Source organism: Ruegeria sp. H4 (assembly GCF_056533065.1).
The window spans coordinates 446363-501206 of the sequence record NZ_JBQFOC010000002.1 but is presented as its reverse complement, the minus strand read 5'-3'; the positions used below and the strand labels follow the sequence as shown (position 1 = coordinate 501206).

Below are 54844 nucleotides of genomic sequence, written 5' to 3'. Positions count from 1 at the left end.
GTTCGTTGTCGCAATTCTGAAAAAAGAGGCCGACCGGGACACCGAGAGCGGCGGCTGAATTTTCTGCTTGGGAGGGCACTTAATGCACAACGACAAAAACGAACTGGCGTCCGCGGAGCGCCGCAATTTCCTGAAACTGAGCGCAAGTGGCGCGTTCACAGCCGCCCTAGTTGCGGGCGCTGGTGGGGTGCTTTGGTCATCCGAGGCCGCAGCACAAACCGCCAAGGAAGAAAGCGAGCGTGAAAAGGCAGCCGATCATGTGATGACCGTTGCAACCGCTTATGTGCTGGGCGCGTCCCGCAGCTATCCGATCATGCAGCTGGATCTGAAGGAAAACATCCAGAACGCAACCAACGGCAAGGTGTATGTGAAACTAGCACCGGGCGGTCAGCTGGGCGCGGGTGGCTCGCTGGTGCAGAAAGTGCAGGGCGGAACCATTCAGGCCGCGCAGCATTCGCTTTCGAACTTTGCGCCCTTTGCCTCGACCGTCGATCTGATCAATATGCCGTATCTCTGCGGTTCGAACCAACGTTTCACCAATCTGGTGCATTCGGACACCTGGAAGAACGAGGTTCACCCCAAGGTCGAGGCTGCGGGCTTTAAGGCGCTGTTCTATGTCGTCATCGATCCTCGCGTGGTTGCAGTGCGTCAAGGCGGCGATGCCGTGATCACGCCCGGCGATATGAGTGGGATCAAGTTCCGCGTGCCAGGCTCGAAGATGCTGCAGCAATACTACCGAATGGTCGGTGCCAACCCGACGCCTGTCGCCTGGGGCGAGACCCCCTCGGCCATCAAGCAGGGCGTGGCGGATGCGCTTGACCCATCGGTGGGCGCGCTGTTTGTCTTTGGCTTCAAGGACATACTCAGCCATGTGACCTTTACGCAGGCAGTTCCAGACAGTCAGGTTTATTCCTGTAACCTGGAATGGTTCAACTCGATGCCCGCCGATGTGCAGGAAGGCATCATGTGGGGTTCGGAAATGACCAGCCACCAAAACCTGTCCAAGGTTCCTTCAGCACGCGCCTATGCCATGGCCGAGCTGAACAAGGCAGGTGTGCAGTTCCACTCACTCAGCGACGATCAACTGGCCGAATGGCAGGACGCAGGCGGCTATCAGAATGCTGACTGGGATCCGTTCAAGACCGAGCTGGCAGGATCGATGGACAACTTCGAGAAACTGGTCGAAGCGGCCGGCACGCAGGGCAAATACTACGTCCACGACGCCTAATGCGATCTAGGCGGGTGCGCCGTGGCGCACCCGTTTGCTCCACAATAAGCAGCATATTGAAGCGGTTACCGTGGCCGCATTCTGAAGTGCTGCCAAGAATTGGAACCGGACATGACTGTACTTCAGAAAATAGACCGGGACGCCGAGCGTTGGCTGTTGCTGGTGTTCTACGTGATGCTGGTCATCACCATGGCAATCGAGGTGCTAAGACGCGAGATTTTTGCCTATTCCTCGATCTGGGGCGAAGAGATCGTCCGGTATTCCTTTATCTACCTCGCATGGATCGGTGCCGCTGCCGCTGTGAAAGAGCGTGCGCATATCCGTATCGATGTGATCATGCATTACCTTGGGCCGCGCCCCAAGGCGCTGCTGTATATCTTTGGCGATCTGGTGATGTTCGTTGTCGCGATCATCGCGCTTTATTGGTCTTACGAGGCGGTGCATGTCTCGGCCAAGTTCGGCTCGGTCACCGATGGGCTGCGGATTTCGAAAGTCTGGTTCCTGATGGCAGTACCAACCGGATTTGCGCTGATGATCTGGCGCCTGATCCAATCCCTGATGCGCGACTTGAAATCACTTCGTGACGGCACGCCCGTTTTCGAAGGCGACAAGCTGTTTGACTGAGGAGATCTGAGATGCTTTGGAACTCCCTCAATCAAACAGTTGAACTGGGCTGGGATTTTTATCTGCCGGTGATCCTGTTCGTGGGTCTGATCGCCATGGCAGTGCCCGTCTGGGCGGCGATCGGGTCGGCAGCGATCCTGATGTTGGTCATGTCTGGCGACCTGCCGCTGAGCTTGGTGGGCGAGAGCCTGTTCACCGGCATTGACGCGTTTGCCCTGACTGCTGTGCCTCTGTTCATCTTGACCGGAGACGTGCTGGTCCGCACTGGACTGTCCCGAAAGTTCCTGGACGTGGCCGAGGCGCTGACCTGTTTCGCCAAGGGTGGTTTTGGCTCAGCGACCGTTTTGGTCTGCGGTATGTTCGCGGCCATTTCGGGCTCGGACGCGGCGGGCGCTGCCGCGGTGGGGCGCATGACGATCAACCGTCTGGTCGAAAGCGGCTATCCGCGCCCCTATGCATGCGCGCTGGTTGCGGCGGGGGCCTGTACCGGCATCCTGATCCCGCCTTCCATTGCCTATATCATCATCGGGCTTGTGCTGGGAATTTCCGCCTCAACCCTGTTCTTGGCCGCGCTGATCCCGGGTCTGGCCATTCTGGTCTCGATCCTGATCACCAATATCATCATGAACCGCCTGTATTCTTACGAGGGCGGCGGCATGATGACGATGGGTGAGTGGCTGGCCAATCTGGGCAAGGCGCTGAAGTCCGGCTGGTACGCTTTCATTGTGCCGGGCATCATCTTCTACGGCATCTTCTCGGGTCGCCTGACCCCGACCGAGGCCGGTGCGACCGCCGTTGTTGTTACGATCATCATGGGTTTCATCATGCGCACGCTGTCGCTGGCCGATTTTCCATCGATGCTGGTCAGTTCAGCCAAGGTGAACGGGGTGATCCTGCCGATCATCGCCTTTTCGGCCCCGCTGGCCGAGGCGCTGGCGATCATGGGTGTGCCGCAGGGCTTTGTGACCTCGGTTACCAACCTGACCGATGACCCGTACCTGCTGATTCTCTTGATGATCGGCATTCTGATCGCGGCAGGCTGTGTGATGGAAACAACGCCGAACATCGTGATCCTTGCACCGATCCTGAAACCTCTGGCCGACAATATCGGCATGAACGAGATTCAGTTCTGCATTATGATGATCACCGCATTGGGTGTGGGCTTTATCACACCGCCGCTGGGCCTGAACCTGTTTGTTGTTTCCGGGATAACCGGAGAATCAATTCTAAAAATTGCAGCCCGCGCCGTTCCCTTTGTCTTGACCATGCTGATTGTGGTTCTGTTGATCGCGTATGTACCCGCAGTTTCAACCACATTGCTCCCTGAAATCTACCAATAGGATTTGCTGAATATGCCGCGTGACTATCTGAAAAAGGCAACCCTGACGGCGCAATCTCATGCGTCCGAGGTGCACGATACGGTCAAAACCATCCTGTCCGATATCGAGGCAGGGGGTGACGCCAAAGCGCTGGAATATGCCGCCAAATTCGACAAGTTCGAAGGCAATGTCCTTATGACTCAGGACGAGATCGACGCAGCCATTGCCCTGGTGTCCGAGAAACTGAAGGCAGATATCCGCTTTGCACACGATAACGTGCGCCGCTTTGCCGAAACGCAAAAAGCCACCGTGTCGGATGTGCAGACCGAGATCGTGCCAGGTGTTGTCGCTGGTCAAAAGGCCATCCCCGTCGATGCGGCAGGGTGCTATGTGCCTGGTGGACGCTACAGCCATATCGCCAGTGCGATTATGACGGTAACCACAGCCAAGGTGGCCGGGTGTCGACACATCACGGCATGCTCGCCACCCCGTCCGGGTGAGGGCGTCGCACCTGCGATCGTCTACGCCGCGCATATCTGCGGGGCCGACAGCATTCTGGCGATGGGCGGTGTGCAGGGCGTGGCTGCCATGACCTATGGTCTGTTTGGTTTGCCGCGCGCAAACATACTTGTGGGTCCCGGCAACCAATTCGTGGCCGAGGCGAAGCGGATTCTATACGGCAAGGTCGGTATCGACATGATCGCGGGGCCGACGGACAGCCTGATCCTTGCCGACAGCAGCGCCGATGCGCATGTGGTTGCGACGGATTTGGTCAGTCAGGCGGAACACGGGTATAACTCTCCCGTCTGGTTGGTGACTGATGATCGGGAACTGGCGCAAAAGGTGATGGAGCTTGTGCCGGCCCTGATCGAGGATCTGCCCGAACTGAACCGCGAAAACGCATCTGCCGCGTGGCGCGACTATGCCGAGGTGATCGTCTGTGCAGATCGCGAGGAAATGGCGGCCTGTTCTGACGATTACGCGCCCGAACACCTGACTGTTCAGGCCGAGGATCTGGATTGGTGGCTGGACCGGCTGACCTGCTATGGCTCGCTATTTCTGGGTGAGGAAACCACCGTGTCCTATGGCGACAAGGCCACCGGCACCAACCACGTCCTGCCCACCTCGGGTGCGGCCAGCTATACCGGTGGTCTGAGTGTTCATAAATACATGAAGATCGTGACATGGCAGCGAGCAACGCGTGAAGGGTCTAAGCCCATTGCAGTGGCTACCGCCCGCATTTCGCGTCTGGAAGGGATGGAGGGTCACGCCCGCGCCGCCGATGTGCGTCTGGCCAAGTATTTCCCGGATGAGCAATTCGACCTGACTGCAGATGGATGACCCACGCGCGCTCTTTGATCTGACAGGGCGCGTGGCCTGCGTCACCGGAGCAAGCTCGGGGCTGGGGCGTCGCGTTGCTTTGGTGTTGGCGCAAGCTGGTGCCAAAGTCGTCGGCGTTGCGCGGCGGGGCGATGCCCTTTCTCAAATGTGCGATGAGATCGGGCCAATGGCCGCCGCAGTAACAGGGAATGTTGCGGATCGTGAGAATGTGGGCGCACTGGTGAGAGAGGTCTCATCCCATTTCGGCGCGCCCGATATCATCGTCCACGCCGCTGGTGTGAATACCCGGGAGGCGGCGGATGATGTGACCGGGCAGGGGTGGGACACGACACTGGCCCTAAACCTGAGCGCGCCGTTTTTCCTGAGCCAGGCGATGGTGCCCGCGATGAAGGAAAAAGGTTGGGGTCGGATTGTGAATTTCGCCTCGCTTCAAACCACGCGCGCTTTTCCCGGCGGCATCGCCTATGGCGCGACCAAGGCTGGGATCGGGCAATTGACTCGCGCGATGGCCGAGGCATGGTCGCCTCACGGTATTACCGCCAACGCCATTGGGCCGGGGTTCTTCCCGACTGAGCTGACGCAGGCCGTGTTTGACGACCCAGATCGTGCGGCCCGTAATGCGGCGCAAACCTGCACTGGGCGCAATGGCCGGATGGAAGATATGGACGGGCCGATTCTGTTTCTGTGCTCGAAAGCCTCGGATTATGTCACCGGGCAGGTCCTTATGGTCGATGGGGGGTTCACCGCGAAATGAAAGCGCTTGTGTATGAGGGGGTCGAAGAGGTTGCGTATCGGGATATGCCCGACGCTGTAGCCGGCACGGATGAGCATCTGATCCGTGTCGAGGCGGTTGGCATCTGCGGCTCGGATATGCATGCCTATCTGGGGCATGATGCCCGGCGTCCGGCACCGCTGATCCTCGGCCACGAGGCCGCGGGTGTAATCGTCGGCGGCCCGCGTGATGGTACGCGCGTGACGATCAACCCGCTGGTGTCCTGCGGGCTGTGTCCGGCTTGCACCTCGGGCCGGGAAAACCTTTGCCCGCAGCGCCAGATTATCTCGATGCCTCCACGCGAAGGGGCCTTTGCGCAATATGTGTCGATGCCCGACCGCAATCTGGTTGAAGTGCCAGATGGTGTGCCATTGGACAAAGCCGCCTTGGCCGAACCCTTGGCCGTTAGCTGGCACACCGTTCGACTGGCCGTTGAAGCATTGCATCCGACCAGCGAAAAACGCGCATTGGTTTTGGGCGGTGGCGCCATTGGTCTGGCTGCGGCATTGGCTTTGAGAGCGATGAGCATTGAGGATGTGACGCTGGTTGAGCCGAACTCTGGACGACGCACATTCTTGCAAGGGCTAGGATTTCGCGTCCTAGATGAAGCCGCGGGAACCTATCCGATTGTGATTGATGCGGTCGGTTATGCAGCCACGCGCGCGACGGCGTCGGCCTGTGCAGAACCTGGTGGGGTGATTGCGCATGTCGGCTTGGGTGAGGATACAGGCGGGCTAGATATCCGTCGCATGACATTGCAGGAAATCACCTTTATCGGCACGTATACCTACACCGCCGAAGATTTCCGCCAAACGGCGCAGGCCATATTCGATGGGCGTTTGGGTGCCTTAGACTGGACCGAAGCGCGCCCTCTGTCCGAAGGGGCGCAGGCGTTTCGCGACCTGCGCTCTGGCGTGGTTACCGCGCCAAAGATTATCCTGGACCCGTGGGAATAGACCGGGCTGAAAAGGAGATTGATATGTATAAGAAAGTTCTTGTTCCTATGGCGCTGGATCACGGCATCTCGCAGCACACGCTGGAGGTTGCCCGCGCCCTGTCTGAAGACGGGGCCGAGATCGTTGCCTTGCATGTCTATGAGATGCCTCAGGGCTCGGTCAGCGCCTATCTGGACAAAACACTGGTCGCCGAAGGGTTCGAGCGTGCCCGCCGCCAGTTGCTGGACAAGGTCGAAGGGCTGGATGATGTGACTGCCGAGATTGTCAAAGGACACACGGCACGCACCATTATCGACTATGCCGACAGCAACGGTATCGATTGCATCGTGATCGGCTCGCACAAGCCGGACCTGAGCGACTATTTTCTTGGATCGACCGCCTCGCGCGTCGTTCGCCACGCACACTGTGCAGTGCATGTGCATCGCAGAACCTGAATATCGTCAATCGCGCATACCGCGCCCTAAACAGGACCAAAAGCTGGACCATGAACATAGACAAGAAGATCACTGACGATCTGGTGGCGAACGACATCTCGTTCGTGACCACCGTCCCCTGCAAGCAATTGGCTGGAGTGATAGAAGAAATCGACCAGCGCGATGAGATTTTTCACATCCCGTCGAACAAGGAAGACGAAGGCATGGGCCTGTGCGCCGGTGCCTGGATGGGCGGCAAACGCCCTGCCATCATCATGCAGAACACGGCCATTGGTGTGACCATCAACACTCTGGCGACGCTGATCCAATATTACCGGATGCCACTGCCCATGCTGATCTCGTATCGTGGGGAATTGCGTGAACCGGTGGCCTGTCAGGTCGAAATGGCTGTGCATACCAAGGCGTTGTTGGCACAGATGAACATTCCGACCTACCACTTCCACAATCAATCTGATGTCGAAGAGCTCGACATGATCCTGAAATACACATTCATGTGCAACAAACCGGTTGCCATTCTAACCGATGCGAACTTTTGGGGAGGCTATGGCGACCAATGATCCGTTCTGAGATTCTGAAAGAAATCGCCCCGATCCTGCGAGACCAACTTGTGGTCTGCAACATTGGTATTCCCAGCCAGGAACTGCACGCCATAGATGATCAGCCTACGAATTTCTACATGCTGGGCACCATGGGTTTGGCTTCATCCATTGGTCTGGGTCTGGCTTTAGCGCAGCCTAAACCGGTGATCGTGATTGATGGGGATGGCTCGATCCTGACCAATCTGGGTACGCTTCCGACGATCGCCAACAACGTGGCGGATAACTATATCCTGCTGATCGTCGACAACGGCTCTTACGGCTCAACCGGGGATCAGCCAACCTATGCGGGTCAGAAAACCTCTCTGACGAAAATGGCGCAGGCTGCCGGGTGTGAGCGGGTAGTCGAATGTGCCGCCGAGGATACGGGTCGCGTGCTGCAAGAGGCGCTGGATAGCAAACAGATGACCATTATCATCAGCAAATGTGAAAGCGGCAACGCCAAGATGCCGGTTATCACGATGGACCCGGTGGTGATCCGTGACCGCTTTATGAAAGCTGTCGAGGCCTGATGGCCGCAAGCGACATTCATTCAGCCGAAGACGCCCGCCGCCTTGCGCGGCGGCGTTTGCCTTGGATGGTGTTCGACTATATCGATGGTGCTGCGGGGGCTGAGGTCGGGGCCACGCGCAATCGGGCCGCCCTGGATGCGATGACCCTGCGCCCACGTATCCTGCGGGATGTGAGTGAGCGGTCATTGGCAAGCTCTGTCTTTGGCAAATCCGCACAACGTCCCTTTGGCATTGCGCCCATGGGGATGTGCAACCTGTCGGGCCCGGGGGCTGATCTGATGCTGGCGCGTCTGTCTGCGCGCTATTCCGTACCGTTGGGCGTATCGACTGTGGCCTCCACCCCGATGGAAAAGATGCTGGAGGTATCTGAGGGCAATGCCTGGTTTCAGCTATATTTCAGCGGGGATGGATCAGGAACCTCTAAGCTTGTGGATCGGGCGAAGGCTGCGGGATACGACACACTTGTTCTGACTGTCGATGTCCCCGAGGTTGGGCGCAGGCCCCGAGAGTTGCGGCACGGGTTCCGCATGCCGTTCCGGTTGGGTCCACGTCAGTTTCTGGACTTCGCGCTGCATCCGCGCTGGTCCTTGTCGACCCTCGTGCACGGCAAGCCGCAAATGGCCAATTTCCTGATGGACGGGTACGAGTTTGACCGAACCGAAAGCCGCGCCAAAGCAAATTGGGACACGTTGGCAAGCCTTCGGGATCGGTGGTCGGGGCATCTGGTGGTCAAAGGTGTATTGGATGTCGAAGACGCGGTTGCTCTCAAGGCTGCCGGGGTGGATGCCATTCAGGTCTCCAGCCACGGCGCCCGGCAACTTGAAAGCGCGCCCGCCCCATTTTCCATCCTGCCCGAAATCCGCGCCGCAGTCGGAGAAACACTTCCGCTGTTCTATGATAGCGGCCTACGTTCCGGCGAGGATGCGTTGAAAGCCCTTTTCACAGGCGCGAACTTCACTTTCTTCGGCCGGATCCTGCAATTCGCCATTGCAGCGGGGGGTGAAGAGGGGCTGCACCAGCTCTGGCAGGTTCTCAGCGATGAGATGAGCATCGCCATGGCCCAGATCGGTGCCACTCAGATCGCACAAGCGGCAGGTCAGAACGCCCGTCAGCCTTAGATCAAAGGGCGGTCGTTCTTAAGGTGTCGCTGCACCATATTGCGAACTTGCCGACCTTTGGATGGAATGTGTCGCGCGGATCTTACCATATACCCAGGCAGCCTAAGGTCGGGGAATAGCTCAAGAATCTCGTCGCGCGCAGCTTGGGGTAAGCAGTCCATGGCCTGCGGGCCCGTAAACAGGCTTTCTGACGGAGCTCCTTCAGCAAACACAACCTCATGGCGGTCAAATAGCATGTGGTAGTAAGTGACCGACTGGGCGTTGTCTTCACGGTTGATACCCGGCAGGTCGGTTAGCATATGAGCCGGCACCAGAACCTCTGTGGCATCGAACATCCGGGTGGCAATGGGCGAACGCACCAGCATTCTGTGTTGAGGCGACACCAAGAGGTCGCGATGTGGCAACCCTCGGCCCAAAGCACCAGCCTCAATCCGTATCGGTTTGAGCTTGGGTTTAGCCGCCAGCGCTGCCCGATCCAGTTGAGTTGACCCAATCCAGCGAATGATCTGATCCCCGTGATCAGCCGTGTAAACCAAATCACCAGCACTTAGGGAGTCGATCAGTTTCAGCCCCGACGGCGTTGCAATCAGAGTGCCAGCGGCAAAACAGGGCACATCGATAATGGAGGTTGGGTCGGTCGTGTCAGGCGCGTTTGTCGGCGTGACATTGACGACCTGGATGTTGTAGGTCAGGCCCGGGTCCAGTGGCTCAGACGTGATGTATCCGACCAGAGTGCCCTCTACTTCAACGGCATAGACGGTGATGCTGCCGCCACCGGGCACCGTCAGGATATAGGATTCCTCGAGATAGATGTCACCGCTGGCAAAGGTGGTCGACCCGTCCAGATTGGTAACAACGCCTGTTTGCGTCGCGTCATCCCCGTTTTCGTTGCTGAACCGATCGCCGTTAAACACGGTTCCCGTGTCGGGCAGCGGGTTGCCCCCGTTCAAAATGGTGCCACCTGCCGCGTCCTCGACATCAAAGATCCTGCGATCAGTTGCCGGGTCATAGCTTGTGGATAAGGTGATGGTATCCTGACCAAAAAAATTTACTGAAATGACACCCGGCGCGTAGCCGATATATGAATAGTTCGCCATGACTAAACCTGAAACTCATCCACTGGGTAAAACTTTGTCATTGTTTGGCTCTCTAAGATGTTGCGGGATGACATCCAAAAGCAACCAAGCAGCGCCACGCTTACAGCTTGTTTAAGGCGAATTATAGGCGGCGCTCCTTAAAAACTGGGCGGGTCGGTCAGAAATCCCATAACAATTTGTAAACAAATTGAGATCGACGACTGCGATCCTGGACCCTCGAGTGGGATGGACTGGGTAGAAATCACTCACGCGTCACACGCTGGCGTAAAAACCTCACACTGAGGGTTCGGATTGGAATTTGTGTTTCACATCGCTGGTGTTTCGGAACACGATTACAAAACCGCAATAACAGGACGGGACCTTGGCCGAGACTTCTGCACGTGAGGCAATATTTCTGAACGGCAGTCTGATGCGCCACGTGACGCGCATGTCGCTGACCACCAGTATCGGATTGATGGCCATTTTCGCCGTTGATTTCGTCGACATGATCTTCATTTCAATGCTGGGAAATGACGCCTTGGCTGCGGCGGTGGGATATGCGGGTACGCTGCTGTTTTTCACCAACGCGATCAATATCGGGCTGTCTATTTCAGCAGGCGCGCTTGTCGCGCGTGAGCTTGGTGCTGGTCAGCCTGAACAAGCCCGCAATTATGCCTCCAGTGTGGCTGTGATTGGTCTGATCCTGGGGTTGGCAGTCTCTGCTCTGGTGCTGTTAAACATCAGCTTTCTGCTATCTTTGCTTGGAGCCGAGGGCGAGGTTCTAAGGCTGGCAACCCGCTATGTCTCGATCATTCTGCCCACGATGTGGGTGATGTCGATTGCGATGGCATCCATGGCGGTTCTGCGAGCGCACGGGGATGCGCGCCGGTCGATGATGGCGACGATCTATGGCGGCGTGGTGAACGCGGTTCTTGACCCGATCCTGATTTTCGGGGTCGGGCTTGGGCTGGATGGTGCGGCGATTGCATCCGTGATCGCGCGTGTTTGTATGCTGGCCGCCGCCTTGTGGCCCGCCTTGCGCGTGCATCAGGCCTTTGCGCGACCCTCATTGAGACAAGTGGTACAGGATATCCGGCCTGTTCGGGCCATTGCGATCCCGGCGGTGTTGACCAATGTGGCCACACCAATCGGCAATGCCATTGTCGTGCGCGAGATTGCACAATACGGAACAGACGCCGTCGCCGGTATGGCAGTGATCGGGCGGTTGCTACCCGTGGCGTTTTCGGTGATTTTTGCGCTGTCGGGCGCCATTGGTCCCATTATCGGACAGAACTACGGGGCCGAGAAATTCGACCGTGTTCGTGCAGCTTATCTGGCGGGTATCAAATTTACTGCGATCTATGTTCTGGGTATGGCTGCGATCCTGTTTCTGCTGCGCGCACCGATTGCGGATTTGTTTGCAGCCCAGGGTGAAACCCGCACGCTGATTTACCTGTTCTGCGGCCCGCTGGCCCTCGCATCGTTCTTCAACGGGGTCATCTTTGTCGCAAACGCCAGCTTCAACAATCTGGGTCATCCGGTTTATTCAACCTGGATCAACTGGGGTCGTCACACGGTGGGCACCTGGATATTCGCGACGCTGGGGTCAAGCCTTGCCGGGGCATCTGGTGTTCTGCTGGGCCAAGCATTCGGTGGTGTCATTTTCGCTGTGATCAGCTGGGGTCTGGTCATGCGCGTGGTGTCCGGCCTGCAGCGGACACAAACGGCCGAGCCCTTCGCGGATCAGAACCGCATCCATTCGCTATTTGGTCGACGGGGCTGGTAGCGGGGTCTCAGTTCCCCTGATTGCGCGCTTGCAGCCGTTCTAGGTTCACAACGGTCGACAGCATCAGCCGATCATGGCTCCAGTCGTGCCTTTGCTGAACGGACGCCGACCCAACGGCTAGAAGACTGGCAAAGATCAGCGTCATACCCAGGAAGAAAACGGGCAGGGGGGCCACGGCCTGCGGCGCTTCGGTCAGGGCCAGAACCCTCTGACGCAACACATGTTTGGCTTTGCCGCCGCTGACCAGGGCAACGTTCAGGACACGTGGGTGGCCGACTGACACGGTGCGGGCACAATAGTCCAGCAAACAGGTGGTGTATTCGCGCGAGTCGATCCGTTTGCGTGCGACCACGGACTGATCACAGGCCAGCTCGCGCAGGCGATCAAACTGGTATTTCAGGACCAGATAGGCCGGGTTCCAGAACAGAAGTGGACGCAGCAGTTCGAACCCAAGCTCCCACTCTACATCTCCCGCGCGGATGTGCTGAAATTCGTGTGCCAACGCAAAGCGTAACTCGCGGGGGGTATCCAGTAGATGGCTGGGAAGCACCACGTGACGACGGCGCAGGCCGCGCACGGCGAACGGAACGGTGATACGATCAGATAGGCGGATATCAACCTTGTTTGACTGCCGCCAGAGAAAGCTGGTCTCGACCGTGGCGCGAATGGCAAGCGCGTCACGTGTGACACGCAGCGCCAGCACAACTGCTACACAGGCCAATACGGACAACACAAAGGTGATGGCGGTCGATTGACCGGACAGGACCTGATCCAACCAACGCTCGCGGGTGTTCAGCAACGCTTCGAATTGGGTAGCGGGCATTGCAATCTCGCCGCGCAGATAGGCGGCTACCGCAATATCGCCGAGTGCTACAGCCCGATCCGGCCAGATGAGGCTGGCCATGGCGGACACGCCAAACGCCAGCAGCGGGCTGGCCAGAACGCAGAGACACAACACCTTGAACGCGCGCAGCTGAGCGATATGGCCGCCGCGCAGCGATGTGCGGGCCAAAGCAGCGCGTGCGATCACCCAGATCACAGCGGACAGGCCCAAAACGATATTCATTTCTAGATAAGCGTCGAGTACCGGTTTAACCGCGGTCATGTTGCAGTCTCCTCTCTACCAGTGCTCGAATCTCCTCCAGATCGGTTTCGCTCAGACCTTCATCATCCACCAGCCGGGCGACCAGTGAGGCGGGCGTGTTGTCAAACAACGTCCGTGACAGGTTTTGAAGTGAGCGTGCCTGATACCTGTCCTTGTCCAGAAGCGGCCGGTAGATCAGGGTCTTGCCATCCTTGCGACTTTCAACAAATCCCTTTTCGTCGAGAATGCGCAGGATCGTGGCGCCTGATGTATAGGCCAGATTCCGTTCCGGGGGCAGGCGACCTAAAACATCACGCACCGAACCTTGCCCAAGCGCCCAGAGCTCGTTCATGAACTCCAGTTCAACTTCGGTCAGCAGGTTTGTCGTCTTTTTCTTACGCATTGATCTCGGTGTCGTCATGTTTGGTCTGCCTGTCAGACAAGCATCCTTTCGCTGTTTCGCAAAGCTTAAACTTTCCAGAAGACGAAGATGCCCCAGCCAATGGAGAGGAAAAGCGGGGTCCAGACGGGCTGACCGACCAGCCCGAGCCAGGCGAGGAAGATATAGGCCGAACCCAATAGCGTGATAAACAGCCTATCGCCCAGCGTGGTTGTCAGGCCCAACACGCCACGCCGTTCGATCCCATCGCGGTACTTGAAACCTTCAAGCAGGCCGATCAGCGCGATGGCCGAGAAAATGCCGACGAACAGGGCCAGTGTTGCCGGTGTCCAGGCCATCCAGAAATCGGGCCAAAGGGGATCGGTCCACGAAAAGCCTTTTTCCTCTTGTTGGCCAACGCTGCCCCAGCCAGCTTGCTGGGCGACGGCGATAGTTGGGAGGAAGGGGAGGGCAAGAAGAAGTTTGCGCATATCGAACCTCACACGCGTCCCATCGCGAACCCGCGCGCGATGTAGTTGCGGACAAACCAGATGACGATGGCGCCGGGAATGATGGTCAAGGTCCCGGCGGCTGCCAGCAGACCCAGCTCATATCCCGCGCTCGAGGCGGTGCGGGTCATCACAGCAGCGATGGGTTTGGCCTCGACCGCGGTAAGTGTCTTGGCCAGCAGCATTTCCACCCACGAGAACATGAAGCAGAAGAAGGCTGCTACACCCACGCCCGCTTTGATATTGGGCAAGAAGATCGTCACGAAAAAGCGTGGAAAGGAATAGCCGTCTACATAGGCGGTTTCGTCCAGTTCCTTCGGGATGCCGCGCATGAAGCCTTCCAAAATCCATACCGCCAGCGGCACATTGAACAGCGTATGCGCCAGAGCCACGGCCAGATAGGTGTCGAACAGATGGATCGACGAATAGAGCTGAAAGAAGGGCAGCGCAAAGACTGCCGCCGGGGCCATCCGGTTGGTCAGCAGCCAGAAGAACAACTGCTTGTCACCCAGGAACCGATAGCGCGAGAACGCATAGGCGGCAGGCAGAGCCACACAGACCGACAGCACCGTGTTGATCGTCACGTAGATGATCGAGTTGATGTACCCCCAATACCATGTTGGGTCAGTGAAGATAGTGATGTAGTTCTCCAACGTAAAGGTCTGGGGGAACAGGGAAAAGCCCGACAGGATCTCGTTCGTGGTCTTGAAGGACATCGCCACCAGCCAATAGATCGGCAGCATCAGGAACGCGATATAGAGGATCGGGATAAGGGACCGCTTCTTCATTGCGCGTCATCCTTTGTCATCAGAGTGTAGAAGACCCAGCTGACCAGCAGCGTGATGGCGAAGTAGATCAAGCTCATCGCCGCTGCGGGGCCAAGGTCGAACTGTCCCAGCGCGATCTTCACAAGATCGATCGACAGCAAGGTGGTTGAGTTGCCGGGGCCGCCGCCAGTCAGAACGAAGGGCTCGGTATAGATGTTGAAGCTGTCCATGAAGCGCAGCAGAACGGCGATGGTCAGGACGGTTTTCATCTTGGGCAGTTGGATATAGCGGAACACCGACCATGGGCTGGCACCGTCGATCTTCGCGGCCTGATAGTAGGCATCCGGGATCGATACGAGGCCCGCATAGCACAGCAGGACAACCAGCGACGTCCAGTGCCAAACATCCATGACGACGACCGTGATCCAAGCCGACAGAGGCTGTTGCGTCATGTCATAATTGATGCCCAGAACGTCATTCAGAAAGTAGCCAAGCAGGCCGATCTTGGGCAGGGTAAAGATGTTCCACATCGAGCCGACCACGTTCCACGGGATCAGCATCGGCAGGGCCATCAGGACCAGACAAACCGGCACCCAGAAGCCTTTGCGCGGCATCGACAGGGCGACGATGATGCCCAAAGGCACCTCGATCAGCAGGATCAGGAAGGTGAACAGGAATTGCCTTCCCAGCGCGGCCTGAAAGCGGTCGGACCGCAGGATTTGCTCGAACCAGCCCAGCCCTTCCCAGAAGAACTGGTTGTTGCCGAAGGTTTCCTGCACCGAGTAGTTAACCACCGTCATCATCGGCACCAGCGCGTTGAACGCGACCAGCGCCAACACAGGCAAGACAAAGAACCAGGCTTTTTGGTTTTCCGTTCTCATCAGCTGCGCTCCTCGGTTGCGATCCAGCCGTCGCGGTAAACGCGGGATTGTTCTGGTTTGAATTGCAGGAACACTTGCGACCCCGGTTCAGGCACAGAGTATTCGGTCACGGCCTTGAGGGCCGTATTGCCGACCATCGCGCTGACCACATAGTGGCGGCCGATATCGGACACTTTGGTAACGTGCGCCGGAATACCTGTATCGCCGAAGCCCACATATTCCGGGCGAATGCCCAGATCGGTGCGTCCTCCGTCGCCATTGGTAGGGCCTTCCAGCACCACTTCATGGCCCTCAAACACGGCCCGGTCGCCCTTGGCCTCGCAGGGTAGAACATTCATGCCGGGGGAGCCGATAAAGTGGCCAACAAAAGTGTGCTGTGGGCGCTCGAACAGCTCAACAGGTGTGCCGATCTGCACGACCTCGCCGTCTTGCATCACGACCACCTCATCCGCGAAGGTCAGCGCCTCGGTCTGGTCGTGGGTCACATAGATCATCGTTGCCTGCACTTTCTGGTGCAGTTCTTTCAGCTTCGAACGCAGCTTCCATTTCAGATGCGGGTCAATCACGGTCAGCGGTTCGTCGAACATCACCGCGTTCACGTCATCACGGACCAGACCGCGCCCCATCGAGATCTTCTGCTTGTTGTCCGGGCTGAGGCCGCTGGCGCGGGTGTTCAGCATATCCTTGACGTCCAGCATCTCGGCAATCTCATCGACGCGGCGCTTGATCGTCGCGGCATCGACGCCTCGGTTCTTCAGCGGAAAAGCCAGGTTTTCGCCCACGGTCATCGTGTCGTAGATCACCGGGAACTGGAACACCTGCGCGATGTTGCGCTGATCTGGCGGCAGGGCTGTAACATCCTGACCGTCAAACAGAATCTGCCCCTCAGACGGCGTCAGCAGCCCCGAGATGATATTGAGCAGAGTGGACTTGCCGCAGCCCGAGGGCCCCAGCAGCGCATAGGCTCCGCCATCACGCCAGGTCACGTCGATCTCTTTCAGCGCATAATCCTCGGGGCCTTTCGGCGATGGCATATAGCTGTGTCGCAGGTTGGAAAGCTTGATCTGTGCCATGTCAGGCCACCCTTTGGCCGTCTTGGCCGAAATACCGGCAATGGGCCGGGTTCATGTAGAAACTGTGATCTTCGCCGACCTCATAGGGGTGCACCCCTGCGGCCAGAGACACCCAGTCATCCGAGCCATGCCGGAAATGCGCGCTGGAGTCGGAACCCGACAGTTCTGTCACGATCACGCGGCCCGTCAGTTCCACATCAGCATCCGATGTGCGGAACGGTGTCACACGATGCGGGCGCACGGCGACCATGTAGTCTCCGTCGGCCATGTCCGAGACCGTCCAGCCTCCGCCGCCTGCCAATTGCGCCTGCGCACCTGATACTGTGATGTGGGCAACATTGATCGGCGGGTCCGAGAACACGCGGGCGGCCGCGATGTTTTCGGGATTGCGATAGATGTCTGCGGTCGGACCGAATTGCGTGACGCGACCGTCTTCCATCAAAGCCGTGTAACCGCCCAAAAGCAGGGCTTCTTCGGGTTCCGAGGTCGCGTAGACGACAACGGCACCGCGTCCTGCAAACAGATCAGGAAGTTGCTCGCGCAATTCCTCGCGCAGCTTGTAGTCCAGATTTGCCAGCGGCTCATCCAGGAACACAGCCCGGCTCTCTTTCGCAATCGCACGGGCTAAGGCGGTCCGTTGTTGTTGGCCACCCGACAGCTCATGCGGGCGGCGGTGCAGCATCGGGCGCAATTGCAAGAGGTCAGCAGCCTCTTCCACGCGGCCTGCGATCTCGGATTTCGCCATGCCGGCCACACGCAAAGGCGAGGCGATGTTGTCAAAAACAGTCATATGCGGGTAGTTCACAAAGAACTGATGAACCAAGCTGATCTGCCGCTTTTGCGTGTTCAGCTTAGTGACGTCCTGCCCATCCATAAAGACCTTGCCCGAGGCAATTGGGTCCAGCCCCGCCATCATCTTGATCAGAGAGGTCTTGCCCGATCCGGTCGCCCCCAAAAGCACATTGAAATGGCCGGTGCGCAACGTCAGGGTGGTGGGCTTGATATGGATGTTGTTGCCAACCCGTTTGGTGGCGTCTTGTAGTTCGATCATGTCCGTGGATTCCGGTCCTTCAGTGCACGCACTGGTCTTGGGAAGGAGGTGCCGAAAACGGCACCCCCAGTTCTTTCGAGCTTACTGAGACTGCCAGCGCTGAACCAGTTCGTCATAGTTGACGGTCTGGCCTTGCGGCTTTTCGTTCTCAAGCTTGGCCTTGGGCGAGCCCGGCTTTTCCAGCCAGAAGGCAGCATCCTGCGGCTCGTTCAGGCGTGGACCACAACCGCCATAGACGTTGGCGGCCTCATCTGCGGCCTGCATGCGGGACATGGTGATGTCCATCTCTTCGGCCAGACGATCCATCGCCTCTTGCGGCGTAAACGCGCCCGAGTTCACGTCACCGATCTGCTGCCACCAGATTTGGGCCAGCTTCGGATAATCCGGAACGTTGATGCCGGTCGGCGACCATGCCACACGGTCAGGCGAGCGATAGAACTCGACCAGACCACCCAGCTTGGGTGCGCGTTCTGTGAACGACTCGTGATTGACCGAACTGTCGCGGATGAAGGTCAGACCCACATGGGACTTCTTCACGTCAACAGTCTTGGATGTCACGAACTGAGCATAGAGCCACGCGGCCTGAGCACGATCCTCGGGGGTTGATTTCAGGAAGGTCCACGAACCCACGTCCTGGTAGCCAACCTTCTGACCGTCTTCCCAATACGGGCCATGCGGGCTGGGCGCCATGCGCCACAGCGGCGTGCCTTCGTCGTCGACAGTGTTATTGCCTTCGGATTTCGGCTTCACCATGTCTGCGGTAAAGGCGGTGTACCAGAAGATCTGCTGGGCCACGTTGCCTTGGCTAAGTGCCGGCAGCGACTGGTAGAAGTCATAAGACGCCGCACCCGGAGGCGCGTAGGCCCGCAGCCATTCATCCCACTTGCGGATCGCATAGACCGCAGCCGGACCGTTGGCCGCACCACCGCGCGAGACGGAGGCCCCGACAGGGTTACAGGTGCCCGCTTCCATGCGGATGCCCCATTCATCAACGGGTACGCCATTCGGTTCACCCACGTCACCAGCACCGGCCATTGACAGCCAGGCGTCGGTCATACGCCAACCCAAGTCAGGCGCACGCTTGCCGTAATCCATGTGACCATAGATTGTCACACCATCGACTTCCTTGACGTCATTCGTGAAGAATTCGGCGATGTCCTCGTAAGCGGACCAGTTGACAGGAACACCCAGATCATAGCCGTATTTCTCTTTGAACGCGGCCTTGTTGGCTTCGTCATCGAACCAGTCCTTGCGGAACCAATAGAGGTTCGCGAACTGCTGGTCGGGCAGCTGATACAGCTTGCCATCCGGACCGGTGGTGAACTGAATGCCCATGAAGTCATCCAGATCCAGCGTCGGCGAGGTTGTCGCCGCCCAGTCGCCGCCCATCATGTCGGTCAGCGGGTAGGCCAGCTGCAGGCGCGAATGCGTGCCGATCAGGTCGCTGTCGTTGACATATCCGTCATACAGGTTCCGACCGGTTTGCATTTGGGTCTGAACGGCCTGCACCACTTCACCTTCACCCAGGATCTGGTGGTTGACCTTGATACCGGTGATTTCCTCGAACGCCTTGGTCAGAACCTCGGATTCATACGAGTGGGTGGGGATGCCTTCGGACAGGACGTTAATCTCCATGCCCGCATAGGGTTGTGCAGCTTCGATGAACCACTGCATCTCGGCCATCTGTTCGTCTTTCGACAAGGTCGATGGCTGGAATTCGTCGTCAATCCAACGTTGTGCTGCGGCTTCGTCGGCCCAAGCAGGACCGTGCCCCGCAATGACGGCAGCCGCCGCCACTGCGGAAAGTAGATGTCTCCGCATCTGTCTCCTCCCAAAGATTTTGGTTGCGTCCGGCGCAAACCGGATGAGGGGAAGCATCAGCGATTTCTTGCGTATGTGTCAAACTAAATTTTTAGTAATTGATCTACGGGCATTCTGAGATGTGAAAAATGATGAGGTTGGAATGGTAAAGAGGTGCATATAATTCATTGATTATAAATTGAAAAACCTGGTATTTTGCTTCCGGCTGGATGGGAGTGGAGACGCATTCCTACGATACTACCCAGCAAGGTCGGTGCACGCTATCAACCACGACCCTCGTTGATCCTGCTGTTGCCAAAACAACCAAGGCTTGAGCCTAGAATGATCAAAAAAGCCAAAATGCTGGATTTACCAACCCCGATTTGTAGTTTGTGCGCCAGTTCGATTCTTCGGAGCGGAATGTGAAAAAACACGCACTCAACACCCATCGGGAACTTGAATTGCTTGAGGCGTTGAAGCGTCTTGGTGGCACCGCCCGAAACACTGAACTGGCCACAATGCTGGACGTATCGGAAGAGACCGTGCGCCGTACGATCAAAGCCCTGTCAAAGGCCGGTACTGTCGAGCGCGTCCATGGCGGCGTGTTTTTGGCCGGAGCGCAGGGCGATCCGGGTTTCTTTCGTCGTATTTCGCAGCACGCCGATGAAAAGCGCGCTATTGCTCGGCATGTTGCGACCATGGTCGAGAATCAAATGACTGTCTTCCTGGATGTCGGATCAACGACCGCCTTTGTCGCGGAAGAATTGCGCCAGGCCCAGAACCTGACAATCGTTACAAATTCAATCGTCGTGGGGCTTACATTGGTTGGGGTCAACGGTAACCGGGTTCATCTGTTAGGCGGTGAGATGCAAAGCGATGAACGCGGCACGTTCGGGCATGTCGCGCACAAGCAGGTGCAGCGCTACGCGTACGATTTGGCGGTCCTCAGCACCGATGCGATCTCGGACAGTAAAGGGTTTTTATACCAAAGCGCGGCTGAGGCTGATTTAGCGTCCACAGTTGCCAATCATGCCGATCACGTTGTGATGGCAGCGGATCAGCACAAATTCGATGCGTCCGCGCCTTATGTTGGGCCAGACCCACGGATGGTTCATGTGTTGGTCACGGACAGCGCGCCGAAGCAGGCATTTGCTGACCAGATCGCGAAATGGGGGATCAAGCTACAGGTTGCATCGTCGGGATAGCCTGCGTGGCAAGGTGCCTAAACTAGGTCGAAGAAGTTTCACCGATTGGTAGCCCGTAGGGGAATCGAACCCCTCTTTCCAGGTTGAAAACCTGGCGTCCTAACCGATAGACGAACGGGCCATTTGGTATCTGGCGCAAGCACAAGTGGTAGCCCGTAGGGGAATCGAACCCCTCTTTCCAGGTTGAAAACCTGGCGTCCTAACCGATAGACGAACGGGCCACGCTGGCTTGTGGAGGGCCTTTTACGGTTTCACCCCGACCCCCGCAAGCCGAAAAATGCAGGGATGTGAAAGTTTTTGAACGGCTGAAAGGGCAGACAAAATCCTTATCAGTTGGCTTCGGCTGCGTCCTCCAGCCGAAGCTGCACATTTTGCCGTCCGCCCCAAGTGTTCACCTCGAGCCGACCGGCAAAGTGAAACCGTGCACCGCCATGATTTGACAGCCGTTCCCCAAGCGGTCCGTCGAAGGCGCCAAAGGCGATGGCATCCAGCCCGCCGCCCATTCCATCCGACAGGGATAGTTTCAGATGCGTCTCGCCTACACGCTTGGCAAAGCGCACCTGCAGATCAGGCAGAGCATAGCGTGGGGCAGGAGCGCTGGCCCCGAAAGGCCCTGCCTTTTCAATCTGTTCAATCAACTCCACCGTTGCTGCGCCGGGCATCAGGGCACCATCTAGCCTGACATCAGCTAGTCCACCTTGCCCTGCACCCTGCTTTTCAAGCAACTCCGAGAGGCGCGTCATTGCAGGCTCCAACTGATCCCGCATCACCGTCAGGCCTGCCGCCATCTTGTGCCCGCCGCCTTTGATCAATAGCCCTTCGGCTACCAGACGCTGGATGGAAGCCCCTAGATCAACGCCCGAGACTGACCGGCCTGAACCCTTGCCCTCGTCACCGTCAAATCCGATCACAATCGCTGGCCGGTTTGCCACCTCTTTCAGCCGAGAGGCGACGATACCGACCACGCCGGGATGCCAGCCTTCGCCAGCCGCCCAGACCAAAGGCGCATCCAGACCACGATCCTCGGCCTGTTCCAAGGCGGCGGTACGCACGGCGTTTTCGATGTCGCGCCGCTCGGTGTTCAGTGCGTCCAACCGTTCGGCCAGTGCTTCGGCCTCGGACGTCGAGTCGGTGCTGAGCAGCCGGGCGCCCAGATCGGCCTGACCGATGCGCCCTCCGGCATTGACCCGAGGGCCCAGCAGAAACCCAAGATGATAGCTGTTTGGGGCGGCATCCATTCGGGCGACATCGGACAAGGCCACCAAGCCGGGCCGCTGCCGCCCGGCCATAACCTTCAGCCCCTGACGCACCAGCGCCCGGTTGGCCTCGATCAACGGGGCAACGTCGGCCACGGTGGCCAGCGCGACCAGATCGAGCAGAGAGATCAAATCCGGCCCCTTGAGGCCCGTCTCGCGCATTTGGCGCCCGGCCTCGACCAGCATCAAAAAGACTACCCCAGCCGCACAGAGATAGCCCAGATCACCGCTTTCATCCTGCCGGTTTGGGTTCACGACAGCGACGCAATCCGGCAGCGTTTCCGCGCCCAGATGGTGATCCAGCACGATCACATCTGCACCCTTGGCTGCTGCGATGGGTTCGTGGCTGAGGGTGCCGCAGTCGACGCAGATGATCAGGTCATGTGCTGCCGCCAGTTCCTGCATGGCAGGCACATTCGGCCCATATCCTTCGTCGATCCGGTCCGGAACATATAGCGTCGCTTGCAATCCCATCTGATGCAGCCAGACCAGCAGCAAAGCCGCTGAACTGCCGCCGTCTACGTCATAATCTGCGAAAACCGCGATCCGCTGCCTTTCGCGCACCGCAGTCAGAAAGCGCGCCGCCGCGACCTCCATGTCTTTCAGGCTACGCGGGTCAGGCAACAGCTCCTTCAGCTTTGGTTCCAGAAACCCTGCTGCTTCCATCGGAGGCACGCCGCGTCGTGCCAGAACCTGGCAGACTGCGCGCGGCAAGTCGGCCTGCTGCACCAGCATTTCAGTCGCGCGCTCAACCTCGGGCGAGGGGCCGACCCATCGGCGACCTGTCAATGACTGCTCAACCCCTAGAAAGCTCATCCTGCCCCTCATATGCCAAGGCCGGATCCGCTTGGATCCGGCCTCTTAGGCTCTTTACAGTTACTCTTGTCGAATGTCGCGGCGCAAGCCGCTTAGGCGTCGGCGTGTGACCACATTGGTGTGCGGTATGACATGCGGCGCACTGATCCGGTTTTGGATCGCATCAGCAAGGTTGTTGTCTCAAGCCAGCCTGGCTCGCGCTTGATACGCGGCAGAAGCGATCCGCCGGTCACGCCAGTCGCGGCAAAGATCACATCCGCTGTCACCATCTCATCGCGGGTGTAGATGCGGTCTAGGTCAGAGATGCCTGCCTTGGCGGCGCGACCGCGTTCGTCGTCATTGCGAAACAACAAACGACCAAAGATCTGACCGCCCATACATTTCAGTGCAGCCGCGGCCAAGACACCTTCGGGTGCACCGCCTTGACCCATATACATGTCGATGCCTGTGGTTTCGCTTTCGGCGCAATGCATCACGCCGGCCACATCGCCATCAGTGATCAGGCGGATCGAAGCGCCGGTTTCACGGACTTCGGCAATCATCGCCTCATGGCGCGGACGTTCCAGAATACAGACTGTGATGTCAGCTGGCTCACAGCTTTTGGCTTTGGCCAGGGCTTCCACACGCTCACGCGGGGACATATCCAGCGAGACGACGCCTTCGTCATAGCCCGGACCAACGGCCAGCTTGTCCATATAGACGTCGGGTGCGTGCAGCATCGAGCCGCGCGGGCCCATGGCGATGACCGTCAGCGCGTTGGGCATGTCTTTGGCGGTCAGTGTGGTGCCTTCCAGCGGGTCCAGTGCGATATCAACGCCGGGGCCATTCCCGGTGCCAACCTCTTCACCGATATACAGCATCGGAGCTTCATCACGCTCACCTTCGCCAATAACGACGACACCTGCGATATCCAGCAAGTTCAGCTGTTCACGCATTGCATTAACAGCGGCCTGATCTGCGGCTTTCTCATCGCCGCGCCCCACCAGCGAAGCCGAGGCAAGCGCTGCCTGTTCTGCGACACGCGCAAGCCCCAATGACAGCAGGCGGTCGTTAAAATCGGTTTTGGCAGCGTTCATGCGATGTATTCCTTTGGTCGGCAATGACGTTACGTCTGGCATAGCCTGCACTAGGCGCAGGCTGCAAGGGGTCAGACCTGTTCGATCCGCAGTGCGACGGGCTCGCCCGCAACAACATCGGTTGCCCGGAACCCATCCAGGGCCACGTCCAGTGTCGCCCGCGTTGTCTTGTGCGTTACAATCAGAACTGGTGCGGTGCTTTCACTGTGCCCATACTGGCGCATCCGATCGATCGAGACACCCGCATCGCCCAGAATGGCGGCAATCTTGGCCAGCGCACCGGGTTTGTCCAGCAGGGCCAGGCGCAGATAATAGGGCGCAGGCAGGCCGGTAACGGCGGGGGTTGCGGCCTCAAGCGAGCTTGCGGGTCGGCCAAAGGTCGAAATCTGAAGGCCGCGTGCCAGATCGCAGATATCGCCCATCACTGCACTGGCGGTAGGGCCTTCACCGGCACCGGGCCCGCGCAGGACAACCTGATCCACTGCGTCGCCTTCAATCACCACCATATTGGTGCCGCCTTCCAACTGACCCAAAGGCGAGTCGCTGGGGACCAAGCAGGGCTGCATCCGCTGTTCAAGACCGCGCGCGGTGCGTTGTGCCACACCCAGCAGTTTGATGCGGAAGCCCATGTCATGTGCCTGATCTATGTCATCCAGGCTGATCTGTTGAATACCTTCAATCTCGATCCCGTCGAAATTCGGCTTGGTGCCAAACGCAATTGACGACAGCAGCGCCAGTTTATGCGCCGCATCGATACCGCCCACATCCAAGTTTGGATCGGCCTCAAGATAGCCCAGTTCGGCACATTCATCGAACAGCGCGTTATAGCCCTGACGCTGAGACTGCATCCGGGTCAGAATGTAGTTGCAGGTGCCGTTCATAACTCCCATAACGCGTGTAATCTCATTGCCCGCCAGACCCTCGGTCAGGGATTTGATAACGGGAATACCACCCGCAACAGCCGCTTCAAAACGGATCACACGACCTGCAGTTTCGGCCTGTTCGGCAAGCGCCTGACCATGGATGGCCAGCAGGGCCTTGTTTGCGGTGACAACGTCTTTGCCACCGGCCAAAGCGGCCTCGACCGACGCTTTTGCCGGGCCGTTTTCGCCGCCCATCAGCTCGACATATACATCGATATCATCGCGCTGGGCCAAAGCGACCGGATCGGTCTCCCATGCATAGTCAGACAGGTTCACGCCCCGGTCTTTGTTCGGGTCGCGTGCGGCAACAGCCACGATTTCGATCCGACGCCCCGTGCGTGCCTCAAGCAGATCGGCATGACGACGGATGATCTTGACGACACCCACGCCAACTGTTCCCAAGCCCGCAATTCCAAGCCGCAGCGCCTGTGTCATTCCGTGGGTTCCTTTCCGCTCGATCTATTCTGAAACCGGACGTTCATCCGGTCAGCGCTGCCTTAGCGGGTTCGGGCCGAGGGTGCAATCCGTCACGGCGGCGCCACGGCACCGGGTGTCAGTTGGTTGGCGCGTTTTGAAGCGCTTCGGCCTTTTTCCTGAGCGCTTCGGCGCGCGCGTTTAGGTCTTCCTCGACCTCGGTGGCTTCGCTGGCCGGATCAATTGGCGTACCAAGCGAGTCCTGCAGCGGGATCAGGGGCGGATAAGCGGCCTTTTGCACCGAACGCGACTCAGAGCCGTCCAACTCAGGAATATCCGCGCAACCCATCAAGGTCAGCGTCAGGATCAGCAAGGGCAGGGCTTTGGTTGGCATAGGGTCTCGCGGTCACAGTGTGATCCTGTGATGCACGTTTTAACGCATTGGTTCAAGCGGGCTTCTATCTGAACATTTGTTCAGATACGGTGTTTGCCATGGCACGTACCCAGGGTTCTCATTCCGATATTACAGGCCCGCGTATTCGCAGCGCGGCGCTCAGGCTTTTTGCCCGCCACGGCTATGCGGCGGTGTCGATGCGCCAGATCGCCAAAGAGGTCGGCGTGCAGGCCGGGGCGCTGTATAACTATACGCCGGATAAGCAGAGCCTGCTGTTTCGTCTGATGCGCGAGCATATGCAGGACCTGTTGCAGGCCTATGCCTCGTTGAATTCATCCTCTGATCCGCAAGAGGCATTGCGCGGCTTTGTCGGCTTCCATATCCGTTTCCATCTGGAGCGCCCGGATGAGGTTTTCATCGCCTATATGGAGTTGCGCAACCTGACCCCTGAGAATTTTGCAGAGATCGAAGATTTGCGCCGAAGCTATGAGAACGCTGTGGAAAAGATCCTGCGTGATGGGCAGCAGGCCGGGCTTTTTGCCATTTCGGACACCAAGATCGCCACACTCGCTGTTATCGCCATGCTGAACGGTGTGATGACGTGGTATCGCGCTGGTGGGCGCTTGTCGCTTGATGAGGTCGAGCAGGTCTATTGGGATATGGTTCGCCGTGCGGTGACGGCCTGACGGGGATCAGGCCGCCCCATTGATCAATGCGCCGGACGAATGAAGGTTCCGTTGCGCAATTCCTTGAAAGCCTGTTCCAGCTCGGCCCGCGTATTCATCACAATGGGCCCATGCCAGGCGACTGGCTCACCAATAGGCGCGCCTGAGATCAGCAGAAAACGTACACCCTCAGGCCCGGCCTGAACTGTGACTTCGTCTCCTGTGCCAAAGCGCACCAGCGTACGATCCCCGGACATGTCGCGGATGTTTACTTCTTCCCCGGCGACCTCTTTCTCTAGCAACACGCCAGTTGGCTGTGAGGCATCGGCAAAGGCAGCTTGTCCTTGAAACACATAGGCAAAAGCGCGGCGATAGGTGTCTATGCGAAAGGTCTTTTTGACGCCGGCCGGTATCTGGATGTCCAGATACTGAGGGTCCGCCGCGATGCCATCCACCGGCCCGGTTTTGCCCCAGAACTCTCCGACAATCACCCGCACGATTGTGCCGTCATCATCGATGACCTCGGGGATATCCTTGCTTTGCACATCCTGATAGCGGGGCGCGGTCATTTTCTGGGCCGAGGGCAGGTTCCCCCAAAGCTGGAAACCGTGCATCTGGCCTGTGCTGTTTCCGTGTGGCATCTCCTGATGCAGAATACCGGACCCGGCAGTCATCCACTGCACATCTCCTGCGCCTAGCGTGCCGCTATTGCCCAGCGAATCTGAATGCTCGACCGATCCGGCCAGCACATAGGTGATCGTCTCGATCCCGCGATGGGGATGCCAGGGAAAACCGGCCTGATAGTCCTGTGGGCGTTCGTTGCGGAAGTCATCAAACAACAGAAACGGGTCCAGTTCGGACGGATCCTGAAAGCCAAACGCGCGGTGTAGTTTGACGCCAGCGCCCTCCATTGTTGGCATGGCTTTGCGGGTTTCCAATGTGGGTCTCAGGGACATGGGTGCCTCCTATTCCTTTGCCCAGCATGTAACCTCTGCTCGGTAGTGGTCAATTCGCATGGATTCACCGGCTTTGTGCAATTTTGTTTAGAGGTTTCAGCCCCTGTTGTTCAGCGAAGAAAGCGGATAAACGAAGGCCCAGGCTGACAGGAGACAAGAATGCAGGACGAAGTACTGGCCACAATTGAGGCCTCAGCGCCAAGACGTTGGATCGGGGTTCTTATGCTTGGTACGGTTGGCGTTTTGGTTCTGTACGTTGCGCTGTCCACGCCGCCTGAGCTGGTCTGGCAGGTGTTTTTGATTGTTGTCGGTGGGGCGGCGCTCTGGCTGGCCTATAGTGTCTGGCAGGCGACCCAAGATCGGATCGAGCTGACGCGCACGGAACTGCGCACAGGGGCAGGGTGTCTGATTGCGCTTGTCGAAGAGATTGAGGCTGTCGACCGGGGAGTGTTTGCCTTCAAACCGTCGAACGGGTTTCTAGTGCGTACGCGGGCAAAAAAATCGAACAGCTGGGCGCCGGGACTTTGGTGGCGCCTCGGACGCCGCGTTGGCGTAGGCGGCATGACTGCCGCCTCTGAGGCCAAGTTTATGTCAGAGATACTCTCGGCCCTATTGCTTGAGAGGGACGAGGCTTAGCAGTCGTCTGGGTCGGCCACTGTGATATTGGTCAGCCCACGCGGCTGAGTGAACATGAATTTGTTAATCGCAAAGGAATGGTCTCCGTAGCCGATCTTGAACGGACGAGTGTACCAGTCTTTTGTTTCAACAAGGATCATCACCGCTCTGTCGGCCATGACAGGTATTCTGTCTTTGTATTCGTTCAGCAGTGTCGCATTGTCGAGTTTCTCAAAGCTCTCGCCGCGCGGGCAAGTCCAAAGCACAAAATGGCGATCTTGGTCCTGATCATACCGTACGAATGAGATACGCATCGATACTGCCGAGCGGTCAGAGATCATGAACTTTTGAAGTTCGTACAGGTTTGTAATGTACTGCTTCGTGATCTGCTGATCTTCACGAGAGATAATATCCGCAACAGCAAATGCAGCTTTGAGGTTGCTGGCGCTTTGCCGATAGCTGTCAAAATAGGTGTAAGATGTCCACATCGACCAGAACAGAAGCGGGAAAACCATGACCGCTTCAATACTGACGACGCCATCTTCCTTACGCCAAAAGCGACCAAGCCAACTGGCGGCGGTACGGGGCAGGGATAAGTTAAAACGGTTCATGGACAAACACCGTTGCTACATGCAGTTCATACTGGTCATCAATCGGATCAAACCGGGTCAAACGGCCCAAAGTCGTTCCAAAGAACAAAGGATCGATTTCAGCACAGGCCCGGATGATCATCAGCTGGTTTGAGGTCCCGGGATCAAAAAATGGCTCATCATCATCACCACCACGAATTTCTTCGGGCGTATCGACGCAATAGGGCTGCTGAAAGCTGCCGTTTAGAACCGTGCTGGCGGCGAATGGATTGATCGAGGTCATCTCGATTGCCAAATTGTCAAAGCACTTCGGGATCGCGCCGGCCTTATCACAAACGACCTGCTTCAACAGAGTATGAGTCCACTGCGCGCCGGGCGTTTGATCATAGACTTCGATCCGATTCATGCGGACATCTTGGATGGTTTCATCCAAAGCACGCTCAAGGTTTGCGTGGTTGTAGGCCACGATGCCGATTTCGACGCCTGAATAGGTGGTGATCATGAAGATCGGGAACCAGAACACGAACTCGATCGTGGCCATACCATCTTCGTTACGGCGAAACCGGCGCAGTTTTTGGGTCAGGCGTCTGATCATTGCGTCAACCTCAGATTCCGGATGCTCGACGTAATCGAAGCAAAGACATCAGGCAAATCGTCTGGGCTGGCCTCGTAGTAGGTCGCGTCGGTTGTTTTGCAGTGTTGCATGATAGCGCGGCCAGCGGATGGCGCTTCCAGCGAGATCGTAAAGATCACGACACCCATCTGCTGTTTTGCATAGTCGCACATCGACCTTACGCGCGGGTCCTTGATGCTACGACCGGCTGACTCAACGGCATCATAGTAGAAGTCATACGCCCAGCTTGAACCGTAGCGGTCATAGAACTGCTGATAAAGCTCGTAGCGCGTGGTCCGCTCCCAAAGATCCGCCCATGTCAGGTGTTCAGAGGGTTCTACGTCCAGCTCCAGATAGGTTTTGACGCGTTTGGTATCCCGATCAACGTTGTAGCAGGTACCAGAAGAGAACGACAGGCAACGATATTGAATGTACCCGCGCACATAGTCACCTGTCGGGTCGCCAACCAATGCCTCGTCGACGCTGGCGACGTTTTCGTAGGTGACGGTGGCGTTGTTGACAATCGTGTTGCCATACCCGCTAGGTTGGAATTGGTCTCTGACCCAGTAGTTCCCGCCATCCGACGAGTCCCACTCGATCATGTCCACATCTGGCCAGATGTAGTCGGTACCAAACTCGATTGTGATTTCATCATTGGAATCAAGCTCGGCGTAAGACACATAGTCGTTGATGCGCTCATTCCACCAAACCCCAGACTTACCGTCGCGATACGGGTCATTGGTCCAATACTGAGTCGTATTCGCACCATCAGTCATCAGGATCATGACTTTCAGTGTGTCGCCGCTGTGCGGGTTGTCCGGGCGCGTGGCGAACTCGGCTGGTACGTCACCCGCGGCTGCCATCTGGGCGATCACAGGCTGCATACTGTCATCAAGCAACGCCATGCCCCACTTAACGCCCAGGTCAATCGACGTGTTGCCCGCCGCTTGGAACGACGCGATTTTGTCTTTCAGAAGATCGGCGTCCTTCTGAAACACCATTGCTTCGCGGTTCTCGTCAGACTCACAGATTTCGCTATAGACGAGGTTGTCGTTTACCGGACGCTGGTCGTAGTCGCCCCAAGCGGTGAAGTGAAGCGTGCGATCATAGACAAGGTTCAGATCAAATTCGCCGTCCTGGAACTGGCTGCTAGTAAAGTTGATGCAGTTGGCATGCGGGTTCACACCGGACGTGTTGATATAGTCCATCATCGAGTCGGGCAGGGCGACCTGTGTCGCGTAAGGGACGATCGAGATCGACATTTTGCCGTCTTCGGATTTGTCGACCATTTCTTGCACGAATTCCTGCGCGGCAAGCTTCAGTGTGGTCAGTCGGCTGTTGCTGTTCATCGAGCCCGAAACGTCAAGAACCATCGAGATCTCGACATTGCCCAAGGCTTCTTCTGCTGCGCTGAATACCGAGGTCGTGATGAAGTCTACATCCCACCACTGCATGAAGTGCATCGCCACGTCCATTTCCGCACGCGCCTGCACACGGCGGAAGCCTTCGATGGTCACGGCACTCGAACCACACAGATTGGCAGGTTCGATAACAATTTCGTCCTCGATCAGATATTGAGCAAGGTTCTCTTTCTCGAGATAATCTTTGATAACGACTGTCGGACAAAGATCTTGCCGAAGATCGGTGGCCGCAAGCACCGCACGGTCTAGGGAATATTGCAGTCGTGCGCGTTCATGATCAAAGCGCTGGATATCTACCGCGAAACCACCGACCGCAAAAACGACCATAATCAAGCCTAAGGTAAAGATGGTCATCGTGCCATCCTCGGACCGGACGAAACTGTGTGACGGCAAACGACACGCGTCTGCTCGCTTTGATTTTCCCAGAATCGACTTCGCTTTAAATATCTTCATACCGCGTTCCTCTACCGGTCAGGCACACTGATTCCAGTCGTTCCCAACTTTATTTTTTTAGACGTGGAACGTGGCGAGATTTGGGCACCTTCGTCACTATGATGCTATTATTGAATGAAAATCGGCCTCAGTTTTGGGGTGTCGTGAGGCTTTGTTTCGCCCGTGTGGACAATTTGGCCAAAAGTCTTAACGGGCCGACTCAGGGGCGGGCTCGGTAATCCTGCGTTCATAAAGTGGTGAAAAAAAGTGCACTTGAAGATTGCAGCCCGCTGCAAGTGGTGCGACAAAACGTCATGACGTTTGTCAGTTCCCGGTATGGAGGATTTTATGACCGGTATCAAAGAACCCAGCTTTCGTGAAAGTGTTGATCTGATGTTCAACAGGGCGGCGTCCCTGATGGATTTGCCCCCGGGGCTGGAAGAGAAGATACGGGTCTGTAACGCAACCTACACAGTTCGCTTTGGTGTGCGCCTACGGGGCGACATCCATACCTTCACCGGCTATCGCTCGGTCCATTCCGAGCATATGGAGCCGGTGAAAGGCGGTATTCGCTATGCTTTGGCGGTGAACCAGGACGAGGTCGAAGCGCTGGCGGCGCTGATGACGTATAAATGCGCGCTGGTCGAAACGCCGTTTGGTGGTTCGAAAGGTGGGCTTTGCATCGATCCGAGAAAATACGAAGAGCATGAGTTGGAACAGATCACCCGTCGTTTCGCCTATGAACTGGCTAAGCGTGACCTGATCAACCCATCCCAAAACGTACCCGCGCCTGACATGGGCACGGGCGAGCGTGAGATGGCTTGGATGGCCGACCAATATGCGCGGATGAATACGACTGACATCAACGCGCGGGCCTGTGTGACAGGCAAGCCCTTGAACGCTGGTGGGATCGCCGGGCGTGTCGAAGCCACTGGGCGCGGTATCCAATATGCGCTGCGCGAATTCTTCCGTCATCCCGAAGACGTAGCCAAGGCGGGTTTGACCGGTAAACTGGACGGCAAGCGTGTTGTGGTTCAAGGGCTCGGCAATGTGGGTTATCACGCGGCTAAATTCCTGAGCGAGGAAGACGGCTCGACCATCGTGGGTATCATCGAATGGGATGGGGCGCTCTACAATCCCGACGGCATTGATGTTGAGGCGGTGCGCCAGTGGATCATCAAGCACGGTGGTGTGAAAGACTATCCTGATGCGACGCACTCGGCCGAGGGTGGTGACGTACTGGAAGCGGAATGTGACATCCTCGTCCCGGCGGCTTTGGAAGGCGTGATCAATCTTGAGAATGCCGAGCGTATCAAGGCCCCGCTGATCATTGAGGCCGCGAATGGCCCCGTGACCGCTGGTGCAGATGAGATCCTGCGCAAAAAGGGTACGGTAATCATCCCCGATATGTATGCCAACGCCGGTGGTGTGACAGTGTCGTATTTTGAGTGGGTCAAGAACCTCAGCCATATTCGCTTTGGCCGGATGCAGCGGCGCCAGGAAGAAGCGCGGCATGAGCTGATCGTCAGTGAATTGGAGCGGCTGGACCGCTATCTTGGTGATGCCTGGACGATGTCTCCGGACTTCAAAACAAAATATCTCAAAGGGGCGGATGAACTGGAGCTGGTCCGGTCTGGCCTAGATGACACCATGCGGATTGCCTACCAGTCGATGCGCGAAGTCTGGCATAGCCGCGATGATGTCGAGGATCTGCGGACTGCGGCCTATATAGTTGCGATTGACCGCGTTGCGAACAGTTATAGGGCCAAAGGTCTTTGAATGTATTTGGATGGGGCGGGCTTCTCGCCCCATCCTGTCGGACCGGCCCGAAATGGGCAATGGCAGGTCCGGAGCAGGGCGGGTAAGCTACCGCCAGTTCAACGATTCCCCGGAGACTTCAATGTTGCGTATCGCCATCGCTGCCGCCGTTCTTGCCACACCTCTGGCTGCGGCAGAAACCAAAGAACAAAGCTGCCAGTATCAGGCAGATGTGGTGGCCGCGATCCAGCAGGCGCGCCTTGATCGGGTGAAAGAGCGAGACGTTCCACAGGCGGTTGCCGATAGCAGCCCCACCTGGCCTGAAAACTACAATGCAGCGGTCCCATTGATCACGCCGTGGGTATATGAACAGAAGATGCGCGATGTCCGCAAAAAGGACCTTGGTGCGGCTTGGCTGGAGCTGTGCCTGCAGCAATAATCCACAGCCGGATCATTTCGCTGTGGAAAAGCGCGCCATCCCCTTGGCGCGCGTTTTCATTTCTGGCAGGTTTGGTGAATGTCTTTGCCCCCCGGATTTCTGGATGAATTACGCACCCGGCTCAGCCTGTCTCAGGTCGTTGGGCGCAAGGTCATGTGGGATCAGCGCAAGTCCAATCAGGGCAAAGGGGATATGTGGGCGCCATGCCCGTTCCATCATGAAAAAACGGCCTCATTCCATGTGGATGATCAGAAGGGGTACTACTACTGCTTTGGTTGTCATGCCAAAGGTGACGCCATCACCTTTGTAAGGGAGACTGAAAACGTATCCTTTATCGAAGCGGTTGAAATACTGGCGCAAGAGGCCGGGATGCCCATGCCCGAGCGCGATCCAAAAGCGCAGGAAAAGCAGGATCGCCGCGCGGAACTGGCCGAGGTGATGGAACAGGCGGTGAAGTTCTTCCGTTTGCAACTAAAGACCGGGGCAGGTGGCGCGGCACGCGATTACTTGTCCGGTCGCGGGCTGGATGCACAGGCGTTGGATCGTTGGGAGATTGGGTTTGCACCTGACGGCTGGCAAGCGTTGTGGGATCACCTGCGTGGTAAGAACGTGGCCGAAGACTTGATCCTGGACTCCGGGCTGGCCAAACCATCAAACAAGGGCAAAAAGCCCTATGATACGTTCCGCAACCGCATCATGTATCCGATCCGCGACCCGCGAGGGCGGTGTATCGCTTTTGGCGCTCGGGCGATGGACCCGAATGACAACGCGAAGTATCTGAACTCACCCGAGACTGCGTTGTTCGACAAAGGCCGCAGCCTCTACAACCACGGCCCCGCGCGGCAAGCGGCGGGCAAGGGGCAGTCTTTGATTGTGGCCGAAGGCTACATGGATGTGATCGCGCTGGCTGAGGCCGGGTTCGGCGCGTCTGTGGCTCCGCTGGGAACCGCGATAACCGAACATCAATTGCAGCTTCTCTGGCGCATTTCCGACGAACCGATCATCGCGTTGGATGGGGATACGGCGGGCCTGCGTGCCGCGATGCGGGCAATTGATTTGGCCCTTCCTTTGTTGGAGGCCGGGAAATCCCTGCGTTTTGCGCTGATGCCCGAGGGCATGGACCCGGATGATCTGCTGCGCGCCGAAGGGGCAGGGGCGGTTCAAAAGGTGTTGGATGGCGCCATTCCGATGGTCAAGCTGCTGTGGCAACGTGAGACCGAAGGGAAGGTCTTTGACAGTCCAGAACGCAAAGCGGCATTGGATAAGGTGCTGCGCGACAAGATCAAGCTGATCCGCGACACATCGATCCGCTCTCACTACGGGCAGGAAATCAAGGACCTGCGTTGGCAACTGTTCCGCCCGCAGCGTCAGACGCAAAGCCGGACCTGGCAACCGCGCGGCAAGTGGCAGCCGCCGAAACAGCCTGCGTCAGCGGGTGCAAGATCGTCATTCCTTGCGTCCTCAGACAATGCCGATATCCACCTGCGCGAAGCGGCCATACTGGCCATCTCCGTTCTGAATCCACAGGTCGTGGTTCAGTTTGAAACGCAGCTGGAAGACATGGATTGCCATGACCCGGATCATGCGGCGCTGCGCCAGGCCATTCTGCGCCATGCAATCAACGACCCGGACAACCTGAAAGACCACATCGTTGAAACTTTGGGACCCGAGCCCCTTGAAAACCTTCTGGGCCTTCGCCATGTCGCTGTGATCCCCTGTGTGTTCAAACCAGGCGACGTTGAAAAGGCTCAGATGACGCTGGCCGAAGAACTCGCAAAGATCAAAGCGCTCCGGGGGCTGGATGCTGAGATTGCCGAAGCGACCGAGGAGATGTCCGACTTGGCTGACGAGTCATTGACGTATCGGGTGGGTCAGGCCGCCGAAGAGCGTAACCGCGCAAGCCGCAGCCAGAACGAGGACAAAGCCCTTTTCGACATCGCCGACAACGGCGCGCGAATCAACCGCGACGAGAAGGACGCGTTCGAGGCAATCATGTCCGGGATCAAATTCGAGCGGAAACGTCGATAAAGTGATGTTTTCATAAAGCACTGGAAAAGAAAAACGGGTAAACGGGTGGCCGAATCACTTTCACGCGCTAATGATTCGGTTCCAACGAATCACCCATCCCTGCAGGAGCATTGAATGGCCGCCAAGGATACAAACGAAGATCGCAAATCCGACGAGCAGGAACAGGAAATCTCGCTGGACATGAGCCAGGCCAACGTCAAGAAGATGATCGCCGAGGCCCGCGAGAAAGGTTACATCACTTACGATCAGCTCAATCAGGTTCTGCCGCCTGATCAGGTCAGCTCGGAACAGATCGAAGACGTGATGTCGATGCTGTCCGAAATGGGCATCAACATCATCGAAGATGAAGAGGCCGAGGAAGAAGAAAACAAAGGCTCGACCGAACTGACCACGACAGACAGCAACCGTGAGGTCGCGCTGGCCGGTGCCGCCACCGAAAAACTGGACCGTACCGACGATCCCGTCCGCATGTATCTGCGTGAGATGGGCAGCGTCGAGTTGCTGAGCCGCGAGGGCGAGATTGCCATCGCCAAGCGGATCGAAGCGGGTCGGAACACGATGATCGCAGGGCTTTGCGAAAGCCCGTTGACCTTCCAGGCGATCACCATCTGGCATGACGAACTTCTGTCCGAAGACATTTTGCTGCGCGACGTCATCGATCTGGAAACCACCTTTGGCAACCAGATGGACGAGGACGGCGATGTTGAGGAACCCGTCGTTGATACCGCTGTAGTACAGGCTGCCAAGCCAAAAGAAGATACTGGCCCGGAACTGGATGCGGACGGTAACCCGATCGCCAATGACGACGATGATGACGAAGACGATCAGGCCAACATGTCGCTGGCCGCTATGGAAGCGGCGCTGAAAGATCAGGTTCTGACCACGCTGGAGCGCATCTCGACCGACTTTGCGATGTTGTCGGAAATGCAGGACAGCCGGATTTCGGCCACCCTGAACGAAGATGGCACGTTCAGCGCCAAGGACGAAGAGACTTATCAGAAGTTGCGGTCCGAAATTGTTGAGCTCGTGAATGGTCTTCACCTGCACAACAACCGGATCGAGGCGCTTATTGACCAGCTTTACGGCATCAACCGCCGCGTCATGTCGCTGGACAGCTCGATGGTGAAACTGGCGGATCAGGCGCGGATCAACCGTCGTGAATTCATCGACGCCTATCGTGGTCGCGAATTGGATCCGAACTGGATGGCGGATATGGCCGAAAAGCCAGGCCGGGGCTGGCAGATGTTCATCGAACGCTCGACCGACAAGGTAGAAGAACTGCGCAACGATATGGCTCAGGTCGGTCAGTATGTCGGTCTGGATATCTCAGAATTCCGCCGCATCGTACAGCAGGTTCAGAAGGGCGAGAAAGAAGCCCGGCAGGCCAAGAAGGAAATGGTCGAAGCCAACCTGCGTCTGGTGATTTCGATTGCCAAAAAATACACGAACCGTGGCCTGCAATTCCTTGATCTTATTCAGGAAGGTAACATCGGCCTGATGAAGGCGGTGGATAAGTTCGAATACCGCCGCGGCTATAAATTCTCGACCTATGCGACCTGGTGGATTCGCCAGGCCATCACCCGCTCGATTGCGGATCAGGCGCGGACTATCCGTATTCCGGTTCACATGATCGAAACGATCAACAAGCTGGTTCGGACCGGTCGTCAGATGCTGCATGAAATCGGCCGGGAGCCGACGCCGGAAGAACTGGCCGAAAAGCTGCAGATGCCGCTTGAGAAAGTGCGCAAGGTGATGAAAATCGCCAAAGAGCCGATCAGCCTTGAGACACCGATTGGTGACGAGGAAGATAGTCAGCTGGGCGATTTCATTGAGGACAAGAATGCCGTGCTGCCGCTCGACAGCGCCATTCAGGAAAACCTCAAGGAAACGACCACTCGGGTTCTAGCCTCGCTCACTCCGCGTGAAGAGCGCGTTCTGCGGATGCGCTTTGGCATTGGGATGAATACGGACCACACACTGGAAGAGGTGGGCCAGCAGTTCAGCGTGACGCGCGAACGTATCCGTCAGATCGAAGCGAAGGCGCTGCGGAAACTGAAACATCCCAGCCGGTCGCGAAAACTGCGATCTTTCCTGGATCAGTAAAGTCAAAGGCGCCGGGCACACGGCGCCTTTTTTCTTTATCCGTCAGATGCGTCCGAGCGGAAACGTTCGGTTTTCTTTCATGTCGCATTGCCCACCACCAAGATGCATGACACCGTTACCTTGCGCGGTTCGACTGAGAGTAACCATCCTATGCAAGGCTCTGAAATTTCAAATGAATGGGATGTTGGAAACCTGATCGTCTTCGATGGGGAATGCGTTTTGTGTTCCAGTTTCTTTCGGTTCATGCTGCGGCATGACCGGGCGCATGTGTTTCAGTTTGCGACGGCGCAATCACCTTTAGGACAAAGGCTGTACCGACAGCTTGATCTGCCGACACAGGATTTCGAGACCAATCTGGTGATCATCAACCAAAAGGTGCATCAGCGCCTGGATGCGTTTGCCGCGGCGATGGCGCAGCTACGGGGCCCTTGGCGCGCCATGTCGCTATGCCGCTATCTTCCGCGCCTCATCAAAGACCCGCTCTATCACGCCATCGCGCGCAATCGCTATGCGATCTTTGGACGGACGGACAGTTGCATGGTTCCGGATGCAGAGGTTCGGTCACGTTTTGCGACGCAGGGGTTCTGACGCGAATGGACCCGTTTCTGCAGGCGTTGCCGCCGCAATCAGACCTGCCACAAGCAGTGCAGATCTTGCATAGCGACCCGGGCGTTTATGAGGGGCGCTGCAATGTTCAGCGGGGGCAGGGGCGTTTAGTGAGCTTTATATTAAACTTTGCCGGGTTTCCTCGGACCGGACATGACGTACCGGTTCGGATGACGGTGGTACGCGACGGTCAGCATTGGTTTTGGATCCGTGAATTTGCGGGCCATGTCACGCGCTCTCGCGTGTGTTATGACCCCAAGACGGGGTGCGTGCGAGAGAGGTTCGGCCTTGTGTCCATCTGGCTGAAACCCGTGATTGTTGAGGACAAGTTGCAGATCGACATCCAACGTTTGGCTCTGTTGGGGCTGCCCGTACCGACCATTCTTTTGCCGCGCTCGTCGACGTTCGAGATGCAGGATGATCGGGGAAGGTACGTCTTTGATGTGTCCGCTGAGGCCCCATTTCTTGGGCTGCTAATCCGATATCACGGCTGGCTGACGCCTGTTCACGACGCAGATGAAATCGACTAAATTGATCGTGAACCCAGCAGCTATTGGTCCACCTGGGCCTATCTTAAGCCCATAGGCAACAACGAAAAGATAAAACGATGAAACAGACGATCTTGTTTGCACTGTCGGTGGCTGCAACCCTTGGCTTGGCGGCTGAGACAAGTGCGGCGCCGAACGGGTATCGGACCGAGCCGATCAACAGCACCGATTTCGAAGTCATACCGCGCGCTCAACAATTCACAGATGGCTATTGGTGCGCGGCGGCAGATTTTGCGCGTCGAAAGCTGGGCTTGGGCTGGCAAGACCGCATTTATGTTCTGCGTGGCTATGGCCCCAGCGTCACCACCGGACGCAGAACAGCGGTACAGTTTACAATCAAAGAGCCATCAGAGACCCCAGTACAACCCAGCTTTGTCTTATCAAGCTTTGCCGTAGGCTCCAGCATGTCCGTCCAAGGGGCAAATGCGAAATGCGATATCCGCCCGTTCTTTAGATAATAAGGTCTAAGCCAGTTTCGATGCAGACTGAATTCACGATGCAAACTCAAGGGGCAGGCCTCTATGAATTCACCGACAACGTGCATCGCTGGCTTGGCCCATCTTTGAGGGATGGCGTTCTGACGCTGTTCGTGCGCCATACTTCATGTTCACTGCTGATACAGGAAAACGCCGACCCGGAGGTTCAGACCGATCTGAAGGCTTTCTTTGAAAGGCTGGTGCCGCCATCGGATCATCCGGCGATGTCGTATCTGCGCCATACCTATGAAGGGCCGGATGATATGCCCGCGCATATCAAATCCACGCTTATGCCCGTCTCACTGTCGATCCCTGTCTCGGCGGGTCGCATGTCTCTTGGGACATGGCAGGGGATTTATCTCTTCGAACACCGCTCTGCACCACATCGTCGCTCGATCGCAGCGCATCTTGGGTAACCCTTTATCTAGGGGTTGAAAATTCCGACTACCCAAATCCTAGCGGCTGCCCTATAGTTGTGGATAAGTAAGCCGAAGTGCTTACAAAAGAGGCCGAACAAGGGACGAGGAGACGGCGGATGCGCTGCCCGTTTTGCGGAAATATCGACACTCAGGTGAAAGATTCACGCCCGGCAGAGGATCACGTCGCGATCCGTCGACGCCGGTTTTGCCCGGCCTGCGGGGGCCGGTTTACCACCTACGAACGCGTGCAACTGCGCGATCTGGTTGTGATCAAGACCAACGGAAAACGCGAAGATTTCGACCGCGACAAGCTGGAGCGTTCGATCCGTATCTCGATGCAGAAACGGCCCGTTGATCCCGAACGGATCGATCAGATGATCTCGGGCATCGTGCGCCGGCTGGAAAGCATGGGCGACACCGATATTCCGTCCAACAAAATCGGCGAGATCGTCATGGAAGCTCTGGCGCGGATCGACACCGTTGCCTATGTTCGCTTTGCAAGCGTGTACAAGAATTTCCAGGCGGCCGATGATTTCGAGGAGTTTGTCCACGAGTTGCGCCCGCCGCAACCTCCGACGGACGAGTGAGCGAAACAGATAAGCGATTTATGGCGCTGGCCCTGTCATTGGGGCAGCGTGGTCAAGGGTCGTGTTGGCCCAACCCGGCTGTCGGGTGCGTTATCGTGCGCGAAGGGCGCATTGTTGGGCGGGGCTGGACCCAACCGGGCGGGCGTCCCCACGCCGAACCTGTTGCATTGGCGCAGGCCGGATCGGCCGCCAAAGGCGCCACGGCCTATGTAACGCTGGAACCTTGTTCCCATCATGGCAAAACCCCCCCCTGCGCGACCGCTTTGATCGAGGCCGGGGTGTCGCGCGTCGTGGCCGCGCTTGAGGACAGCGACCCGCGTGTGTCAGGGCAGGGTTTCGCGATGCTGCGTGAGGCCGGGATCGAGGTCGATACAGGTGTTTTGGCCGATCAGGCCGCGCAGGAGCTGGCCGGTTTTTTTCTGAAAACGGAACAGAGCCGTCCCTTTGTCACCCTGAAACTGGCCAGCAGTTTCGATGGGCGGATTGCAACGCAAACCGGCCATAGCCAGTGGATCACAGGCCCAACCGCCCGCCGCGCTGTGCACGCAATGCGCGCGCGCCATGATGCGGTGATGGTTGGCGCAGGAACGGCGCGTGCGGATGACCCCTCGCTGACAGTGCGGGATTTGGGCGTCTTACATCAGCCCGCACGGATTGTCGTATCGCGCCATCTGGATTTACCTCTGATGGGCCAATTGGCACGCACGGCTAAGGATATTCCCGTCTGGATATGCCATGGTCCGAGCCCCGATCCGGATCGCGCTCGCACGTGGGAAGGGCTGGGCGCCCGTCTGATCCCTTGCGCGCTGCGGGATCACCATATCGATGCAACCGATCTGTTGCTGCAATTGGGTCAGGCCGGTCTAACGCGGGTGTTCTGCGAAGGCGGTGCGGCCCTTGCCGCATCACTGCTTGAGGCGGACATGGTGGATGAACTGGTCGGTTTCACCGCTGGTCTGACCATTGGCGCCGAAGGGCTTGCTGCGGTCGGCCGATTGGGTCTTGAGACACTTGAGGCCGCACCACGGTTTGAACTGATCGAAACACGCACGATTGGTCCGGATATCCTGCACCGCTGGCGACGATCCACACAGTGACTTAGCGCCATAAGCGCGCATGCGTGGCAAAAACACCCTGCAGTTTTGACAGAAGGCGGTTCAGCGGTCCTGTTGCTGCTGGTACGCCATCCGCCAGACGCTCAACCGCGACTTCGACGGGGCAGGGTTGCCCTGTCAGCGGGTCCATATAGCGCGGATAGTCTATCAGCGTTGCGTGAACCAAGCCCATCAGCGATGGCCGTGCGCCCCTACGCGCCGGGACCGTACCAAGATCATGAGTCAGACCCCATCCGGCATAAAAAGGTGCACCCAATGTCGTGACCTTGACGCCACGAAGCAGGGCCTCGAACCCCAGCAGCGAGGTCATGGTCCAGACCGCTTGCACATGCGGCAGTAGCGAGGCCGGATCGCAATCGTCCAGAATCAGATCGGCCAGACCTTCAGCCTCAATCTTGCCCTCTCGCAGCCCCGCCTGGACGTCTGGGTGGGGTTTGTAGACTAAGACGGCGTCCGGATTCGCATCCCTCGCGGCGCGCAGCAGTTCAAGATTGGTGCGAATGTTGCTGGTGCCCAACAGGATTGAGGCGTCGTCCTCCACCTGCCCAGGCACCAGAATGCGACGCCCCTCGGGCAAGGTCGGAGCTGGTTGTCCGATGTTGTATTTGCTGAGACCACCCGAGAGCAACTGCGCCACCAAATGCTCTGCTCGCAGTTCCTGATCTGGACGCAATGTCTCGCGTTCGGAAATCAGTTCTTCCAAACGGCTCGGGCACGTGGGGTCATAGTAAATTCCCAGATCATCGGTCACCAGCGACAGGGGAGGGATCAGCTCTGCGCCCAACCCGCGTGAACGCAAAAAACCGTCTTCAACGCGAATGACCCGTTCGATATCTCTCGATTGACTGGCCCAGACCATATGCGGCTGATCGGGGGCCGTCGGCATAGTGGTTTTGAATTGAACCTTGCGATGTCTGCCGAACATCTGTTGCAGATGTTTGCGCTTCCACAGCCGCATGCCCGAGGCTGTCCAGCCAAGCCGATCCTGACGCCAGGCGCGGGTCGTGGCCTCCAGCGTGTCGAGAACGGTTTCCAACTCGCACAACCTATCGCGATAGGGGTCGTACCATGTGGGATAGAGCAGCATGGCCGCTGCAAATAGCTGCGCGCGCGTCAGGTTCCGGGATCGGCGCGAGATTGGCACCTCATCTTGGGTCAAACCCCAACCGGCATAAAAGGGCTGCCCGAAAACGCGGGGTTTATGACCGGCCAGGATTGCCTCGAACCCGAGTTGCGAGGACAACGTGTAGACCCCAACCGCCCCATCCAACAAAGTCCACGGGCTGTGCGCATCGTGCAAAAACGAGACACGATCAGAGAGGTCCTGATCAGTGAAGTATCCCGGACGATGGCCCGCTTGTGTTTCAGGATGTGCTTTGATCAGGACGCGCGCGCCCGGGTTCTCCTCCTGCGCGATCACCAGCATTTCGCGGAACCTGGCATAGTCGCCTCCGCTCGCCGTAACGGCGGCATCACCCTGCGTTTGATCAACGACCAGAACATAGCCGGGATCAGGCGCCGCGATGTCAGTGTCAAAAGCCGAGTACTTGCTGAGATGCAGGTCCTTTATCCGCGCAATAGCACCGCGTGCGCGGTTTATCAGCGCCGTATCGTCCAGCGGGTGGGTCGCCAGGAGCGTTTCAAGGTCCGATGGGGTGGACGGGTCGAAATGCAGCTCGGTTTGATCCAGTAGTAACCCCAAAGGTGCCTCGCCCGCGCGCCCGGGATGGAGAGAGCGTAGAAACGCGTCTTCGACCCTCAGGATCGGGGTGCCGTATTTTTCGGCTATGCTCAGGCCGCGATGGGCGGTTGGGCTGTTGCCCCAGACCCCAACGGTATCGCCCTGTTTGGGCAGGCCAAGGCGCATGTCATAGCCGGCCAATGACAGGATGCGCCGTATGCGACGGTTGGTCAGAAAACCCCCATTATAAACAAACAGCCGAGTGCGATCTGCCCCGGCTGCTGTGTCCGCTTCTGGATACACGGGTTAGTTTCCGGTCAGTGTAGCGACGTTTGCGACCGGTGTAAGACCACCCGCAATAAGCGAGATCGATTTGCTCCACTGCGCATAGGGGGCTTCGGTCACATAGATCGTGTCATCATCGCGGATGACAAAGTCGCGGGCAATGAACAGACCGTTGGGCGCGGTCAGATTCAGCAAGTAGATCATGCGCTGATCCCCTTGCAAACCCGCACGACCTGTTACGCTGCGGGCGATGTCCTGACCTTCTTTCCGAAGGATGAAAATCCCTGTCGGATCCGAGGAGAGACCTTGCAAACCACCCACCTGCGCCAGCGCTTCCAGCGCCGATAGATCCTGACTGTCAAACGCAATCCGCGATTGTCCGCCCGTCGCACCCAGCGCGATGTAAGAGCGGCTGTCAGCCTCAACCAGGATGCGGTCACCACCGCGCAGGGCGACATCGAGATTGGGGTTTTTGAACAGGTCTTCATACCAAACGGTGCCTTTCTGGTCTCCTCGAATCAGGGTCACCAGTGCGATGTCCGATCCAACAGCTACCCCCCCCGCCTGGGACAACATACCCAGCAAGGTGCGAGTCGGACGTTCGATCGGGTAAATACCGGGCGCGCCGATTGTGCCAGTCAGCGAAACCGTCGAACCGTCACCGGCAACGCGCCGCACTTCGACTTGTGGATCAGGGGTCTGTTCTTTCAGCTCGTTTGTAATCAGCACACGCAGTTGTTCTGGCGTATTGCCTGCCGCGCGCAAGCGCCCGGCATAAGGGACGAAAATGAACCCGTCACTGTCGACCTGAACCTCTTCCAAGGCGGTGGCGGCACCGGTTTCGCCCGACAGCAAGCCATCATCCACGTTTTCCCAAACCGTCAGGCCCAGAACGTCACCGGGGCGCACGGTATCTGCCGCAACACTCGATGCGCTGCGGAAGGATGAGGAAAACCCAAATTGCGGGATGCTGGACGTGGCTTTGGTGACGCGGTCATCCACTTCGACCACGAAGGCGTTACCACCATTTTCGACCGATCCGGCCAAAATCTCTGATTTATTCGGTCCGGATTTGGGAAGCTGGCACGCGGCAAGAAGGCCGCAAAGAGCCAAAAGGGTAACTTCCCGTCGTGCTCGGGTAGAAAAGCGCTGCACTGCCTCTGATCCTCAAACTTCTTTTTTGTTGGGGGCAAAGTACCCCGATTGGGCAGCAACATCCAGCAGAGGATGCCTTATTTCATTCGACAAGTCGCAACTGTGGCGTGCGTGCCTCGTTGTTTTTCAACACCGCCTGATAGGGGTCATGAGCACGCAGGACCATATCTGCCGCGCGTCGCAGTAATTGTCGGCGTCCCCTTCGCGAATAAAATCCGCCGGGAACTTGGCTGGTTTCAAGAAGGAACTGACGGTAGATGCGATAGGCTTTTGCATCCGGCATTTCGGGTTCGGCAAAAAACTCATCAATCGGCTGCTGAGAGACAAATTCGGGCTTATCGTACACTGATCTGCCGAAAATCCGCAGCGGAATGCCCCGCCACAGTACCTGCTGACCTGCGGTTGAATTGATGGTGACGGCCGAGTTCGCTTCATCCAGCAATTTGGCCAGTTTGCCACCGGGGACGTAATGAACGCGACCCTCGATCCCGTACTTGCGGCACAGATCGCGGACTCGGCGGCGCAGCGGTTCGCGGTGGTTTTCCAGCGGGTGTTCCTTGATCACCAAGCGGTGATGGCCCGGTGCACCCTTGGCGAAGCCTTCGACCATCTGTTCCAGAAACGCACTCATGCTATTGTAGTCGGAATGCGATTGGACCGAGCTGTCGTGACCCAGTTGAAGCAGTACCAAATGGTATGGGAACGCGCCGCGGCGTACCCGCAAAGTGGACCAGCCGCGCTGGAGCCGGTGAAACGGCATCAGGGCCAAGCGCTTGAAATACAGTTTGAATTCCTTGGCGACCGAAAGATCACGATGTGGGCGGAAGTTGCGGTAGCGGCGGTTCATGAACAGAACGAACCAATGGTATAGCGCGCCATAAAAGATGTGCTGGCGCATATCTCCCCAATGTGACGGTGGAGGCGGAGATGCCGTATCAGACTGCTCGAGCGCCTGATGCATTTCCGCGACATCCAGTGACATCAGTTGAGAGTTTCCGTTGGACCCCCAACGCTCATAAGTCACCCACCAGGGCCGCAGATACCCTTCCTCGAAGACATGGATCGTTATGCCACGGGATCGCGCGATTTCAACGGCGCGGGCATGAACCGGGCGTGTGTCACCGTACAGAACGATATCGGTTACGTCCTTGCGGATGATCAGATCGATCAGCGTTTCAGGCCAAAGTTCTGGCTTGTCGCGAAACGGAATATAGGTGGATGTGTCAGACCAGAACGCCCGATCCCCGGCATTGAACCCGACCCGCCAGACCTGCGCGCCGGCCTCTTGCAGCATACGCCCCAGCGCGCTGAAGAATGGGCCATGTGGCCCCTGTAGGAACAGAAAGACGCGATCGCTTGATGGGGTGGCAGAGTGGGTCATCCTCGTCATCTTATCCAATCTTCTGGGCGAAACTATGCCTGATCGTCTCAGTTTTTTACTCATTTATGCCTTAATTTAGCTGCCGGTCCTTGCCCACGCGCGGTGAAGGTCGTACCTCAGCCAGAGAAGTCAGGATCAGGTTAGGGATCGAGGGTTAACAGAATGTTTACGGGGATCGTCACGGATATCGGCACCGTTACTGAGTTAGAGCAGCAAGGCGATCTGCGGGCGCGCATTCAGACAGCCTATGAGACCGATGGCATTGATATCGGTGCTTCGATTGCCAGCGACGGTGTCTGCCTGACAGTGATTGCGCTGGGCGATAACTGGTATGACGTTCAGGTCAGTGCCGAGACGGTGTCGAAGACCAATCTGGACAGCTGGACACCCGGCAAACGTGTCAATCTGGAACGCGCCCTGAAGGTTGGCGACGAACTGGGTGGCCATATCGTTTCGGGTCATGTGGATGGTGTCACCGAAGTCGTTGCAGTTCAGGATGAGGGTGATAGCACGCGCGTGACACTGCGTGCGCCAAAGGACTTGGCCCGTTTCATTGCCCCCAAAGGGTCGGTTGCGCTGAACGGCACATCCTTGACGGTGAACGATGTCAAAGGGTGCGATTTTGGCATCAACTTTATCCCCCATACCAAAGAAGTGACCACCTGGGGTGATGTCGCCGTTGGGGATCAGGTCAACCTTGAGATCGACACGCTGGCCCGCTATGTTGCGCGCTTGGCCGAGATGTCCTGAGGCAAATATACGTCGCGTCCTGACCCGCGCACGCCGTTTGCGCTCTGGCCTTTGGGCGCGGTGTGGTCTATCCCGCGTTGCAGAAATGCTCTTGTGAAAGGCTGCCCCATGAGCTTTGAAACCCCGGGCCCGGTCGAGGCCCAGCTGCGCGACGCGATCAGCCCGATTGAAGAGATCATCGAAGAGGCGCGCAAAGGCCGGATGTATATTCTGGTCGATCACGAGGATCGCGAAAACGAAGGCGATTTGGTGATTGCCGCTGAATTCGCCGATGCCGACGCGATCAACTTTATGGCCACCCATGGGCGCGGGCTGGTCTGTCTGCCGATGACGGCTGAACGGATCGACAATCTGGGCCTGCCGATGATGGCGGTAAACAATTCATCGCGTCACGAAACCGCTTTCACCGTCTCGATTGAAGCGCGCGAGGGGGTTTCGACAGGTATCTCTGCCGCAGACAGGGCGCTGACCGTGGCCACCGCGATCAACGAACAGAATACGATGGCCCATATTGCCACCCCCGGCCACATCTTCCCGCTGCGGGCCAAGCGCGGCGGGGTGCTGGTGCGCGCGGGCCATACCGAGGCTGCCGTGGATATCTCGCGTCTAGCGGGGCTGAACCCATCGGGTGTGATCTGTGAGATCATGAAGGCTGATGGAACCATGGCGCGTCTGCCAGATCTGGTCGAATTCGCGCAAGAGCATGACATGAAGATCGGCACCATCAGTGATCTGATCGCGTATCGGTCGCGCAATGATAATCTGGTGGTCGAAACCTCACGCGAGACCGTCACGTCGGAATATGGTGGCGAATGGGAAATGCGCCTGTTCACCGATCAGCTTCATGGCATAGAGCATGTCGTAATGATCAAGGGTAACATCACCACGCCAGAGCCCGTTCTGACCCGTACTCACGCCCTGCATGAAGCACCGGATATTCTGGGCCTCGGACCCAAATCTTCGCGCGAATTGCCGCGCGCGATGGAGAAGATCGCGGAAGAGGGTCGGGGGGTCGTCTGCCTGTTCCGCCAGCCGCGCAATTCGCTCTATGCCGTCGAAGATGAAGGTCCACGGACAATCAAGCAAACGGGTCTCGGGTCTCAGATCCTGTCCAAGCTGGGCGTTCAGGAATTGGTTCTACTGACGGACTCACCTGAAACCGTATATCTGGGGCTCGACGCGTTTGGCTTGTCCATCGTCGGCACCCGCTCGATCCTGAAGGAAGACTGATCATGGCTGCTCAAGACGAACATGGCATCCTGCCGACACCCAAATTTGACAAGCCGGTGAAACTGCTGATCGTGGCGGCCCCGTTCTATCGCGCCATTGCCGACAATCTGATCGCAGGTGCTAAGGCTGAAATCGAAGCGGCAGGTGGCACTTTCGAAGTTGTCGAGGTTCCCGGCGCGCTGGAAATACCAACCGCCATCGCCATGGCTGATCGCCAGTGCAATTTCGATGGTTATGTTGCACTGGGTTGTGTCATTCGGGGCGAGACCACGCATTATGAAACCGTCTGCAACGACTCCAGCCGCGCCATTCAGTTGATGGGTCTTCAAGGCCTGCTGATCGGCAACGGTATCCTGACGGTTGAAAACAACGAACAGGCCGAAGTCCGCGCCAACCCCGAAAAGATGAACAAAGGCGGCGGAGCGGCTGCTGCGGCCTTGCATCTGATCGCACTCGGCCGTAAGTGGGGCTCTTCCAAAAAGGGCGTGGGCTTCAAGCCGCCGTCCGAGTCCATCCTTGTGGCGGGCGACAGCAACGGATCCACGACAGTATGACCCACACAGATGCGCCGAAACCGGCCAACCAGAAACGCCTGATGAAATCCGCCGCCCGGCTTTATGCCGTGCAGGCGCTGTTCCAGATGGAGCAATCGGGGCAGACCACTGAGGCGGTCGTGAATGAGTTTCTGGATCACCGGTTCGGTGCCGTCTATGAGGGCGAGGAAATGCTGGACGGCGATATCAGCGTCTTCCGGTCGCTGGTCGACAATGCGGTGAACTATCAAGCGCCAATTGATCAGATGACGGACCGTGCGCTGGTTGCGAAATGGCCGATTGCTCGGATTGACCCGACCTTGCGGGCGCTGTTCCGCGCGGCAGGTGCCGAGCTGACCCAAAGCGATACGCCGCCCAAAGTGGTCATCACTGAATTCGTGGACGTGGCGCGCGCTTTTTTCCCGGAAGGCAAAGAGCCCAAATTCGTCAACGCCGTGCTGGATCACATGGCGCGCGAGGCCCAGCCCGAGGCGTTCTGACGCCTTTACCGCAGCCTCACAGGCGCTAGACTCACGTCAATAGCGCAAGGAGGTCTGCCATGCCTAAATTGATTCATCTCTATATCACGCAGGTTGTTTGGGGATTTGTCATCTCGGCGGTGTTTGTCGGGGTGTTGCTGGTCTTCAACGTGGCTAATCTGCGCAGCCTGATGATCGGATCGGATGTCGGTCTGATCGCGTTGCTGATGATCTGGTTCATGAACGGGATCGTCTTTGCCGGGGTTCAGTTTGGTTACAAGATCATGAGCATGGCCGAGAAGCCCAAAGGCCCACGCGGGGGCACGCCGGCCGTACATGAAATTGAGCCGGTCGTGATCAAGCAAGAGGCGAGTGTTTCACGCTGAATCGGGTGTTAGGCCAGATCACCCGGAGCCCCTCATGATCTTTCTGATCGAGAGGTAACGATGGCACTGGAATTGTCCGTTCTGAGCCCAAATTACCCTATGCCGCGACCCGAACGAATGTCGGTGAAACATGTGAAAGCAGACCGTGGACGCGCTGGTGACAACAGAAAAGGTGACATGATGCTGTGTCAAAGGCTGTTGTGCGGCGTTCTCGAATGCGAATCTCGGTGAAGTGAAGGCGATCAGGCAAGATCAGCGGTCATCATTGTCAAAATATAACCCAACAAACTCAAGATGCCTCAAAATAGCCTTCAAAGTACTGCAGCCCTTGCCACGTCCATGGCGTATACACGACCCTGAGGAGCTTTCATGTTTAAACGATACCGGCTGAAGGCGCTTGAATATCTGTTCTATGTGATGGCGGGCATTGCTGCTGTCGAGTTGATACGAATCCAGTCAACTCAACCCGATAGGGCCAATGATCTGATAGCGATTATCTTCATGCTGGTTGGTACCGGCATCTTGTTGCCCCGGATCATTGCCTATGCGCGTTGGCAGACCGTAACTGCCAAAGTAAGCGCATATAAGAGTGATTGGGATGGCGATCGATCTGCCTCTTACAGTTATGAATTCCGCAACCAAACGTATCGAGGTAGCATTCGTTCGCTTCACGGTGGACCGACGCATTCCAGTCTGCAAGTATCCGTGAACCCGTCGGCTCCCTCGGTCAAATATGCAGTTTTAGGGAACGTTTGGTTTGTTGGAGCGGCCATGCTCGGCGTTGGTATATTCGTTATTCTGAGTGAGCAGAACATCTTTGGGTGACATCCAAAGAGACGCCCCCTACACATTTCCGGGTCGATGTGTCCAAAATGCAAACACCGCGCTTGGCGCCGTACGCAGCGTCCGCTGGACACGCTAAGCGGACTGCGTTCGCCGATGTGTGAACGGCAGCTTCGTCCCGAAAGCGGTTGTTGAAGTAGGAAGTACCAGGCGATCAGAGTGGAATCGTTGAACCTGTCGCTAATTCAGCCTGAAATCCGAGCCCTAAAAGGCGAACGTGAGTGGCGTTCTGAGCCAGTTCTGGAATGCGGCGGGACCACCAGTCAACCGTGCGGTTTGATTCCCGAGGACCTGTATGTACAGGTGGGCGCCAGGTAATCAGGCCAGGACCTGAACAGAGCCAGCCCCCTCGGAATTGCTTAAGGCCACCAGAATGCTACCAGTCACAAGAAGGGCAGAACCCGCCAAGCGCTTAGTTAGGGCGTCGGGCGGGTTCGTACAAGGGGTTTGTCGACAGATCAGGCGTCGACCGGCTCGTGCAGGGCGGTGCGCATCTTGCCGAAATGCTCGTCCCAGCCATTGTCCAGCGCCAGGATCAGGCCAAAGGCCTCGGCGGTTTGGGGCAGGCCTTCATGTAGCAGGCTTAGCCGTGTGCCGCCCGCAACGGGTGTTAACGTCCATTTGACTACGCTGACAGCATCACCCATAGGTTTGACGGTGAACGTGTATTCCAGATGTTCTGGCGCGCGCGCTTCCCGGACTTCACCCCAGATCAGCAGATCGCCACTGGTGGTTCCGAACATCTCCAGCTTCTGGCCTTTGGCCAGTTTTCGTTCGGGTTTGTGAAACCATTCGGCAAGCCGCTCGGGTTCGGTCAGATAGGCCCAGACTGTGTCCGGTTCGGCCCGCAGGAAAATAGATTTTTGCAACACAGAATTACTCATTTGTCTTTCCTTTCAATCACTTCTTTAAGAGAGCTAAGGCGATCATTCCAGAACTGGTCAAAATAGCTGAACCAATCCAAAACAGGCGCCATGCCCTGTGGTTCTATTCGGTTGATGCGTTCCCGACCGCGGGCTTCCACTGTGATCAGCCCGCCATCGGACAGAACGGTCAGATGCTTCTTGACGGCGGCCCGGGTCATGTCGAACCGGTCGGTCAGCTGACCGATTGTCATGTCTTCAGACGCCAGCAATTTGACAATGTCTCGACGGGTTGGATCGGCCAGCGCACGAAACGCGTTTTGAGTTGAGTTCTCCATGGTAGCCTCCTAAATAGTACCTTCCGGTATTATATTAATTGAACACCAAAAGGTATCATGTCAAGCCTGGATCTGTGCTTTACATTTGTTCACTGATTGTTCACATTTTTCTCATGACCTTGGATTTACAACCCGGACAGAAACTCGCACGCGGCGTCGCGCGGCACCTTACGGCGCATGGGTTTGTTTCTGTTGAAGAATTCGTGCCAGCCCGTGGTTTGCGGGTCGATGTGATGGGGCTGGGTCCCAAGGGGGAGCTCTGGGTGATCGAGTGCAAGTCCAGTCGCGCCGATTATCAGTCAGACGCGAAGTGGCAGGGATATCTTGAGTGGTGTGATCGATTCTTTTGGGCTGTCGATACCGATTTCCCGACGGAATTACTGCCGCAGGAAACCGGTCTGATCATTGCCGACGCCTATGATGCCGAGATCATTCGAATGGCGCCCGAGGACAAACTGGCCCCGGCGCGGCGCAAGAAGATGATCCAGAAATTTGCAACCGATGCAGCAAGGCGTCTGCATATGCTGCGTGATCCGCGACTTTAGAAAAGCTCAGTCACTGACGGCACGGGCGGCTTGCGCTGCGGCGCGAATTTCTTCGGCGATTTCTTCGGCTTCTTCCGGGTCGAAGTCCATCGGGACTTCAAGGCCATCAGCCTCGATGAACAGACGCACCATACCCTGATCGGTTGGGCCGATCTGCAGGTTGGCCTGAATGTCGCGTTCGGTGTTGATACCCATACTCGCCTCCGGGACTGAGCGTTTGTGCTAGCGCGCAAAGGGTTGAGAATCAAGCCGCGTTTGCGGTCAGATAGGGTATGGAAGAAGTAGTTCTCAGATCGTTTCGGGCCGATGACGCGCCCTGGCTGGTCGAACGTCACGGCACGCTTTATGCACGTGATGAAGGGTTCGATGACAGTTTTGCTCCGTTGGTGGCAAGCATCCTTCGAGAATTCATTGCGGACCATGATCCATCCTGCGAACGCGGTTGGATCGCTGAGCGCGCGGGTGAAAGGCTGGGCAGTATCTTCTGTGTCAGGCTGGATGCACAGACTGCGAAACTGCGGCTGTTCCTGTTGGTGCCTGAGGCGCGCGGGCTGGGGTTGGGCAAGCGTCTTTTGGAGACCTGTATGAGCTTTGCCAAGCGGGCCGGATACCAGCAAATGCAGCTATGGACCCATGAAAGCCACCGCGCGGCCTGTGCGCTGTATCGGGCCAATGGATGGCAGCTTACGGGTAGCAAACAGGTGCATTCTTTTGGGGTCGATCTTGTCGAACAAAGCTGGAAAATTCAGCTTTAATCCTCTTGCAATCCCCGGACGCGTTCGGTACATCGCCCTTCACGAGTGCCGCCTTAGCTCAGTTGGTTAGAGCGCTGGATTGTGGATCCAGAGGTCCCCTGTTCAAGCCAGGGAGGCGGTACCAAATCCCCAACATAGCAAGCGAATAGATGCGCAATTGTGGCGTGATCAAACCTGTTTGATCTGCTGAACGTCGCGCGCGGGATCAGCGCGCGAGGTTCAGTCTGAATTTCATCTTGCTTTGTCTTGCGACGGGCAGATGGCGGTTCAGGCGCTTGTTCACCAGTCCAAAGACCCACACGATGACAAGGGTCAACAGGATGAAATAAAAGGCCAAAATCGGGTAAGGCACAAACGGGTTGAAGGTTTTATCGGCAAAGTAGCTGGCATAGTACAAGGCGTCTCCGCGCTGCTGCCAGGCCGGGAAGGCCGAGAAAAAGACCAGCGTTGTGGACTGGAACACAAAGATCGCTTCGTTTGTGTAGGCGGGCCAGGCCAGCCGCAACATGGTCGGCCAGACGATGCGGCGGAACCGGGCCCAGCCAGACATGCCATAAGCATCCGCAGCCTCAAGATCGCCCTTGGGGATCGAGCGCAGCGCGCCATAGAAGATCTCACCCGAATAGGCGGAGGTGTTCAGGAACAGTACGATCAGCGCCCCCAGCCAGGCCGAGGTGAACGCGTCGAACATCGGATAGGGTTTCTTCAACGACAGGAAGAAGAAATAGGCAAAGAAGAATTGGATGAAGAGCGGCGAGCCCCTGAACAGAAAGATGAACCATTCGGACGGTTTGCGCAGCCATTTGTTGGGTGATGCTTTTCCGACCGCCAGTGCGGTGGCCAGAAAGAAACCCGTGACCATTGCCATGATGCCGAAATAGATATTCCAGATCATGCCTGAACCGATCAGGGTGAAGTGCTCGCACAGGGTAAAGTCAGTTTTGGGCAGAAGCCGTTCGCCATAGCCCAGAGACCGCAGGCCGTAGTCTTGAATAGTTTGCAAGCAGCTCATGCCGTGGTCTCCTTGCGCAGAAGCTCTCCGCCCGAAGTGGCCTGACCATGCGACAAACGGCGCATCAGTTTCTCCAGCCCGATCTCAGACACACGGGTCATGCCAAGGTAAAAGACCAGCAGGGCCAGAAAGTACCACATGCGCCAGTCGCCATGAGGGTAGTCGGTGAAGCGCGATGTCTTGGTGCCACCCAGTTCGCGGGCCCAATAGACGATGTCTTCGACTCCCAGCAAGAACAGCAGCGGCGTGGCCTTGATCAGAACCATCCAAAGGTTTGACAGGCCGGGCAGAGCGTAGACCCACATTTGCGGCACAAGGATGCGCCAAAAGGTCTGGCTGCGGGTCATGCCATAGGCCTCGGCCGTTTCCAGCTGCGCATGTGGCACGGCGCGCATTCCGCCGAACAGGACATTGGCAGCGAAAGCGCCAAACACGATAGAGAATGTGATCACTGCAAGGAAGAAGCCGTAGGTCTCATGCACCCATTCTGGCGAGGTCCCAAGCGGCAGCTTGGCGGCCTGACACACCAGAAAATCGTTGCCCTGACGGATCGGATCTGTCCAGTCCGGGCAGAGGATCTTGTGGCGGATCCATTCAAACCCCTGATCCAGAGCGATGACGAAGAACAGGAAAAAGGCAATGTCGGGCACGCCGCGCACAATCGCGATATAAGCCTTGCCCAGCCAACTGAGAGGTAGAAAGTGCGACCGTGCGGCCATCGCGCCTGCAAAGCCAAAGCCGAGCGCGACGGGCGCAGTCACGGCCAGCAAGGCCAGAACCTTGATGAAAGACAGGTAGAACGACCAGTGGACGCCATTGGTCAAATAGCACGAGAACCAGCGGAACGTGCCCAGCGTGTCAGGATCAGCGCAGTAGGAGAACATAAGGCGTCTTTCGAACGTCTGGTCCGGCAAGGCCGGAACGGGCCCGGCGCAAGGACGCCGGGCCGGGACAGGTCAGTATCAGTTGGTGACGACCGAACCGTCAGCGCCGTATGTAGCGGTGCCTTCACCGAACCACTTGATCAGCATCTCGTTAAGCGTGCCGTCAGCTTTCATCGACGTGATGGCTTCGTCGAACTTGCCGCGCCATTCATCGTCGCTTTCACGCAGGCCCATGCCGACGCCACCGCCCAGCGGAACCGGATCGCCGACAAAGACCAGCTCACCGCCCGATTCTTCGACCAGCGGCACCAGATAGTCGCGGTCGGCCAGAACAGCATCGGCTTCGCCGTTGCGGACGGCTGCGATGGTTTCTTCCGGGGTCGCGAATTCAACCAGAGTCGCGCCGGTTTCGGCGACGTGGCCCGCCTGAATGGTGGCGGTTTGCGCAGCAACAACACCACCGGTGACATCGGCTGCGTCAGAGGTCGCGACATAGGCCGACGCGGTTGGCGGATAATAGTCCTGTGTAAAGTCGATGACTTCATCACGTTCGTCGGTGATCGACATGCCCGCGATGATGGTGTCGTAGTTACCCGATACCAGGTTCGGGATGATCGAATCCCAGTCGTTCTTAACCCACTCGCATTCCAGCCCGGCGCGTTTGCACAGCTCGTCACCTACGTCCCGCTCGAACCCGTCGATCTCACCGGCATCGTTGATGAAGTTATACGGAGGGTAGGCGCCCTCGGTGCCCATGCGCACGGTGTCGGCCATGGCCATCCCGGCGGTCAAAGCCAGCGCTGCAGTGGTCAGAATTAGGTTTTTCATTGGTTACTCCCCAGTTTGGTTCTGTTCTTTGAAATTATGCCGCTTTGGTAGCGGACAGAAAACCCTGAAGTCGCTTAGACTCAGGGGCGGTAAAGATGTCTTCGGGCGTGCCTTCTTCTTCGATCAGTCCTTGAT

Annotated in this window: 60 protein-coding genes and 3 tRNA genes (2 of these 63 cut by a window edge); 34 read left to right on the top strand and 29 right to left on the bottom strand. The window is 57.4% G+C overall.

Annotated elements, in window-relative coordinates:
* From ACR0KG_RS13995 to ACR0KG_RS13945, 11 genes are all read left to right on the top strand, one after another.
* Positions 1–58, top strand: partial view of a hypothetical protein gene (locus ACR0KG_RS13995; protein ID WP_480827611.1) — the end only. The gene continues 128 nt to the left of window position 1, outside the view; only the last 58 of its 186 coding nucleotides appear in the window; its start codon lies off the left edge, out of view; the stop codon is at positions 56–58.
* A 24-nt stretch (positions 59–82) separates the two neighbouring features.
* Entirely contained in the window at positions 83–1228 is a 1146-nt protein-coding gene (locus tag ACR0KG_RS13990) for a TRAP transporter substrate-binding protein (protein WP_353008037.1), read from the top strand.
* A 111-nt stretch (positions 1229–1339) separates the two neighbouring features.
* A complete protein-coding gene (locus tag ACR0KG_RS13985) occupies positions 1340–1852 on the top strand; it encodes a TRAP transporter small permease (RefSeq protein ID WP_170532422.1) in 513 nt (170 codons plus the stop codon).
* 11 nt (positions 1853–1863) lie between these two features.
* Positions 1864–3192 (top strand): TRAP transporter large permease, encoded by a 1329-nt coding sequence (locus ACR0KG_RS13980; protein ID WP_480827610.1) that lies wholly within the window; start codon positions 1864–1866, stop codon positions 3190–3192.
* Between the two features lie 12 nt (positions 3193–3204).
* Positions 3205–4512 carry a histidinol dehydrogenase gene (gene hisD / locus ACR0KG_RS13975; RefSeq protein ID WP_480827609.1) on the top strand — a complete coding sequence of 436 codons (1308 nt, stop codon included), beginning with the start codon at positions 3205–3207 and terminating at the stop codon, positions 4510–4512.
* On the top strand, positions 4505–5266 hold the full coding sequence (locus ACR0KG_RS13970; protein WP_480827608.1) for an SDR family NAD(P)-dependent oxidoreductase: 762 nt from the start codon (positions 4505–4507) through the stop codon (positions 5264–5266). The genes hisD and ACR0KG_RS13970 overlap by 8 nt, the downstream gene beginning before the upstream one ends.
* Positions 5263–6240: an alcohol dehydrogenase catalytic domain-containing protein gene (locus ACR0KG_RS13965; protein WP_480827607.1), complete on the top strand. Its 978-nt coding sequence runs from the start codon at positions 5263–5265 to the stop codon at positions 6238–6240. The genes ACR0KG_RS13970 and ACR0KG_RS13965 overlap by 4 nt, the downstream gene beginning before the upstream one ends.
* Positions 6241–6263: 23 nt before the next feature.
* On the top strand, positions 6264–6674 hold the full coding sequence (locus ACR0KG_RS13960) for a universal stress protein (protein ID WP_480547813.1): 411 nt from the start codon (positions 6264–6266) through the stop codon (positions 6672–6674).
* Between the two features lie 50 nt (positions 6675–6724).
* The gene (comD, locus tag ACR0KG_RS13955; protein WP_170532433.1) at positions 6725–7231 is read left to right on the top strand and encodes a sulfopyruvate decarboxylase subunit alpha; all 507 of its coding nucleotides are present in this window, start codon (positions 6725–6727) and stop codon (positions 7229–7231) included.
* Complete coding sequence (comE, locus tag ACR0KG_RS13950) at positions 7228–7782, top strand: sulfopyruvate decarboxylase subunit beta (RefSeq protein ID WP_480827606.1); 555 nt, start codon at positions 7228–7230, stop codon at positions 7780–7782. Before comD ends, comE begins: the two co-directional genes overlap by 4 nt.
* On the top strand, positions 7782–8900 hold the full coding sequence (locus tag ACR0KG_RS13945) for an alpha-hydroxy acid oxidase (protein WP_480827605.1): 1119 nt from the start codon (positions 7782–7784) through the stop codon (positions 8898–8900). Before comE ends, ACR0KG_RS13945 begins: the two co-directional genes overlap by 1 nt.
* Here ACR0KG_RS13945 and ACR0KG_RS13940 read toward each other — a convergent pair.
* Positions 8897–9997, bottom strand: a complete 1101-nt coding sequence (locus ACR0KG_RS13940) for a Hint domain-containing protein (RefSeq protein WP_480547816.1) — start codon at positions 9995–9997, stop codon at positions 8897–8899. The two genes, ACR0KG_RS13945 and ACR0KG_RS13940, sit on opposite strands and share 4 nt — an antisense overlap.
* Before the next feature lie 361 nt (positions 9998–10358).
* Here ACR0KG_RS13940 and ACR0KG_RS13935 point away from each other — a divergent pair, with 361 nt between their 5' ends.
* Entirely contained in the window at positions 10359–11762 is a 1404-nt protein-coding gene (locus ACR0KG_RS13935) for an MATE family efflux transporter (RefSeq protein ID WP_480547817.1), read from the top strand.
* A 7-nt stretch (positions 11763–11769) separates the two neighbouring features.
* Here ACR0KG_RS13935 and ACR0KG_RS13930 read toward each other — a convergent pair whose 3' ends face one another.
* The 8 genes from ACR0KG_RS13930 to ACR0KG_RS13895 form a co-directional block, all read right to left on the bottom strand.
* The gene (locus ACR0KG_RS13930) at positions 11770–12867 is read right to left on the bottom strand and encodes a M56 family metallopeptidase (RefSeq protein ID WP_480547818.1); all 1098 of its coding nucleotides are present in this window, start codon (positions 12865–12867) and stop codon (positions 11770–11772) included.
* A complete protein-coding gene (locus ACR0KG_RS13925) occupies positions 12854–13249 on the bottom strand; it encodes a BlaI/MecI/CopY family transcriptional regulator (RefSeq protein WP_170533094.1) in 396 nt (131 codons plus the stop codon). Before ACR0KG_RS13925 ends, ACR0KG_RS13930 begins: the two co-directional genes overlap by 14 nt.
* 65 nt (positions 13250–13314) lie before the next feature.
* On the bottom strand, positions 13315–13716 hold the full coding sequence (locus tag ACR0KG_RS13920; RefSeq protein ID WP_353008023.1) for a DUF2160 domain-containing protein: 402 nt from the start codon (positions 13714–13716) through the stop codon (positions 13315–13317).
* Between the two features lie 8 nt (positions 13717–13724).
* Positions 13725–14522, bottom strand: coding sequence for a carbohydrate ABC transporter permease (locus tag ACR0KG_RS13915; RefSeq protein ID WP_058280831.1), 798 nt, complete (start codon positions 14520–14522; stop codon positions 13725–13727).
* A complete protein-coding gene (locus ACR0KG_RS13910) occupies positions 14519–15382 on the bottom strand; it encodes a carbohydrate ABC transporter permease (protein ID WP_085807799.1) in 864 nt (287 codons plus the stop codon). The genes ACR0KG_RS13915 and ACR0KG_RS13910 overlap by 4 nt, the downstream gene beginning before the upstream one ends.
* Positions 15382–16455, bottom strand: a complete 1074-nt coding sequence (locus ACR0KG_RS13905; protein WP_480827604.1) for an ABC transporter ATP-binding protein — start codon at positions 16453–16455, stop codon at positions 15382–15384. Before ACR0KG_RS13905 ends, ACR0KG_RS13910 begins: the two co-directional genes overlap by 1 nt.
* Before the next feature lies 1 nt (position 16456).
* Positions 16457–17506 carry an ABC transporter ATP-binding protein gene (locus tag ACR0KG_RS13900; RefSeq protein ID WP_480827603.1) on the bottom strand — a complete coding sequence of 350 codons (1050 nt, stop codon included), beginning with the start codon at positions 17504–17506 and terminating at the stop codon, positions 16457–16459.
* An 81-nt stretch (positions 17507–17587) separates the two neighbouring features.
* Complete coding sequence (locus ACR0KG_RS13895) at positions 17588–19327, bottom strand: ABC transporter substrate-binding protein (protein WP_480540943.1); 1740 nt, start codon at positions 19325–19327, stop codon at positions 17588–17590.
* 401 nt (positions 19328–19728) lie between these two features.
* Here ACR0KG_RS13895 and ACR0KG_RS13890 point away from each other — a divergent pair, with 401 nt between their 5' ends.
* A complete protein-coding gene (locus ACR0KG_RS13890) occupies positions 19729–20511 on the top strand; it encodes a DeoR/GlpR family DNA-binding transcription regulator (RefSeq protein ID WP_480827602.1) in 783 nt (260 codons plus the stop codon).
* A 46-nt stretch (positions 20512–20557) separates the two neighbouring features.
* On the opposite strand, the gene ACR0KG_RS13885 is transcribed toward ACR0KG_RS13890, so the two are convergent.
* From ACR0KG_RS13885 to ACR0KG_RS13860, 6 genes are all read right to left on the bottom strand, one after another.
* A tRNA-Glu gene (locus ACR0KG_RS13885) sits at positions 20558–20632 on the bottom strand.
* Between the two features lie 25 nt (positions 20633–20657).
* A tRNA-Glu gene (locus tag ACR0KG_RS13880) sits at positions 20658–20732 on the bottom strand.
* A gap of 108 nt (positions 20733–20840) precedes the next feature.
* Complete coding sequence (gene recJ / locus ACR0KG_RS13875; RefSeq protein ID WP_480827601.1) at positions 20841–22583, bottom strand: single-stranded-DNA-specific exonuclease RecJ; 1743 nt, start codon at positions 22581–22583, stop codon at positions 20841–20843.
* 92 nt (positions 22584–22675) lie between these two features.
* Positions 22676–23659 (bottom strand): class II fructose-bisphosphatase, encoded by a 984-nt coding sequence (gene glpX, locus ACR0KG_RS13870; protein WP_480540949.1) that lies wholly within the window; start codon positions 23657–23659, stop codon positions 22676–22678.
* Positions 23660–23730: 71 nt separating this feature from the next.
* Positions 23731–25017 carry a homoserine dehydrogenase gene (locus ACR0KG_RS13865; RefSeq protein ID WP_480547824.1) on the bottom strand — a complete coding sequence of 429 codons (1287 nt, stop codon included), beginning with the start codon at positions 25015–25017 and terminating at the stop codon, positions 23731–23733.
* A gap of 118 nt (positions 25018–25135) precedes the next feature.
* Positions 25136–25390, bottom strand: coding sequence for a hypothetical protein (locus ACR0KG_RS13860; protein ID WP_480547825.1), 255 nt, complete (start codon positions 25388–25390; stop codon positions 25136–25138).
* Between the two features lie 98 nt (positions 25391–25488).
* On the opposite strand from ACR0KG_RS13860, the gene ACR0KG_RS13855 reads away from it, so the two are divergent.
* Positions 25489–26076 (top strand): TetR/AcrR family transcriptional regulator, encoded by a 588-nt coding sequence (locus ACR0KG_RS13855; RefSeq protein WP_480547826.1) that lies wholly within the window; start codon positions 25489–25491, stop codon positions 26074–26076.
* A 23-nt stretch (positions 26077–26099) separates the two neighbouring features.
* Here the strand turns inward: ACR0KG_RS13855 and ACR0KG_RS13850 are convergent, their stop codons facing one another.
* A complete protein-coding gene (locus ACR0KG_RS13850) occupies positions 26100–27011 on the bottom strand; it encodes a pirin family protein (RefSeq protein ID WP_480547827.1) in 912 nt (303 codons plus the stop codon).
* 159 nt (positions 27012–27170) lie between these two features.
* On the opposite strand from ACR0KG_RS13850, the gene ACR0KG_RS13845 reads away from it, so the two are divergent.
* Positions 27171–27647 carry a hypothetical protein gene (locus tag ACR0KG_RS13845; RefSeq protein ID WP_480547828.1) on the top strand — a complete coding sequence of 159 codons (477 nt, stop codon included), beginning with the start codon at positions 27171–27173 and terminating at the stop codon, positions 27645–27647.
* On the opposite strand, the gene ACR0KG_RS13840 is transcribed toward ACR0KG_RS13845, so the two are convergent.
* Genes ACR0KG_RS13840 through ACR0KG_RS13830 form a run of 3 tightly spaced genes read right to left on the bottom strand, consistent with a single transcriptional unit; the run spans position 27644 to position 30604 of the window.
* Positions 27644–28237: a hypothetical protein gene (locus tag ACR0KG_RS13840; RefSeq protein WP_170532461.1), complete on the bottom strand. Its 594-nt coding sequence runs from the start codon at positions 28235–28237 to the stop codon at positions 27644–27646. The genes ACR0KG_RS13845 and ACR0KG_RS13840 overlap by 4 nt on opposite strands.
* Positions 28224–28811: a TadE/TadG family type IV pilus assembly protein gene (locus ACR0KG_RS13835; RefSeq protein WP_480540960.1), complete on the bottom strand. Its 588-nt coding sequence runs from the start codon at positions 28809–28811 to the stop codon at positions 28224–28226. The genes ACR0KG_RS13840 and ACR0KG_RS13835 overlap by 14 nt, the downstream gene beginning before the upstream one ends.
* Positions 28808–30604 (bottom strand): Tad domain-containing protein, encoded by a 1797-nt coding sequence (locus tag ACR0KG_RS13830; RefSeq protein WP_480547829.1) that lies wholly within the window; start codon positions 30602–30604, stop codon positions 28808–28810. Before ACR0KG_RS13830 ends, ACR0KG_RS13835 begins: the two co-directional genes overlap by 4 nt.
* A 426-nt stretch (positions 30605–31030) precedes the next feature.
* Between ACR0KG_RS13830 and ACR0KG_RS13825 the strand changes: the two genes are divergently transcribed.
* The 10 genes from ACR0KG_RS13825 to ribD all read left to right on the top strand — a co-directional run bounded on the left by ACR0KG_RS13825 (position 31031) and on the right by ribD (position 40743).
* Positions 31031–32461 carry a Glu/Leu/Phe/Val family dehydrogenase gene (locus ACR0KG_RS13825; protein WP_170532467.1) on the top strand — a complete coding sequence of 477 codons (1431 nt, stop codon included), beginning with the start codon at positions 31031–31033 and terminating at the stop codon, positions 32459–32461.
* A 121-nt stretch (positions 32462–32582) separates the two neighbouring features.
* Entirely contained in the window at positions 32583–32879 is a 297-nt protein-coding gene (locus tag ACR0KG_RS13820; RefSeq protein ID WP_170532469.1) for a hypothetical protein, read from the top strand.
* Positions 32880–32957: 78 nt separating this feature from the next.
* Positions 32958–34907 carry a DNA primase gene (dnaG, locus tag ACR0KG_RS13815; RefSeq protein ID WP_480547830.1) on the top strand — a complete coding sequence of 650 codons (1950 nt, stop codon included), beginning with the start codon at positions 32958–32960 and terminating at the stop codon, positions 34905–34907.
* Positions 34908–35021: 114 nt separating this feature from the next.
* A complete protein-coding gene (gene rpoD, locus ACR0KG_RS13810; RefSeq protein WP_480827600.1) occupies positions 35022–37010 on the top strand; it encodes an RNA polymerase sigma factor RpoD in 1989 nt (662 codons plus the stop codon).
* 150 nt (positions 37011–37160) lie between these two features.
* Positions 37161–37598: a thiol-disulfide oxidoreductase DCC family protein gene (locus ACR0KG_RS13805; protein WP_480827599.1), complete on the top strand. Its 438-nt coding sequence runs from the start codon at positions 37161–37163 to the stop codon at positions 37596–37598.
* 5 nt (positions 37599–37603) lie between these two features.
* Positions 37604–38146 carry a DUF4166 domain-containing protein gene (locus tag ACR0KG_RS13800; protein WP_480547833.1) on the top strand — a complete coding sequence of 181 codons (543 nt, stop codon included), beginning with the start codon at positions 37604–37606 and terminating at the stop codon, positions 38144–38146.
* A 77-nt stretch (positions 38147–38223) separates the two neighbouring features.
* Positions 38224–38622 carry a hypothetical protein gene (locus ACR0KG_RS13795; RefSeq protein ID WP_480547834.1) on the top strand — a complete coding sequence of 133 codons (399 nt, stop codon included), beginning with the start codon at positions 38224–38226 and terminating at the stop codon, positions 38620–38622.
* Positions 38623–38642: 20 nt separating this feature from the next.
* Entirely contained in the window at positions 38643–39056 is a 414-nt protein-coding gene (locus ACR0KG_RS13790; protein WP_480540971.1) for a secondary thiamine-phosphate synthase enzyme YjbQ, read from the top strand.
* 119 nt (positions 39057–39175) lie between these two features.
* The gene (nrdR, locus tag ACR0KG_RS13785) at positions 39176–39646 is read left to right on the top strand and encodes a transcriptional regulator NrdR (protein WP_050602693.1); all 471 of its coding nucleotides are present in this window, start codon (positions 39176–39178) and stop codon (positions 39644–39646) included.
* Positions 39643–40743: a bifunctional diaminohydroxyphosphoribosylaminopyrimidine deaminase/5-amino-6-(5-phosphoribosylamino)uracil reductase RibD gene (gene ribD, locus ACR0KG_RS13780; RefSeq protein ID WP_480540973.1), complete on the top strand. Its 1101-nt coding sequence runs from the start codon at positions 39643–39645 to the stop codon at positions 40741–40743. Before nrdR ends, ribD begins: the two co-directional genes overlap by 4 nt.
* A 1-nt stretch (position 40744) precedes the next feature.
* On the opposite strand, the gene ACR0KG_RS13775 is transcribed toward ribD, so the two are convergent.
* From ACR0KG_RS13775 to ACR0KG_RS13765, 3 genes are all read right to left on the bottom strand, one after another.
* Positions 40745–42745, bottom strand: coding sequence for a capsular polysaccharide biosynthesis protein (locus ACR0KG_RS13775; protein WP_480547836.1), 2001 nt, complete (start codon positions 42743–42745; stop codon positions 40745–40747).
* Between the two features lie 3 nt (positions 42746–42748).
* Entirely contained in the window at positions 42749–43882 is a 1134-nt protein-coding gene (locus tag ACR0KG_RS13770; protein ID WP_480827598.1) for a polysaccharide biosynthesis/export family protein, read from the bottom strand.
* Between the two features lie 82 nt (positions 43883–43964).
* Complete coding sequence (locus ACR0KG_RS13765; RefSeq protein WP_480547838.1) at positions 43965–45263, bottom strand: capsule biosynthesis protein; 1299 nt, start codon at positions 45261–45263, stop codon at positions 43965–43967.
* Between the two features lie 162 nt (positions 45264–45425).
* On the opposite strand from ACR0KG_RS13765, the gene ACR0KG_RS13760 reads away from it, so the two are divergent.
* From ACR0KG_RS13760 to ACR0KG_RS13735, 6 genes are all read left to right on the top strand, one after another.
* Positions 45426–46013, top strand: a complete 588-nt coding sequence (locus tag ACR0KG_RS13760) for a riboflavin synthase (protein ID WP_480827597.1) — start codon at positions 45426–45428, stop codon at positions 46011–46013.
* A gap of 108 nt (positions 46014–46121) precedes the next feature.
* Positions 46122–47243 (top strand): 3,4-dihydroxy-2-butanone-4-phosphate synthase, encoded by a 1122-nt coding sequence (ribB, locus tag ACR0KG_RS13755; protein WP_480540981.1) that lies wholly within the window; start codon positions 46122–46124, stop codon positions 47241–47243.
* 2 nt (positions 47244–47245) lie between these two features.
* Positions 47246–47797 carry a 6,7-dimethyl-8-ribityllumazine synthase gene (locus ACR0KG_RS13750; RefSeq protein ID WP_480540983.1) on the top strand — a complete coding sequence of 184 codons (552 nt, stop codon included), beginning with the start codon at positions 47246–47248 and terminating at the stop codon, positions 47795–47797.
* Positions 47794–48276 carry a transcription antitermination factor NusB gene (nusB, locus tag ACR0KG_RS13745; RefSeq protein WP_480827596.1) on the top strand — a complete coding sequence of 161 codons (483 nt, stop codon included), beginning with the start codon at positions 47794–47796 and terminating at the stop codon, positions 48274–48276. The genes ACR0KG_RS13750 and nusB overlap by 4 nt, the downstream gene beginning before the upstream one ends.
* 59 nt (positions 48277–48335) lie before the next feature.
* Positions 48336–48641, top strand: coding sequence for a hypothetical protein (locus ACR0KG_RS13740; RefSeq protein ID WP_480827595.1), 306 nt, complete (start codon positions 48336–48338; stop codon positions 48639–48641).
* Between the two features lie 369 nt (positions 48642–49010).
* Positions 49011–49466, top strand: coding sequence for a DUF3592 domain-containing protein (locus tag ACR0KG_RS13735; protein ID WP_480547843.1), 456 nt, complete (start codon positions 49011–49013; stop codon positions 49464–49466).
* Between the two features lie 476 nt (positions 49467–49942).
* Here ACR0KG_RS13735 and ACR0KG_RS13730 read toward each other — a convergent pair whose 3' ends face one another.
* The gene (locus ACR0KG_RS13730) at positions 49943–50368 is read right to left on the bottom strand and encodes an SRPBCC family protein (protein WP_480827594.1); all 426 of its coding nucleotides are present in this window, start codon (positions 50366–50368) and stop codon (positions 49943–49945) included.
* Positions 50365–50685 carry an ArsR/SmtB family transcription factor gene (locus ACR0KG_RS13725; RefSeq protein ID WP_480540993.1) on the bottom strand — a complete coding sequence of 107 codons (321 nt, stop codon included), beginning with the start codon at positions 50683–50685 and terminating at the stop codon, positions 50365–50367. Before ACR0KG_RS13725 ends, ACR0KG_RS13730 begins: the two co-directional genes overlap by 4 nt.
* Before the next feature lie 113 nt (positions 50686–50798).
* Between ACR0KG_RS13725 and ACR0KG_RS13720 the strand changes: the two genes are divergently transcribed.
* Positions 50799–51230 carry an MmcB family DNA repair protein gene (locus ACR0KG_RS13720; RefSeq protein WP_170532506.1) on the top strand — a complete coding sequence of 144 codons (432 nt, stop codon included), beginning with the start codon at positions 50799–50801 and terminating at the stop codon, positions 51228–51230.
* A 6-nt stretch (positions 51231–51236) separates the two neighbouring features.
* On the opposite strand, the gene ACR0KG_RS13715 is transcribed toward ACR0KG_RS13720, so the two are convergent.
* On the bottom strand, positions 51237–51425 hold the full coding sequence (locus tag ACR0KG_RS13715; RefSeq protein ID WP_480540997.1) for a DUF6324 family protein: 189 nt from the start codon (positions 51423–51425) through the stop codon (positions 51237–51239).
* Positions 51426–51502: 77 nt separating this feature from the next.
* Here ACR0KG_RS13715 and ACR0KG_RS13710 point away from each other — a divergent pair, with 77 nt between their 5' ends.
* Together ACR0KG_RS13710 and ACR0KG_RS13705 are read left to right on the top strand one after the other, a co-directional pair.
* Positions 51503–51985 carry an N-acetyltransferase family protein gene (locus tag ACR0KG_RS13710; RefSeq protein ID WP_480827593.1) on the top strand — a complete coding sequence of 161 codons (483 nt, stop codon included), beginning with the start codon at positions 51503–51505 and terminating at the stop codon, positions 51983–51985.
* 47 nt (positions 51986–52032) lie between these two features.
* A tRNA-His gene (locus tag ACR0KG_RS13705) sits at positions 52033–52109 on the top strand.
* 81 nt (positions 52110–52190) lie between these two features.
* Here ACR0KG_RS13705 and ACR0KG_RS13700 read toward each other — a convergent pair.
* From ACR0KG_RS13700 to ACR0KG_RS13685, 4 genes are all read right to left on the bottom strand, one after another.
* Complete coding sequence (locus ACR0KG_RS13700) at positions 52191–52997, bottom strand: ABC transporter permease subunit (RefSeq protein WP_170532512.1); 807 nt, start codon at positions 52995–52997, stop codon at positions 52191–52193.
* The gene (locus tag ACR0KG_RS13695; RefSeq protein ID WP_170532514.1) at positions 52994–53881 is read right to left on the bottom strand and encodes an ABC transporter permease subunit; all 888 of its coding nucleotides are present in this window, start codon (positions 53879–53881) and stop codon (positions 52994–52996) included. Before ACR0KG_RS13695 ends, ACR0KG_RS13700 begins: the two co-directional genes overlap by 4 nt.
* Before the next feature lie 78 nt (positions 53882–53959).
* Positions 53960–54709 (bottom strand): transporter substrate-binding domain-containing protein, encoded by a 750-nt coding sequence (locus tag ACR0KG_RS13690; protein WP_480827592.1) that lies wholly within the window; start codon positions 54707–54709, stop codon positions 53960–53962.
* Positions 54710–54743: 34 nt separating this feature from the next.
* Positions 54744–54844: the end of an ABC transporter ATP-binding protein gene (locus tag ACR0KG_RS13685; RefSeq protein ID WP_480827591.1), read on the bottom strand. 676 nt of this gene lie beyond the right edge of the window; 101 of the gene's 777 nt are visible here — the last part of the coding sequence; the start codon falls outside the window, past its right edge; the stop codon is at positions 54744–54746.

Coding starts and splice junctions, on each gene's coding strand:
- ACR0KG_RS13895 (WP_480540943.1), bottom strand. CDS start 19,327: ATGCGGAGACATCTACTTTCCGCAGTGGCGGCGGCTGCCGTCATTGCG.
- ACR0KG_RS13790 (WP_480540971.1), top strand. CDS start 38,643: ATGCAGACTGAATTCACGATGCAAACTCAAGGGGCAGGCCTCTATGAA.
- ACR0KG_RS13865 (WP_480547824.1), bottom strand. CDS start 25,017: ATGACACAGGCGCTGCGGCTTGGAATTGCGGGCTTGGGAACAGTTGGC.
- ACR0KG_RS13905 (WP_480827604.1), bottom strand. CDS start 16,455: ATGGCACAGATCAAGCTTTCCAACCTGCGACACAGCTATATGCCATCG.
- ACR0KG_RS13690 (WP_480827592.1), bottom strand. CDS start 54,709: ATGAAAAACCTAATTCTGACCACTGCAGCGCTGGCTTTGACCGCCGGG.
- ACR0KG_RS13750 (WP_480540983.1), top strand. CDS start 47,246: ATGGCTGCTCAAGACGAACATGGCATCCTGCCGACACCCAAATTTGAC.
- ACR0KG_RS13930 (WP_480547818.1), bottom strand. CDS start 12,867: ATGACCGCGGTTAAACCGGTACTCGACGCTTATCTAGAAATGAATATC.
- ACR0KG_RS13990 (WP_353008037.1), top strand. CDS start 83: ATGCACAACGACAAAAACGAACTGGCGTCCGCGGAGCGCCGCAATTTC.
- ACR0KG_RS13715 (WP_480540997.1), bottom strand. CDS start 51,425: ATGGGTATCAACACCGAACGCGACATTCAGGCCAACCTGCAGATCGGC.
- ACR0KG_RS13725 (WP_480540993.1), bottom strand. CDS start 50,685: ATGGAGAACTCAACTCAAAACGCGTTTCGTGCGCTGGCCGATCCAACC.
- ACR0KG_RS13945 (WP_480827605.1), top strand. CDS start 7,782: ATGGCCGCAAGCGACATTCATTCAGCCGAAGACGCCCGCCGCCTTGCG.
- ACR0KG_RS13900 (WP_480827603.1), bottom strand. CDS start 17,506: ATGATCGAACTACAAGACGCCACCAAACGGGTTGGCAACAACATCCAT.
- ACR0KG_RS13760 (WP_480827597.1), top strand. CDS start 45,426: ATGTTTACGGGGATCGTCACGGATATCGGCACCGTTACTGAGTTAGAG.
- nrdR (WP_050602693.1), top strand. CDS start 39,176: ATGCGCTGCCCGTTTTGCGGAAATATCGACACTCAGGTGAAAGATTCA.
- ACR0KG_RS13940 (WP_480547816.1), bottom strand. CDS start 9,997: ATGGCGAACTATTCATATATCGGCTACGCGCCGGGTGTCATTTCAGTA.
- ribB (WP_480540981.1), top strand. CDS start 46,122: ATGAGCTTTGAAACCCCGGGCCCGGTCGAGGCCCAGCTGCGCGACGCG.
- ACR0KG_RS13730 (WP_480827594.1), bottom strand. CDS start 50,368: ATGAGTAATTCTGTGTTGCAAAAATCTATTTTCCTGCGGGCCGAACCG.
- ACR0KG_RS13805 (WP_480827599.1), top strand. CDS start 37,161: ATGCAAGGCTCTGAAATTTCAAATGAATGGGATGTTGGAAACCTGATC.
- ACR0KG_RS13695 (WP_170532514.1), bottom strand. CDS start 53,881: ATGTTCTCCTACTGCGCTGATCCTGACACGCTGGGCACGTTCCGCTGG.
- ACR0KG_RS13910 (WP_085807799.1), bottom strand. CDS start 15,382: ATGAGAACGGAAAACCAAAAAGCCTGGTTCTTTGTCTTGCCTGTGTTG.
- recJ (WP_480827601.1), bottom strand. CDS start 22,583: ATGAGCTTTCTAGGGGTTGAGCAGTCATTGACAGGTCGCCGATGGGTC.
- ACR0KG_RS13700 (WP_170532512.1), bottom strand. CDS start 52,997: ATGAGCTGCTTGCAAACTATTCAAGACTACGGCCTGCGGTCTCTGGGC.
- ACR0KG_RS13860 (WP_480547825.1), bottom strand. CDS start 25,390: ATGCCAACCAAAGCCCTGCCCTTGCTGATCCTGACGCTGACCTTGATG.
- nusB (WP_480827596.1), top strand. CDS start 47,794: ATGACCCACACAGATGCGCCGAAACCGGCCAACCAGAAACGCCTGATG.
- ACR0KG_RS13960 (WP_480547813.1), top strand. CDS start 6,264: ATGTATAAGAAAGTTCTTGTTCCTATGGCGCTGGATCACGGCATCTCG.
- hisD (WP_480827609.1), top strand. CDS start 3,205: ATGCCGCGTGACTATCTGAAAAAGGCAACCCTGACGGCGCAATCTCAT.
- ACR0KG_RS13845 (WP_480547828.1), top strand. CDS start 27,171: ATGCAGGACGAAGTACTGGCCACAATTGAGGCCTCAGCGCCAAGACGT.
- comE (WP_480827606.1), top strand. CDS start 7,228: ATGATCCGTTCTGAGATTCTGAAAGAAATCGCCCCGATCCTGCGAGAC.
- ACR0KG_RS13800 (WP_480547833.1), top strand. CDS start 37,604: ATGGACCCGTTTCTGCAGGCGTTGCCGCCGCAATCAGACCTGCCACAA.
- ACR0KG_RS13720 (WP_170532506.1), top strand. CDS start 50,799: ATGACCTTGGATTTACAACCCGGACAGAAACTCGCACGCGGCGTCGCG.
- ACR0KG_RS13970 (WP_480827608.1), top strand. CDS start 4,505: ATGGATGACCCACGCGCGCTCTTTGATCTGACAGGGCGCGTGGCCTGC.
- dnaG (WP_480547830.1), top strand. CDS start 32,958: ATGTCTTTGCCCCCCGGATTTCTGGATGAATTACGCACCCGGCTCAGC.
- ACR0KG_RS13980 (WP_480827610.1), top strand. CDS start 1,864: ATGCTTTGGAACTCCCTCAATCAAACAGTTGAACTGGGCTGGGATTTT.
- ACR0KG_RS13850 (WP_480547827.1), bottom strand. CDS start 27,011: ATGTCCCTGAGACCCACATTGGAAACCCGCAAAGCCATGCCAACAATG.
- ACR0KG_RS13920 (WP_353008023.1), bottom strand. CDS start 13,716: ATGCGCAAACTTCTTCTTGCCCTCCCCTTCCTCCCAACTATCGCCGTC.
- glpX (WP_480540949.1), bottom strand. CDS start 23,659: ATGAACGCTGCCAAAACCGATTTTAACGACCGCCTGCTGTCATTGGGG.
- ACR0KG_RS13820 (WP_170532469.1), top strand. CDS start 32,583: ATGTTGCGTATCGCCATCGCTGCCGCCGTTCTTGCCACACCTCTGGCT.
- ACR0KG_RS13765 (WP_480547838.1), bottom strand. CDS start 45,263: ATGACCCACTCTGCCACCCCATCAAGCGATCGCGTCTTTCTGTTCCTA.
- ACR0KG_RS13740 (WP_480827595.1), top strand. CDS start 48,336: ATGCCTAAATTGATTCATCTCTATATCACGCAGGTTGTTTGGGGATTT.
- rpoD (WP_480827600.1), top strand. CDS start 35,022: ATGGCCGCCAAGGATACAAACGAAGATCGCAAATCCGACGAGCAGGAA.
- ACR0KG_RS13795 (WP_480547834.1), top strand. CDS start 38,224: ATGAAACAGACGATCTTGTTTGCACTGTCGGTGGCTGCAACCCTTGGC.
- ACR0KG_RS13710 (WP_480827593.1), top strand. CDS start 51,503: ATGGAAGAAGTAGTTCTCAGATCGTTTCGGGCCGATGACGCGCCCTGG.
- ACR0KG_RS13825 (WP_170532467.1), top strand. CDS start 31,031: ATGACCGGTATCAAAGAACCCAGCTTTCGTGAAAGTGTTGATCTGATG.
- ACR0KG_RS13965 (WP_480827607.1), top strand. CDS start 5,263: ATGAAAGCGCTTGTGTATGAGGGGGTCGAAGAGGTTGCGTATCGGGAT.
- ACR0KG_RS13985 (WP_170532422.1), top strand. CDS start 1,340: ATGACTGTACTTCAGAAAATAGACCGGGACGCCGAGCGTTGGCTGTTG.
- ACR0KG_RS13735 (WP_480547843.1), top strand. CDS start 49,011: ATGTTTAAACGATACCGGCTGAAGGCGCTTGAATATCTGTTCTATGTG.
- ACR0KG_RS13855 (WP_480547826.1), top strand. CDS start 25,489: ATGGCACGTACCCAGGGTTCTCATTCCGATATTACAGGCCCGCGTATT.
- ACR0KG_RS13925 (WP_170533094.1), bottom strand. CDS start 13,249: ATGCGTAAGAAAAAGACGACAAACCTGCTGACCGAAGTTGAACTGGAG.
- ACR0KG_RS13915 (WP_058280831.1), bottom strand. CDS start 14,522: ATGAAGAAGCGGTCCCTTATCCCGATCCTCTATATCGCGTTCCTGATG.
- ACR0KG_RS13830 (WP_480547829.1), bottom strand. CDS start 30,604: ATGACCATCTTTACCTTAGGCTTGATTATGGTCGTTTTTGCGGTCGGT.
- ACR0KG_RS13835 (WP_480540960.1), bottom strand. CDS start 28,811: ATGATCAGACGCCTGACCCAAAAACTGCGCCGGTTTCGCCGTAACGAA.
- comD (WP_170532433.1), top strand. CDS start 6,725: ATGAACATAGACAAGAAGATCACTGACGATCTGGTGGCGAACGACATC.
- ACR0KG_RS13840 (WP_170532461.1), bottom strand. CDS start 28,237: ATGAACCGTTTTAACTTATCCCTGCCCCGTACCGCCGCCAGTTGGCTT.